Annotated in this window: 50 protein-coding genes, 3 pseudogenes, 1 riboswitch and 1 other annotated feature (2 of these 55 running past the window's edge); of the genes and pseudogenes, 43 read left to right on the plus strand and 10 right to left on the minus strand. The window is 38.6% G+C overall.

Annotated elements, in window-relative coordinates:
* From IGI47_RS01980 to IGI47_RS02015, 8 genes are all read left to right on the plus strand, one after another.
* Positions 1-1,261, plus strand: the 3' portion of a protein-coding gene (locus IGI47_RS01980) for an MFS transporter (RefSeq protein WP_311930558.1). It extends 47 nt beyond the left edge of the window; 1,261 of the gene's 1,308 nt are visible here — the last part of the coding sequence; its start codon lies off the left edge, out of view; it ends in the stop codon at positions 1,259-1,261.
* Positions 1,258-2,715 carry a rhamnulokinase gene (rhaB, locus tag IGI47_RS01985; RefSeq protein ID WP_311930557.1) on the plus strand — a complete coding sequence of 486 codons (1,458 nt, stop codon included), beginning with the start codon at positions 1,258-1,260 and terminating at the stop codon, positions 2,713-2,715. The genes IGI47_RS01980 and rhaB overlap by 4 nt, the downstream gene beginning before the upstream one ends.
* Positions 2,716-2,772: 57 nt before the next feature.
* The gene (gene rhaA, locus IGI47_RS01990; protein WP_438783191.1) at positions 2,773-4,035 is read left to right on the plus strand and encodes an L-rhamnose isomerase; all 1,263 of its coding nucleotides are present in this window, start codon (positions 2,773-2,775) and stop codon (positions 4,033-4,035) included.
* A 66-nt stretch (positions 4,036-4,101) separates the two neighbouring features.
* Positions 4,102-4,935 carry a rhamnulose-1-phosphate aldolase gene (gene rhaD / locus IGI47_RS01995; protein ID WP_311930555.1) on the plus strand — a complete coding sequence of 278 codons (834 nt, stop codon included), beginning with the start codon at positions 4,102-4,104 and terminating at the stop codon, positions 4,933-4,935.
* Positions 4,932-5,243 (plus strand): L-rhamnose mutarotase, encoded by a 312-nt coding sequence (gene rhaM, locus IGI47_RS02000; RefSeq protein ID WP_146895362.1) that lies wholly within the window; start codon positions 4,932-4,934, stop codon positions 5,241-5,243. The genes rhaD and rhaM overlap by 4 nt, the downstream gene beginning before the upstream one ends.
* A gap of 374 nt (positions 5,244-5,617) precedes the next feature.
* The gene (gene fucO / locus IGI47_RS02005) at positions 5,618-6,772 is read left to right on the plus strand and encodes a lactaldehyde reductase (RefSeq protein ID WP_438783192.1); all 1,155 of its coding nucleotides are present in this window, start codon (positions 5,618-5,620) and stop codon (positions 6,770-6,772) included.
* Between the two features lie 634 nt (positions 6,773-7,406).
* On the plus strand, positions 7,407-8,900 hold the full coding sequence (locus IGI47_RS02010) for a phytoene desaturase family protein (protein ID WP_311930553.1): 1,494 nt from the start codon (positions 7,407-7,409) through the stop codon (positions 8,898-8,900).
* Complete coding sequence (locus IGI47_RS02015; RefSeq protein ID WP_311930552.1) at positions 8,884-9,774, plus strand: phytoene/squalene synthase family protein; 891 nt, start codon at positions 8,884-8,886, stop codon at positions 9,772-9,774. Before IGI47_RS02010 ends, IGI47_RS02015 begins: the two co-directional genes overlap by 17 nt.
* Before the next feature lie 203 nt (positions 9,775-9,977).
* On the opposite strand, the gene IGI47_RS02020 is transcribed toward IGI47_RS02015, so the two are convergent.
* From IGI47_RS02020 to IGI47_RS02030, 3 genes are all read right to left on the minus strand, one after another.
* Positions 9,978-11,180: an ROK family protein gene (locus tag IGI47_RS02020; RefSeq protein ID WP_438783193.1), complete on the minus strand. Its 1,203-nt coding sequence runs from the start codon at positions 11,178-11,180 to the stop codon at positions 9,978-9,980.
* 223 nt (positions 11,181-11,403) lie between these two features.
* Positions 11,404-12,996 (minus strand): hypothetical protein, encoded by a 1,593-nt coding sequence (locus IGI47_RS02025; RefSeq protein ID WP_438783194.1) that lies wholly within the window; start codon positions 12,994-12,996, stop codon positions 11,404-11,406.
* A gap of 127 nt (positions 12,997-13,123) precedes the next feature.
* Entirely contained in the window at positions 13,124-13,591 is a 468-nt protein-coding gene (locus IGI47_RS02030) for an Rrf2 family transcriptional regulator (RefSeq protein ID WP_311930549.1), read from the minus strand.
* Between the two features lie 125 nt (positions 13,592-13,716).
* Here IGI47_RS02030 and IGI47_RS02035 point away from each other — a divergent pair, with 125 nt between their 5' ends.
* The 4 genes and pseudogenes from IGI47_RS02035 to IGI47_RS02050 all read left to right on the plus strand — a co-directional run bounded on the left by IGI47_RS02035 (position 13,717) and on the right by IGI47_RS02050 (position 17,307).
* Positions 13,717-14,562, plus strand: coding sequence for an SDR family oxidoreductase (locus tag IGI47_RS02035; protein WP_438783196.1), 846 nt, complete (start codon positions 13,717-13,719; stop codon positions 14,560-14,562).
* A 561-nt stretch (positions 14,563-15,123) separates the two neighbouring features.
* Positions 15,124-16,383 (plus strand): glycoside hydrolase family 73 protein, encoded by a 1,260-nt coding sequence (locus IGI47_RS02040; protein WP_311930547.1) that lies wholly within the window; start codon positions 15,124-15,126, stop codon positions 16,381-16,383.
* A gap of 208 nt (positions 16,384-16,591) precedes the next feature.
* Positions 16,592-16,708 (plus strand): annotated as a pseudogene (locus IGI47_RS02045) (DUF3788 family protein); the annotation flags it as partial.
* A gap of 158 nt (positions 16,709-16,866) precedes the next feature.
* On the plus strand, positions 16,867-17,307 hold the full coding sequence (locus IGI47_RS02050) for a DUF2798 domain-containing protein (RefSeq protein WP_311930546.1): 441 nt from the start codon (positions 16,867-16,869) through the stop codon (positions 17,305-17,307).
* 116 nt (positions 17,308-17,423) lie between these two features.
* Here the strand turns inward: IGI47_RS02050 and IGI47_RS02055 are convergent, their stop codons facing one another.
* Positions 17,424-17,939 carry a PadR family transcriptional regulator gene (locus IGI47_RS02055; RefSeq protein WP_081135285.1) on the minus strand — a complete coding sequence of 172 codons (516 nt, stop codon included), beginning with the start codon at positions 17,937-17,939 and terminating at the stop codon, positions 17,424-17,426.
* 114 nt (positions 17,940-18,053) lie between these two features.
* Between IGI47_RS02055 and IGI47_RS02060 the strand changes: the two genes are divergently transcribed.
* Entirely contained in the window at positions 18,054-19,247 is a 1,194-nt protein-coding gene (locus tag IGI47_RS02060; protein WP_438783198.1) for an MFS transporter, read from the plus strand.
* A gap of 366 nt (positions 19,248-19,613) precedes the next feature.
* Entirely contained in the window at positions 19,614-19,925 is a 312-nt protein-coding gene (locus IGI47_RS02065) for a hypothetical protein (protein WP_438783199.1), read from the plus strand.
* Between the two features lie 380 nt (positions 19,926-20,305).
* On the opposite strand, the gene IGI47_RS02070 is transcribed toward IGI47_RS02065, so the two are convergent.
* The 3 genes and pseudogenes from IGI47_RS02070 to proB form a co-directional block, all read right to left on the minus strand.
* A complete protein-coding gene (locus tag IGI47_RS02070) occupies positions 20,306-20,650 on the minus strand; it encodes a hypothetical protein (RefSeq protein ID WP_311930543.1) in 345 nt (114 codons plus the stop codon).
* A 97-nt stretch (positions 20,651-20,747) separates the two neighbouring features.
* Positions 20,748-21,991 (minus strand): annotated as a pseudogene (locus tag IGI47_RS02075) (glutamate-5-semialdehyde dehydrogenase).
* Positions 21,988-22,794, minus strand: coding sequence for a glutamate 5-kinase (gene proB, locus IGI47_RS02080; RefSeq protein ID WP_438783200.1), 807 nt, complete (start codon positions 22,792-22,794; stop codon positions 21,988-21,990). The pseudogene IGI47_RS02075 and the gene proB overlap by 4 nt, the downstream one beginning before the upstream one ends.
* A 209-nt stretch (positions 22,795-23,003) precedes the next feature.
* Here proB and IGI47_RS02085 point away from each other — a divergent pair, with 209 nt between their 5' ends.
* From IGI47_RS02085 to IGI47_RS02140, 12 genes are all read left to right on the plus strand, one after another.
* The gene (locus IGI47_RS02085; protein WP_005876905.1) at positions 23,004-23,537 is read left to right on the plus strand and encodes an SPbeta phage deoxyuridine 5'-triphosphate nucleotidohydrolase; all 534 of its coding nucleotides are present in this window, start codon (positions 23,004-23,006) and stop codon (positions 23,535-23,537) included.
* Between the two features lie 47 nt (positions 23,538-23,584).
* The gene (gene radA / locus IGI47_RS02090) at positions 23,585-24,955 is read left to right on the plus strand and encodes a DNA repair protein RadA (RefSeq protein ID WP_311930540.1); all 1,371 of its coding nucleotides are present in this window, start codon (positions 23,585-23,587) and stop codon (positions 24,953-24,955) included.
* Positions 24,956-24,991: 36 nt separating this feature from the next.
* Positions 24,992-26,137, plus strand: coding sequence for a PIN/TRAM domain-containing protein (locus IGI47_RS02095; RefSeq protein ID WP_438783201.1), 1,146 nt, complete (start codon positions 24,992-24,994; stop codon positions 26,135-26,137).
* A gap of 236 nt (positions 26,138-26,373) precedes the next feature.
* Entirely contained in the window at positions 26,374-27,834 is a 1,461-nt protein-coding gene (gene gltX / locus IGI47_RS02100) for a glutamate--tRNA ligase (protein WP_311930539.1), read from the plus strand.
* Positions 27,831-28,073, plus strand: a binding site (T-box leader). Its footprint overlaps the gene before it by 4 nt.
* An 82-nt stretch (positions 28,074-28,155) precedes the next feature.
* Positions 28,156-28,692 (plus strand): serine O-acetyltransferase EpsC, encoded by a 537-nt coding sequence (gene epsC, locus IGI47_RS02105; RefSeq protein WP_311930538.1) that lies wholly within the window; start codon positions 28,156-28,158, stop codon positions 28,690-28,692.
* Positions 28,689-30,101, plus strand: coding sequence for a cysteine--tRNA ligase (gene cysS, locus IGI47_RS02110; RefSeq protein WP_438783202.1), 1,413 nt, complete (start codon positions 28,689-28,691; stop codon positions 30,099-30,101). Before epsC ends, cysS begins: the two co-directional genes overlap by 4 nt.
* Complete coding sequence (locus IGI47_RS02115; protein WP_311930536.1) at positions 30,098-30,493, plus strand: Mini-ribonuclease 3; 396 nt, start codon at positions 30,098-30,100, stop codon at positions 30,491-30,493. The genes cysS and IGI47_RS02115 overlap by 4 nt, the downstream gene beginning before the upstream one ends.
* Positions 30,486-31,349, plus strand: coding sequence for a 23S rRNA (guanosine(2251)-2'-O)-methyltransferase RlmB (gene rlmB, locus IGI47_RS02120; RefSeq protein ID WP_311930535.1), 864 nt, complete (start codon positions 30,486-30,488; stop codon positions 31,347-31,349). Before IGI47_RS02115 ends, rlmB begins: the two co-directional genes overlap by 8 nt.
* A gap of 3 nt (positions 31,350-31,352) precedes the next feature.
* Positions 31,353-31,883 (plus strand): NYN domain-containing protein, encoded by a 531-nt coding sequence (locus IGI47_RS02125; protein ID WP_311930534.1) that lies wholly within the window; start codon positions 31,353-31,355, stop codon positions 31,881-31,883.
* Between the two features lie 76 nt (positions 31,884-31,959).
* Positions 31,960-32,538 carry an RNA polymerase sigma factor gene (locus tag IGI47_RS02130; protein ID WP_311930533.1) on the plus strand — a complete coding sequence of 193 codons (579 nt, stop codon included), beginning with the start codon at positions 31,960-31,962 and terminating at the stop codon, positions 32,536-32,538.
* Positions 32,539-32,651: 113 nt separating this feature from the next.
* Complete coding sequence (locus IGI47_RS02135; protein ID WP_005875105.1) at positions 32,652-32,897, plus strand: Veg family protein; 246 nt, start codon at positions 32,652-32,654, stop codon at positions 32,895-32,897.
* A gap of 93 nt (positions 32,898-32,990) precedes the next feature.
* Positions 32,991-33,425: a GNAT family N-acetyltransferase gene (locus tag IGI47_RS02140; protein WP_104661883.1), complete on the plus strand. Its 435-nt coding sequence runs from the start codon at positions 32,991-32,993 to the stop codon at positions 33,423-33,425.
* 83 nt (positions 33,426-33,508) lie between these two features.
* Here the strand turns inward: IGI47_RS02140 and mscL are convergent, their stop codons facing one another.
* Positions 33,509-33,979, minus strand: coding sequence for a large conductance mechanosensitive channel protein MscL (gene mscL / locus IGI47_RS02145; protein ID WP_311930532.1), 471 nt, complete (start codon positions 33,977-33,979; stop codon positions 33,509-33,511).
* A gap of 218 nt (positions 33,980-34,197) precedes the next feature.
* Between mscL and yfmF the strand changes: the two genes are divergently transcribed.
* The 7 genes from yfmF (at position 34,198) to rny (ending at position 43,828) form a co-directional block, all read left to right on the plus strand.
* Entirely contained in the window at positions 34,198-35,466 is a 1,269-nt protein-coding gene (gene yfmF, locus IGI47_RS02150) for an EF-P 5-aminopentanol modification-associated protein YfmF (protein ID WP_311930531.1), read from the plus strand.
* A complete protein-coding gene (yfmH, locus tag IGI47_RS02155) occupies positions 35,459-36,751 on the plus strand; it encodes an EF-P 5-aminopentanol modification-associated protein YfmH (protein WP_311930530.1) in 1,293 nt (430 codons plus the stop codon). Before yfmF ends, yfmH begins: the two co-directional genes overlap by 8 nt.
* 232 nt (positions 36,752-36,983) lie before the next feature.
* Positions 36,984-37,871, plus strand: coding sequence for a RodZ domain-containing protein (locus IGI47_RS02160; protein WP_311930529.1), 888 nt, complete (start codon positions 36,984-36,986; stop codon positions 37,869-37,871).
* 734 nt (positions 37,872-38,605) lie between these two features.
* Positions 38,606-39,184: a CDP-diacylglycerol--glycerol-3-phosphate 3-phosphatidyltransferase gene (gene pgsA / locus IGI47_RS02165; protein ID WP_311930528.1), complete on the plus strand. Its 579-nt coding sequence runs from the start codon at positions 38,606-38,608 to the stop codon at positions 39,182-39,184.
* A 327-nt stretch (positions 39,185-39,511) separates the two neighbouring features.
* On the plus strand, positions 39,512-40,759 hold the full coding sequence (locus IGI47_RS02170; protein ID WP_311930527.1) for a competence/damage-inducible protein A: 1,248 nt from the start codon (positions 39,512-39,514) through the stop codon (positions 40,757-40,759).
* Positions 40,760-40,863: 104 nt separating this feature from the next.
* Positions 40,864-41,904: a recombinase RecA gene (gene recA, locus IGI47_RS02175; protein WP_311930526.1), complete on the plus strand. Its 1,041-nt coding sequence runs from the start codon at positions 40,864-40,866 to the stop codon at positions 41,902-41,904.
* Positions 41,905-42,271: 367 nt separating this feature from the next.
* Positions 42,272-43,828 carry a ribonuclease Y gene (gene rny / locus IGI47_RS02180; RefSeq protein WP_311930525.1) on the plus strand — a complete coding sequence of 519 codons (1,557 nt, stop codon included), beginning with the start codon at positions 42,272-42,274 and terminating at the stop codon, positions 43,826-43,828.
* Positions 43,829-43,862: 34 nt separating this feature from the next.
* Here rny and proC read toward each other — a convergent pair whose 3' ends face one another.
* The gene (proC, locus tag IGI47_RS02185; protein WP_438783204.1) at positions 43,863-44,666 is read right to left on the minus strand and encodes a pyrroline-5-carboxylate reductase; all 804 of its coding nucleotides are present in this window, start codon (positions 44,664-44,666) and stop codon (positions 43,863-43,865) included.
* A 176-nt stretch (positions 44,667-44,842) separates the two neighbouring features.
* Here proC and mprF point away from each other — a divergent pair, with 176 nt between their 5' ends.
* From mprF to thiT, 9 genes are all read left to right on the plus strand, one after another.
* Entirely contained in the window at positions 44,843-47,416 is a 2,574-nt protein-coding gene (gene mprF / locus IGI47_RS02190; RefSeq protein WP_438783205.1) for a bifunctional lysylphosphatidylglycerol flippase/synthetase MprF, read from the plus strand.
* Between the two features lie 169 nt (positions 47,417-47,585).
* Positions 47,586-48,434 (plus strand): 4-(cytidine 5'-diphospho)-2-C-methyl-D-erythritol kinase, encoded by an 849-nt coding sequence (gene ispE, locus IGI47_RS02195; RefSeq protein ID WP_311930522.1) that lies wholly within the window; start codon positions 47,586-47,588, stop codon positions 48,432-48,434.
* A gap of 570 nt (positions 48,435-49,004) precedes the next feature.
* Positions 49,005-49,943, plus strand: coding sequence for a metal ABC transporter solute-binding protein, Zn/Mn family (locus IGI47_RS02200; protein WP_438783207.1), 939 nt, complete (start codon positions 49,005-49,007; stop codon positions 49,941-49,943).
* Between the two features lie 17 nt (positions 49,944-49,960).
* Entirely contained in the window at positions 49,961-50,641 is a 681-nt protein-coding gene (locus IGI47_RS02205) for a metal ABC transporter ATP-binding protein (protein WP_438783208.1), read from the plus strand.
* A complete protein-coding gene (locus tag IGI47_RS02210; RefSeq protein ID WP_311930519.1) occupies positions 50,614-51,438 on the plus strand; it encodes a metal ABC transporter permease in 825 nt (274 codons plus the stop codon). The genes IGI47_RS02205 and IGI47_RS02210 overlap by 28 nt, the downstream gene beginning before the upstream one ends.
* A 166-nt stretch (positions 51,439-51,604) precedes the next feature.
* Positions 51,605-52,423: a pur operon repressor gene (gene purR / locus IGI47_RS02215; protein WP_005875132.1), complete on the plus strand. Its 819-nt coding sequence runs from the start codon at positions 51,605-51,607 to the stop codon at positions 52,421-52,423.
* 343 nt (positions 52,424-52,766) lie between these two features.
* Positions 52,767-54,140, plus strand: coding sequence for a bifunctional UDP-N-acetylglucosamine diphosphorylase/glucosamine-1-phosphate N-acetyltransferase GlmU (glmU, locus tag IGI47_RS02220; protein WP_438783209.1), 1,374 nt, complete (start codon positions 52,767-52,769; stop codon positions 54,138-54,140).
* Positions 54,141-54,233: 93 nt separating this feature from the next.
* Positions 54,234-55,202: a ribose-phosphate diphosphokinase gene (locus IGI47_RS02225; RefSeq protein ID WP_005875136.1), complete on the plus strand. Its 969-nt coding sequence runs from the start codon at positions 54,234-54,236 to the stop codon at positions 55,200-55,202.
* A 20-nt stretch (positions 55,203-55,222) separates the two neighbouring features.
* Positions 55,223-55,326, plus strand: a riboswitch (TPP riboswitch).
* 87 nt (positions 55,327-55,413) lie between these two features.
* Positions 55,414-55,995, plus strand: a complete 582-nt coding sequence (gene thiT, locus IGI47_RS02230; protein ID WP_311930517.1) for an energy-coupled thiamine transporter ThiT — start codon at positions 55,414-55,416, stop codon at positions 55,993-55,995.
* 209 nt (positions 55,996-56,204) lie between these two features.
* On the opposite strand, the gene IGI47_RS02235 is transcribed toward thiT, so the two are convergent.
* Positions 56,205-56,981 carry a hypothetical protein gene (locus IGI47_RS02235; protein WP_311930516.1) on the minus strand — a complete coding sequence of 259 codons (777 nt, stop codon included), beginning with the start codon at positions 56,979-56,981 and terminating at the stop codon, positions 56,205-56,207.
* 656 nt (positions 56,982-57,637) lie between these two features.
* On the opposite strand from IGI47_RS02235, the pseudogene IGI47_RS02240 reads away from it, so the two are divergent.
* Positions 57,638-57,671: pseudogene (locus tag IGI47_RS02240) on the plus strand (patatin-like phospholipase family protein); its annotated part runs 524 nt beyond the window's last position; the annotation flags it as partial.

Raw genomic sequence — 57,671 nt, forward strand, 5'->3', positions numbered from 1 at the left:
TTTAACGAACTATTTGGATTCTGGTTGTATCGTAGCAGGTGCAAGCGGATTGACCTTATGGACGGAGCATTTTGGTTTAAGTAGTTTTTCTGTTGGATTGTTGGGAGCCTTGAGTGCGAACGCTTTTGGTGCGGCGATTGGTGCATTGATTGGTGGACGGTTATCTGATAAGTATGGACGTAAATTCATCTACACCTACAACTTATTGATTTATATAGTTGGCGCCCTGTTTATTATCTTTGCAATGAATTTTCCAATGCTGTTGGCAGGATTTTTGATTATGGGGTTGTCTGTTGGTGCAGGAGTTCCGGCATCGTGGTCATATATTGCTGAAATGGCACACCCTGAATCTCGAGCACATAATATTGGAATTTCTCAACTAGCATGGTCATTAGGACCAGTAATTATTTTCACACTAGGAGTAATTTTAGCACCTTTGGGATTATTTGGTAGTCGTTTATTGTTTGTTTCATTGGTTGTTGTTGCCATAATTGCTTGGGTTTTACAACGGCAATTGGAAGAATCAAAAGATTGGGAAGAAGAAAATGCACGCCAAGTAGCGACAGCGGAAAAGGCGCATCCATATAAAGAGCTTTTTTCAAATGTTGTGAACAGAAAATCAATCATGTTTTTAGTAGGTGTGTACCTATTTTGGAACTTAGTAGCAGGAGCGATGGGATTTTTCATGCCGTTTGTATATGAAACAGTTGGTGGGTTGACGAATTCACAAGCAAATATGCTACAGGCAGTACTTTGGATATTGACATCGCTTGCTTCTTATTTTGGCTTTGCGAAACTGGGAGACAAAGTAAATCAACGTAAGTTTTATTTTGTAGGCGCTTTAATGGCGGTGCTCTCATGGGTCATTTTGACATTCGTCGGGATGTCTTGGGCAGGATTAGGCGCATTTGTTGTCCTCTGGGGTATCTCTGCAGGGATCGGTGCACAAGCATTCTATGCTTTGTGGGCATCAGAGTTATTTCCTACTAAATTCCGCGGTGGCGCACAAGGAATCATGTTTTTCTTAGTTCGCGGAAGTTGTGGTATTTGGTCAATCATTTTCCCAATGATCTTAGCAAGTTTAGGCTTCACCATTGCTGGAACAGCTATGATCGGCTTACTGATCGTATCGCTAGTGATTGGAACGGTTTGGACACCGAAAACACAAGGTAAAACATTAGAACAAATTACGGAAGAACGATATGGCGACAGCGTTGAAGCAACAACACATCTGCCCCATGGACAAGAGGTAACGAAATGACAGACACATATATAGCAGTAGATATTGGTGCATCAAGTGGACGTTTGATGCTCTCAGAAAAAAATCCATTCAACAAAATTTCATTAGAAGAGATTCATCGTTTCAAAAATGGGTTTGCTGATAGTAATGGTACAGATTACTGGGATGCAGATCACTTGATTGAAGAGATCTTGATTGGTTTAGAAAAAGTGAAGAAGCGTGGTGTTGAAAAATGCTATGTGGGTATTGATACTTGGGGCGTTGATTACTGCTTGCTTGATGAGCAAGGAGAGGCAATAAGTCAACCTGTTAGTTATCGTGACAACCGAACAGAACAGGCTATAGCAGAATTTGATGAACATTTTTCACTACAAATGCTGTATCAAAAGACAGGTATTCAACTACAACCATTCAATACAGTTTTCCAATTATTCAAAGAAAATCGTGAAAAACTGGCGCATGCCAAACAGTTAGTATTGATGCCTGATTATTTAGGCTATGTCTTGACCGGACAGGCAGTATTGGAAAAAACGAACGCCTCCACGATGCAATTGATGAATTTACAAACACGAAAACTTGATGAAGATGTATTGAACGCAATCGATGTCTCCAAAGAATTATTTCCGAATTTAGTGGAACCAGGAACCATTTTAGGGAAGATACGAAAAGAAAAATTTCCGACTTATGATCTTCCAGATGCTACATTCATTACAATTGCCTCTCACGATACAGCTTCAGCAGTGGTAGGCACACCGGGAAAGGGAGAAAATTGGGCATACATCAGCTCAGGTACATGGTCATTAATGGGCGTGGAAATCAACGAAGGTATCGCAACTTCGGAAGCATTTGAGGCAAACTTCACCAATGAGTGGGGAGTTCAAGGAACTATCCGTTTCTTGAAAAATATTATGGGGATGTGGCTGATTCAAGAAGTATCTAGAATGCTGGATTATCAGTATTCGTACCCTGAGTTAGCAGAGCTAGCAAGCCAGGAAGAAGCATTTGTTACATTGATTGATGTCAACGATCCGCGTTTTATGAATCCTAAAAATATGATTACGGAGATCCAAGGCTACTGTCGGGAAATGGATCAAAAGATACCCGAAACGCCTGGGGAACTGGCACGATGTATTTATGATAGTTTGGCACTGTGTTATGCGGTAGAACTTGAAAAATTGGAGAAAATCACGGGGCGCACGATCACACAGCTACACATTGTGGGTGGAGGCTCAAACAATGATTTATTGAATCAATTAACCGCAGATGCTTGTGGAATCCCTGTTTTAGCAGGACCTGGAGAAGCAACAGCAATCGGTAATATCATCGTTCAAATGGTTGCGACAAAAGGTTTTGGAACGTTGGCGAAAGGTCGCGAAGGAATAAAAAAATCTTTCCCATTAAAACAATTCCAACCGCATATAGTAAATCAACTTGCCATTGAGAAATACCACGCATTAACAAAATCATTTGTATAAAAACGAAGAATCAGCGTTTTATTGAATAAATTTAAAAGATAAGGGAGCAGAAATAAAATGACAAAAACAGTAGAGGAACGTTATCAAGACGCAAAAGCTCGTTATGCAGAAATTGGGGTTGACACAGAAGCTGCACTGAAAAAATTGCAAGATTTAAAAATCTCGATGCATTGTTGGCAAGGAGATGATGTCAAAGGATTCTTGAATCCTGATGGTGAACTAACTGGTGGGATCATGTCGACAGGAAATTATCCTGGTGCTGCCCATACGCCAGATCAATTACGACAAGATGTTGAAAAAGCTTTTTCATTGATTCCAGGAAGCCATAAATTAAACTTACATGCCATTTATTTAGATACAGATGAACCAGTAGACTTAGATGAAATCGAACCAAAACATTTTGCCAAATGGGCTAGTTGGGCGAATGAACAAGGTGTTGGTTTAGACTTCAATCCAACCTTTTTCTCTCATCCAATGATGAAAGATGGAATGACTTTGGCACATCCAGATAAAGAAGTCCGCGACTTTTGGATCGAACATGGTAAACGCAGCCGTAAAGTAGCTGAATATCTAGGAAAAGAAACTGGCCAAACATGTATCAATAATTTCTGGATGCCAGATGGTATGAAAGATAATCCAATCGATCGTTACACTCCACGTAAACGTATGATGGAATCACTAGATGAAATCTTTACAGAGGATTTGAATGAAGAATATACCCAAGAAGCTGTTGAAAGCAAACTATTTGGACTAGGTGCAGAAGCTTATACTGTTGGTTCTCATGAATTCTACATGGGTTATGGGCTAACACGTAACAAATTGATCTGTTTAGATGCTGGTCATTTCCATCCAACTGAAGTGATCTCAAACAAATTGAGTTCATTGGCACTATTCTCTAAAGGAATCATGTTGCATGTCTCTCGTCCAGTTCGTTGGGACTCTGACCATGTTGTGATCATGGATGATGAATTGCAAGAAATCGGAAAAGAACTCGTTCGTAATGATCTTTTAGGAAAAACAAACATTGGCTTAGATTTCTTTGATGCAACTATCAATCGGATCGCTGCTTGGGTCGTGGGTACACGTAATACTCAAAAAGCCTTATTAAAAGCAATGTTAGAACCAACTGAAGACTTAAAAGCGATTGAATTGGATTTTGATTATACAAAACGAATAGTCTTGACAGAAGAATTAAAAGACTTTCCGTATGCAGATGTATGGAACTACTTCTGTGCATTAAACAATGTCCCTGTTGGTATGGATTGGTATGAAGAAGTCAAGAATTATGAAAAAGATGTCTTAGCACTACGTAACAAATAATGACAAGCATGAATTGGCGGGGAGTTTGTTCCCGCCTTAATAGATAAACATTTGGGGGAATTAATCGTGAAAAATATTTTAGAAGCACCTTTTGTCAAAGAAATGGTCGATGTTACCAGCAATCTCTACCGTCTGGGTTGGGATGAAAGAAATGGCGGCAATGTGTCCTATCTATTAGATGAAGCAGATGTTAGCGAGTACTTGGATACTAAAAAGGTAATACGAAATATTCCAATGGATTTTGATGGATCAGCCCTTAAAGGCGATTACTTTATCGTAACTGGTTCAGGTAAATATTTTAAAAATGTAGCACAAGATCCAGCGAATAATTTAGGGGTCTTACGAGTAGCTGATGACGGTCAAAGTGTGGATCTACTTTGGGGCTATACAGACGGTGGCGTACCTACAAGTGAATTACCTGCTCATTTGATGAGCCATATTGCTCGTCTAGAAGTTGATCCAGAAAACCGTATCGTCATGCATTGTCATGCAAGTCACTTATTAGCAATGACCTTCAGTCATGAGTTGACTTCTAAAGCAATTACACGAACACTTTGGGAAATGTGTACAGAGTGTATGGTTGTTTTCCCTGAAGGCGTTCAAGTATTGCCATGGTTGATTCCAGGTTCTAATGAAATTGGGGGAGCAACGGCAGAAAAAATGAAACAAGCACGTTTAGTATTATGGTCATTCCATGGTGTTTACGGAGCTGGCCGTACGATGGATGAAACATTTGGTTTGATTGAAACTGCTGAAAAAGCAGCACAAGTCTATACCTATGTGCAAGCACAAGGTGGTGTTCGTCAAACGATTAGTGATGAAAACTTTATTGCTTTAGCTAACCAATTTGGCATTACACCAAATCCAGAATTTTTTGAAGCTGGAGTGAAGAATGCATGATAAAAAAAGCGGTTCGAATGAAACTTTATCCTGGATTGAAAGAAGAGTATGTGAAGCGTCACAATGATTTATGGCCTGAGATGCGGGAAATGCTAAAAGAACATGGCGCGATAAGCTATTCTATTTTCTTGGATCCTGAAACTGATTTTCTTTTTGGTTATTTGGAAATTGAAGATGAAGAAAAATGGGCACAGACAGCGGACACAGAAATTAATCGAAAATGGTGGGATTATATGGAAGATGTCATGGATACAAATCCAGATAATTCACCAGTAGCGGTTGATCTGGAACAAGTATTTGAATTATAAGAGGTTGGGACAGAAGTGTTTAACTCCGAGAAATAAGAAGAAATTCACGAAAATTGCTTTTCAAATTTTTGTGAATTTCGGCTTATTTCCGAAGGAGTTGCTTCTGCTCCCACCGTTTATTCGGAGTTAGAGTCTGTGGCAAAACTGATTTTTAGTTTTGTCCCACGCTCTTTACCTCTTTATGTGAAAAAAGGTACAATCATTGAAAGAGAATGCGACACAAGGGGATAATAAAAATTCAGGTTTAAAAAGTCAAACAGTGTTGAGTGGTAAGCAAAGTATTGGTTTAGGGTAAGAATTACAAACAGAAATCGTGGCAGCCATTCTAATATAGGGATTATTTGTGAAATGGCATATGAAAAGGAGAGAATACTATGACAGTCAATCGGATGATTCTGAACGAAACATCTTATTTTGGTAAAGGTGCGATCAAAGAAGTCGCAAATGAAGCGAAAAAACAGGGATTCAAAAAAGCTTTAGTGGTCACAGATAAAGACCTATTGAAATTTGAAGTGGCAACGAAGGTTACAGCAATTTTAGATGAGGCAGGATTAAGTTACGACATTTTTGATGGTATCGTACCAAATCCTTCGATTGAAGATGTTAAAGCTGGAGTCAAAGCCTGCCAAACAGCTGGAGCAGATTATGTCGTAGCAATTGGAGGCGGTTCGCCTATTGATACAGCAAAAGCAATCGGAATCATTACAACCAATCCTGAGTTTTCAGATGTGATCAGTCTGGAAGGGGTGGCAGATACTAAAAATCCAGCATTACCGATTTTAGCAGTACCGACGACTTCAGGAACTGCTGCCGAAGTAACGATTAATTACGTGATCACAGATAAAGCTAATCAACGTAAATTTGTTTGTGTTGATCCACGTGATATTCCTGTAGCTGCGTTTGTAGATAGCGATATGATGATGGGGATGCCAAAAGGTTTGTGCGCTTCGACAGGTATGGATGCTTTAACCCATGCAATTGAGGGCTACATTACAAAAGATGCTTGGGAAATGACGGATATGCTCCATATCAAAGCAATCGAAATCATCAGCCATGCTTTACGCGATTCTGTTGCAGGGAATCAAGAAGCACGAGAAAAAATGGCATTGGGACAATACATTGCCGGTATGGGCTTTTCCAATGTTGGGCTAGGCTTGGTTCATGGAATGGCTCATCCATTATCAGCTTGGTACAATACGCCTCATGGAGTGGCTTGTGCAACGCTCTTGCCATTGATCATGGACTTCAATAAAGAATATACTGGTGAAAAATATCGCGATATTGCCGTTGCCATGGGCGTAGAAGGTGCGGCTGATATGTCATTGTCAGAAGTTCGTGATGCAGCAGTCCAAGCAGTGAAACAACTTGGTATTGATGTAGGGATCCCACAAAGTCTGACTGAGATTGGCATGAAAGAAGCCGATGTATCAAAGGTTTCTGAAGATGCTTTACGCGATGTATGTACACCAGGAAATCCGCGAGATGCTACAGTGGACGAAATCAGTGCATTATATAAATCGATGCTGTAAGCAATGAGCAAATTCTCTCATAATAAAACGCAACGGTCGTGCCCCAAAAAATGATGGAGTAAACTATTCAAGTATGGCGTAAAATTACTAATGAAGACAGAAAATTTCAACTGAATGTGGGACAAATCTAAAAATCAGGTTTGCTACAGACTATAATTCCGAATAAAACGACGTCCAAAGGTAAGTTTTTTTCGGAAATTTCAAAAAAACGAGCAATAAAAAAAGCGTATTATTCGTTTTTTTTCTCCAATTTCTCAAACCTAAACGACTTTTGTCTTGACCTCTATCAATGATTGTATCAGCTGGAACTTTTTCCGTCAGAACAAACAATAAAAAACGTGTAAACAAGCTCAGCAGCCGATGGCTGTCTCTAGTTTGTTTACACATTTTTTTGTTATTGAGTTGATTTTGAGGGAATATTCTTTCTCCTCAAAATTTTCTTCAATTTCATCTATACGTTTTTATGAATATGCCGATATCCTAAAAAAATACGTAGATCTTTTTATAATTCTTGGATTGCTGAAAAATGTTTATTCAATAAAACAGATTTTTGAGCGTATTAGTTTATCGCTTGATAAATTTAATGATATCCTAAAATTGATCAAGTGATAAAGAAAGAGATGTAGGTGATCCCATGAAAAAGATTCTCGTAATAGGCGCAGGAGTCGCCGGTCTAAGTGCTGCAGTTCGGTTACAAAAATTAGATTATGCAGTAACACTGTATGAAAAGGAAAGTCAGCCTGGTGGGAAAATGAACCAAATCAAAAAAGATGGCTTTACTTTTGATTTAGGACCAACTATCGTGATGATGCCCGAAATCTATCGTGAAGTTTTTGAATTTTGTGGAAAAGACCCTGATGACTATATTCCAATGAAAAAAGTTGATCCGATGCTCAAATTATATTTCAACAAGGAGCGTCCTCTTGAATTTTCCAATGATTTAACTGAGTTAATGCGAACGTTAGAAGACATATCATCAGAAGATGCTCAAGGATATATGGCTTTTTTAGCCGATATCTACAAACGTTATACGATTGCCAAAGAAGCTTTTATAACCAAATCTTTTCGCGGATTCTGGGATTTTTATAATCCTAAATCATTGTGGGCAGGGATTCGCTTGCGCACATTCAGTGACGCATATTCGTCTATTTCAAAATTCGTGAAAGATGAACGATTAAGAAAATCACTGGCATTTCAAACATTATATATTGGTGTTTCTCCTTACCAAGGTCCATCATTATATACGATCATTCCGATGATCGAGTTATTTTATGGTGTGTATTTTATTGAAGGTGGCATGTACACGTTAGCGACTTCTTTGGCTAAGTTATTTGTAGAATTAGGCGGGAAAATAGAATATGGAACGCCTGTCGATGAACTGATCATCGAAAATAAAGTAGCTCAAGGAGTTCGTATTGGAAACGAACAAGTTACAGCTGATGCGATTGTTTGCGGTGCTGATTTCCCTTATGCGATGCAAGAACTGATTCCAGATGAACACAAAAGAGGAAAATATACGAATAAAAAAATCGAGAACATGGAGTATTCTTGTTCCTGCTTTTTGATGTACTTAGGGTTAGATAAATGTTATCCGGAAGAGCAACTGCATAGTATTTATTTTGCCGATGATTTTAAGCAAAATGTGGATGATCTATTTGAGATCGGTAAGTTATCGGCGGACCCATCCTTTTATTTGTATCGTCCATCATTGATGGATCAAACACTTGCCCCTGAAGGACAGGAAGGGCTATATGTATTGGTCCCTGTTCCGGAGTTATCGATGTACGAGGATTGGTCAGATGAGATCGTTCAAGAGTATCGGCAAAAGGTCTTGACGTTAATCAAAGAGAAGACACTCTTCAAAGATATCGAGGCACACATTGTCTCGGAAACATATATGACACCAAAGGATTTTGAAAAACAGTTCAATGCATACAATGGTGCAACTTTTGGCTTGAAGCCGACATTGAAACAAAGCAACTACTACCGTCCGCATAACAAGTTTTCTGCGGCAAAAAATTTATATTTCTGTGGAAGCAGTACCCATCCAGGCGCAGGTGTACCGATCGTGATGCAAAGTGCGAAGCTAGCAGTAGAGGAGGTGTTGAAAGATGACAGGCGACAATGAACGATTGTTTGAGGTCTATCAAGCGGATTTTACTTACTGTGAAGCAGTCATCAAACAACACTCCAAATCATTCTATACCGCTTTTTCTCAACTGCCAAAAAGAAAGGCACAAAGTGTTTATGCTATCTATGCTTTTTGCCGTCAAGCAGATGATCTCATTGACTTGGAAGGAAATGTTGAAGGATTGGATAAGTTAGAACAGCAGTTAACCGATTTTGAAGCAGGAAAAGTACCCAATGCTCCTATCTGGCGTGCGTTAGCTGTGGTGTTTGCAAATTTTCCGATGGATTTAGCACCCTTTTACGACATGCTCAATGGTCAACGAAAAGATATATCATTTACGCAACCGAAGGATATGAAGGCGCTTGAGGACTATTGTTATTATGTAGCTGGAAGCGTCGGACTAATGTTGCTGCCATTGTTGACGGACCAAGCAACTAAAATAGCTGAACCAGCAAAAAAGTTAGGTGAGGCGATGCAGCTGACCAATATTTTGCGTGATGTAGGGGAAGATTACCAAATGGGCAGAGTATATTTACCAAAAGAAGAGATGGAAAAATTTCAAGTAACAGAAGAAACGTTGGAAAATAAAGCAGCTACACCAGCTTTTATTGCTTTATGGGAATCTCTGGCTGCGCAAGCAGAAGAACGGTATAAGCAATCTTTTGAAATGCTACCATCGATCCACAAAGATTGTCAGCTAGCACTAACAGCTGCAGCGTTTATTTATCGGGAGCAACTAGAGGCTATTAGAAAAAATCACTATCAAGTGTTTACTAGAAAAAATAAAATCAGTCATTTCCGTAAACTTCAATTGCTACGTGAAGTGACAAGTTATTTGGAAAAAATCAATCGGACTTCTTCTTTTATCTGAAAAAACGATAAAGGATTTACTCAGAACAATCTGTGGAAAAGGAAGAACAAAAAAGTTATTTGTTTGGATCTAGGCTTATTTAAGAAGGAGTTGCTTCTGTTTCCACCGTTTATTCGTTTTTAAAGAATGAGACAAAAGTGTTTCTTACTTTTGTCCCACGCTCTTTTTTTCAATTTCCGGAAAACCTGACTTTTGGACGCTGTTTATTTGGAATTAGAGTCTGTAGCAAAACTGATTTTTAGATTTGTCCCACATTTTTTAAATTTTAATTTGCGGATGTTCAAGAAGTGTTGAGCAATGACAGCTACGCCGCCGAAGAGAATTGCTTTTTCCCCCAGAAGTGTATTTCGAACAATGATTTCTTTTGTAAAGCGACTGCTTAGGGCGTTATTGATATAGTCGATCATTATCGGCAATTTACGGTAGAGGGGACTGTTGACCACGATGATATCAGGATCATAGATCATACTGATGTTATTGATACCAATACTTAACAATTCCGCATTTTTTTTTATTAAATGAAGTGCATCAGGATCTGCTTGATTCGCATAAGTCGCAATGATGTCTGAATTCGCATATTCAAGTTTTTTTTTGTGCGCAAATTCTTCATAAATGGCTTTGTTTGAAGCATATTGTTCTAAACAACCATGATTGCCACAGGGACAAGGGATGCCGTTGGGATACAAAATCGTGTGGCCGATCTCTCCAGACTTGCCATGTTTACCGATTTTTAAAATCCCGTCTTCCACAATGCCGCAACCAATGCCACTATGGCTACTGATACTAATCAAATTTTGTAAGGGAGAAGAAAAAGTATATTCACCTAAAGCAGCTAAATTCGCTTCGTTATGGATAAAAACCGGGAATGAGTAGTGATCCATCAATTGCTGTTTCAAATCAATCGTGTCTAAATCATAATAAGGGGTAAAAATTGCTTGTTCATCCAAGATGACCCCGTGGATGCCGATCGTCACTCCTACGATATCATACGGCGTAGATGGGTTATATGTCATCAAGTCAGCAATCGCTGTTTGCAAAAGTGCAACTACGTTTGTTGAATCAACAGAGATTTTCTCTTCTTCGACCGTAGCAATCGGCGTGCCATCAATATAAGACAACATACCCTCTAGATAGTCATAGCCGACATCAAAAGAAAGAGCAGTAGCAACTTTTCGATTGAATGTCAACATGATCGGTTTTCTGCCACCAGAGATTGAGGCATTCCCAATACGAGTTTGGATAATTAGTTGATCAGCCAACAATTTTTTGGTGATGTCTGAAACAGAAGCTTTGTTCAAACCAGTGGTAGCAGCTAACTCAGCTCTAAAGACTTCTTGTTTGTCGATGATGGCTTTAAGAATGTTCGCTTGGTTACTTTCACGAATGGTATATTTGCTTGAGATCATAAAAATTCCTTTCCTTATCCAGGAGATCTAGGTAATATAACAGGATTATCTATAAGTATATAGTGAAATAAAAAGTTTAACAAATGAATTTTTTTGAATGGTATCCCTATAAAAACGATCGTTATAAAAAAGATACCGAAGATGACCTGTCACCTTAAAAGTAAGTAGTACTAAAAAGGGGACAAGCCATTACCAGATGATATAAGCAGGTAGTCATTCCTCGTTATAGTTTCTTTTCAACTAATTTTAATTCTTCAAGTAGGGCTTTTCGTCGAGGATACTTTTCCTTTAATTCTTTGATCAAGAGTTGAGCGGAAACGATACTATTTGGTAAGCTAGCCATTTCTGTGATTAATCGAGCAATTTTATGATAATGTGGTCGAGTACCGGTTGGCTGGGCCATCTTTCGTAGTTCATATTCATATTTCTGTAAAAGGGCATCTGGCGCATGCTTTTTCAAATAAATGAAATAATGGCTCGCTTTTTCTAGTCCAGGTGCTTTAAGTACATAATCCAGCAGTAAATCATAGCGCTTTTCTTGTGAATAGAATAAGCCCACACCGACATGGTTTCGTAATTTTTCTAATAAGTCGGCACTACGTTTTTCCCATTCTTCGGGTGTACAAACTTTTTTCAATTGATGGATCAAATTCATATCTACTACACTATTTTCAATCAATAAACGATAGATTTGATTTGCGTATTCCTGTATGTTGCCTAATTTTTGGTAAAGTCGTTTTAGGGAATAACGATGTAGTAAAACCAAATCTGGAGAATGATTGTCCATTTCGATGCTTGCTTTCAATACAGTGACAGCTTCAGCATACGCCTTCTTTTTTTGGAGATAGTCCACATATTGCGAACGTGCAGCAGGAGAAGACCAGTTTTCTTTGACCGCATAGTGGATCTGATTGGCCGAATAATTCAGCATTTCCATCTGTTTCACTGAAAGAAACCGTTTAGGGGTTGCTGGATTCTTTTTTTTCTGGGTATTGCTAGCGTAACTCGTATCTTCTGAATGACTACCTATTTTCTCATTCAAGAGTTTATGTATGTATAAATTAGAATAGATTCGTTGTGGATTGTCTGCTTGAGCGGTAAGTCTTTGGATCAACTCTTCTTCTTCTCTTGCTGTAGCATAACGGAACAGTATTTTTAAAGAGGTATAACAATGGTTCAGCAAGCGATCAATTGCTTGAGTAGAATAACAAATTTCTGAAAAATCGATTATTTTAATGATTGCATTGACTACTTCAAAACCATGTAAAACTTTCTTTTGTTTAATTGAACGTTTCACTTGTAACTCTGTAAAGCGGATCATCTCTGTTGTGAATACGTCAACTCTTTCAGAAGGGGCATTGCCATCAATGTTATTTTTATGAGTCGTGACAATTGTGTCGGAATGAGCAGGAGCTGCTGATCCATCGAGTGAAATATGCCGGTAAAAGCGTTGCGCCAACCGCGGATCCTCTTGTAAAACAATAGTCAAAAAACTTTGGATCTGCGTGTCATCTGCATGAGTGATCGATTGTGCTATCTCTCGCTCGCATTCTTTGGGGAAATGCGTTTCATATTCGAATAAGAGCGCAACTAAGTGGGGGCATTGTTTTACAGATGGGCACAGGCAATCACAGGTTGTGTGTAAGATCTGATGTGTATCATCTAAAACAATCATGGCATTTTTTTCTGTATCGTCCGTAATTTTAGCGGTCATTTGTTGTTTTTCAATCGTAAACTCAAGGACACGCTTTTCTAAAAAATAAGAATAACCTAAGTCTAACGTCTTTTCTAAAAAATAACTTTGCCAATCTTTCAAAGTAAATTCCTCCTTAAAACTTTTTACTTAATAAGTTTAACGGATAATAGAAAGTAAAACAGTATTTTTTTTATAATACTATTGTTATTTAATAGAAAATAAATAAGAACATTGTCGAGAATTTAACCTACAAAAATTTTTCAATGATTTCTTGATTTTCTGGACGATGCTCATTTTCTAGTACAGCAATTTTATGGATCAACTCTGCTAAAGTCATTTGTTCCATTTCTCGTTCCACTTTTTCTTGTAATCGAGAATAGCTTTCTGTCAAAGCTTCTTGGATATTGGCGCCCACCACACAATTTGGGTTGGTTTTTGGGTCGACTTGGATCAAGTTTGTATTGCCTTCAATGCTTTGATACACATCAAGTAGCGTAATTTTTTCTGGTTTTCTTGCTAAAGAAGGAGCTGCTTTGCCATTTTGAGTAATAATCAGTCCAGATTTTTTTAGTTTGCTCATGATTTTTCGGACATTTGCTGCGCTAGTTTCGATACTTTTGGCAATCATTTCACTTGATAATAGATTGCTGTCTTGGAAGATTTTAATGTAGGCTAAAATATGAATTGCATCACTGAATTGTAAAGAATATTTCATAGGAATACCTCCTGGTAGTTTTTCTCTTGACTTATCTTAGCATACTCTTTAAGATAATGGTGTAACTTATAAATGTACAGGTTGGAAATTTAAGAAATAGTTAGACAATCAAAGGAGTGGTCAATATGACTTATTTAGTAACAGGAGCAACTGGTGGTTTTGGGAAATACGCTGTAAATTATTTGAAAGGGCTTGTTCCAAATGAAGAAATCTATGTGCTTGCTCGGAGTGAAGAAAAAGGAGCAGGGTTAAAAAATGAAGGGATGAATGTTCGAATTGGTGATTATTCTGATCTTTCATCGATGAAGAAGGCATTGACAGGAATCGATCGTTTGCTTTTTGTTTCTGGTGCACCGGGGAATCGTCAAGAGGAACATGAGAATGTAGTGAAGGCTGCGAAAAAAAGTGGTGTCTCTTATATTGCGTATACTAGCTTTGCAGATGCAGATCATTCAACTAGTATCTTAGCTCCGGATCATCAATTTACAGAGAAAGTAATCAAAGATTCTGGTATTCCCCATACTTTTTTACGGAATAACTGGTATTTAGAAAATGAATGGCCAATTATTGAGCTTGCTTTAAAGACAGGTCGTTTTGTTTATGCTGCAGGGGACGGAAAAACAGGATGGGCGCTCAAACGCGAATACGCAGAAGTGGCAGCTAAAGCAGTAGCAGGTTCTGCATTTCCAGAAGTACTAGAATTATCAGGAAAACCAGTCACTTATGAAGAACTAGGTCAAACGTTGAAACAAGTGGTAGATCAACCGATTGAAATCATTCAAACTGACAATCAGGGATTTATGAAACACTTGGAAGAAGCAGGATATCCTGAAGCAGCGGCACAAATGTTTGGAGCTATCCAAGAGGATATTAAAAATGGCCAACTAAATGTTGTGTCTGATGATTTTGAAAAAGCATTAGAAAAACCGTTGATTTCTTTAGAAGAAGGCTTAAGAGAATTAATGAAGTAACTCAATAAGAAAAGCATTTCAGATGGCATAGGAGGTCGAGACAAAAGTGTTTCTTACTTTTGTCCCAACCTCTTTTTTTGAAATTCCCGAAAAACCTGACTTTGGGACGCCGTTTATTTGAGAGAGGCTGGGACAGAAGTGTTTAACTCCGAGAAATAAGAAGAAATGAACGAAAATTTCTTTTCAAATTTTTGTGAATTTCGGCTTATTTCCGAAGGAGTTGCTTCTGCTCCCGCCGTTTATTCGAGAGTCTGTCAAAAAAATGATTTAGAGAGCGTCGATTGGGATGCTTTTTTTAGATGTTTTTTATATGTTCGAGAAATTTTTCTGCTACTAGTGATGCGATTGATGTTTGTTTACAGATCAATGAAGAAAGTGAGGCTTTTCCTCTTTCTTCTTTTTTTGAAGTAAACGTAACTATTTTTTCTTTATTTCATGTATACTGATTAATGTGTAGGATTTATGAGAATTTTTTTAGAATAGTTACTATTTTAACCATAAAATTTAACATTTAGACTATACAACATTCAGATAATAAAAAGAATCAATAAGGAGAGTGTCATGAAATTTAGAAGTTTTCTACTAAGTACGATTATTTTAGGGAGCCTAGTTATCACCAATGCAACCGTTCTAGCAGAAGAAATCGGATCATCAACCTCTGAGACTACTGAAGTCAATCAAACGAATGAAGTACAAACAACGGAAACAAGTGCTAGTTTTCTAACACAAACAACGGAGGCTGTAAGTACAACAGATACAGTAACGGATACTTCCGCTACAAATGAAACAGCAACAAGTGAAACACCAACAAACGAAAATCCAGAAACAACAGAAGAAATCACGAATCAATTGACGGATGGACAAACGATCACACATACGCACCAAGCAGATTTATCTGAATTTACAAATGGTGTGATGGCACGCTCAGCTCGAGTTGCCAACACTTCGCAGCAAGTATTCATCGATAGCATTGCTTCTTCCGCTCAAAGTCTAGCGAATGAAAATGATTTATATGCATCAGTTATGATTGCCCAAGCAATTGTAGAAAGTGGTTGGGGGAAAAGCACACTTTCCGCAGCTCCAAACTATAACTTATTTGGGATCAAAGGGAATTACCAAGGGCAATCTGTCACGATGCCAACTTCTGAATATGTAAATGGACAGTGGATCACTGTCAATGCAGCATTTAGAAAATATCCTTCCTATAAAGAATCATTACAAGACAATGTCAAAGTATTAAAAACGACTTCTTTCCAATCTGGTGTATATTACTACTCGGGTGCTTGGAAAAGTAATACCAAGTCATACAAAGATGCAACAGCTTGGCTGACTGGTCGTTATGCGACTGCGCCAAATTATGGGTCCACATTGAATAGTGTCATCGAAACCTATAATTTGACCCAATATGATACAGCGAAGGTGTCAACTTCCCCAATGTATCGCCTCTACAATAAACATACAGGTGAACATTTGTATACATTGAATGCTGGAGAAAAAGATTATTTGCCAAAAGTGGGTTGGAAATATGAAGGGATTGCTTGGCAAGCACCGAATAGTGGCCAACCGGTTTATCGGATGTATAACCCTTATAGCGGAGACCATCACTATACAATGGCGCAATCAGAAATTAACTTTCTAAAACCATTAGGCTGGCGTTATGAAGGATTGAGCTTCTATTCTGGGGGTTCCAAACCTATTTATCGCCTGTTTAATCCAAATGAAAAAACTGGGACACATCACTATACTCTAAGTGCTTCTGAAAGAGATTTCCTTACGCCATTAGGTTGGAAATATGAAGGAATAGGTTTTTACGGATATTAGTCCACTTTTACTAACTAAATAAAAAGAAGACCCTTTTCGATTGATTTCTTTATTACCAGAAGGTCGAGACAAAAGTCGTTTAGGTTTGAGAAATTGGAGAGAAAAACGAACAATACGCTTTTTGTATTGCTCGTTTTTTTTTTTTTTTTTTGAAATTTCCGAAGAACCTGACTTTTGGACACCGTTTATTTGAGAGAGGCTGGGATAGAAGTGTTTAACTCCGAGAAATAAGAAGAAATTAGCGAAAATTACTTTTCAAATTTTTGTGAATTTCGGCTTATTTCCGAAGGAGTTGCTTCTGCTCCCGCCGTTTATTCAGAATTAGGGTCTGTAGCAAACCTGATTTTTAGATTTGTCCCACACTCAGGTAGATGAAGCATAAGTCGTAAAAAGGCTTTCTTTTTTTATTTGAAAAAAATACTTACACAAAAGTTTTAAATGTGCTACGATAACCTTCGTGACAAAATTAAAGGAGTGGTATAGTTGCCTACAAACAAAAAAGAAGGAATAATTTTTACAACAATGATGTGTTTCTTGATGGTATTAGGAATGAGTGTGTACAATCTATGGCTTCATGGGGATTTGCAGTTTTCTAGTCTTCTAATCGGTCTAGTACCTGGATTTGTTGTTGCCTTCATTTTAGATGTGTTTATCATTGGAGTTATTGCAAAAAAAATAGCTTTCAAGCTACCTGTTAATCCAGAAAGCAAGTTTCAGATGATCGTGACGATTTCTTGTCTAATGGTCTTAGGAATGGTTACTTGCATGTCTTTATTTGGTATCATCCTTGAACAAGGTATTCCAGATCAATTACTTTCTTTATATTTAAATGCTTGGAAAATGAATGTGATTGCTGCATTGCCATTGCAATTACTGATCGTTGGTCCAATTTCTAGAAGTGTATTAAGTAAAATCCAAAATTAACAAAAGGTATGTAATGATTCAATAGATGTAAAAAAAGCCGACTCTTCATTGGAGCGGCTCTCTAAGTTGGACTTCTAACTTACGGGGGCGTTTCAATAGTGAGGGGCTTTTTTTATTTAATCAAAAAAGGTTTGCATCATTTCTCGTACTTGTTGGCACCAATCAAGCTCTTGTTGGCAAAGTAAGATTCGACGCTGGATTACGACATAACGACCAAATTCTTCTCGTTTATCAATCGAAAGATCGACCAATTTTGCTTGGTTTTTTTGCATGATTTTGTTCAATTGCTGTTCTCGTGTAAAAAGCAATCCAGTTGCTGTTGTTTTATCTAAGGTTGAGAAGGCGTAGATTTTGGCTAGAAATTCGTCTTTTTGCGTAGGAGCAGGAGTTTCTTCTTTGATCCATTCTTCTACTAAAGAACGTCCTTCATCGGTTAACGTATAAATCTTTTTTTGGGAATGTTCTTCAATTTCTAGAACAGTGATATACCCTTTCTGATCTAACTTTGCCAAGGTAGTATAGATCTGGCTGTGGTGAGCTTCCCAAAAAATCGTAATAAGTTGTTTCAATTCGTAACCTGATCGAGGTTTAGACAAAAGAACGCACAATAGGATATAGGCTAAAGTATTCATACGATACCTCCTGACTGATTTCTTTTTATTATAGCACATCCTTTCTTCCTAGGTTTACATGTGCATATTGACATGTAAAATAAATCATGTATGATGCTATATAGAAAGAAAGGAATGGAAAACTTGGAGAATCAATTAGAAATAAGTGAACAAACAAAAGGAAAAAATTCAGCACTTGTCGTAGCTGCTACATGTATGATTTCATTTATGGGGGTCGGTCTGGTCGATCCAATCTTGAAGACAATAGCTGCGCAATTAGATGCAACACCTGCTCAAACGACGTTATTATTTACTAGTTATATGCTTGTTACTGGAGTAGCTATGCTATTTACGGGCTTTTTATCAAGTCGTATCGGTTTGAAAAAAACGTTGATGGCGGGATTATTTATCATTGTTATATTTGCTGGACTTGGTGGATTATCTAATAATATCAATACGTTGATTGGCTTGCGTGCCGGTTGGGGTGTCGGAAATGCATTATTTGTTTCAACGGCACTAGCAACGATTGTTAGTATCTTAGTGGGGAATACAGAAAAAGCAATCATGATGTATGAAGCTGCTTTGGGTTGCGGAATGGCAGTCGGTCCCTTAGTTGGTGGTATTTTAGGAAGTGGTTCATGGCGTTATCCATTTTATGGAGTAGCAACTTTGATGTTTTTAGGATTTATTGCACTAGCATTTCTTTTACCAGAAGCTGAAAAGCCAAAAACAAAAGTTGGCTTTTGGGAAGGCGTGAAAGCATTAAGCAACCATAAGTTACGCTCTGTTGGTTTGATTGCTTTATTATACAATTTTGGATTTTTTACGTTATTGGCTTATGCACCTTTCTTATTGGTAGGATATAGCGAATTAGAAGTCGGTTTTGTTTTCTTTGGCTGGGGTGTGTTATTAGCGATTGCTTCCATTTTCGTTGCACCAGCACTAGAAAAGAAATTCACGACTTACCGCACGATTTTAGTTGCTTTTATTTTCTTCATCATTTGTTTGGCATTATTGGGAGCAGGCGCATCGTTCCAAGTACTTGTACCAATCAGTATTGTTCTTTCTGGTTTTTTCCAAGGGATCATCAATACATTGCTAACAACGATTGCAATGGAAATACCTGGGTTGCAACGAAACGTTGCTTCTTCAAGTTATAGCTTTGTTCGTTTCTTTGGTGGGGCACTGGCTCCGTTTATTGCCGGTGAGATTGGTGAAAAAATGGGAGAAAGTTATGCGTTTTATTTTGCGGCAATCATTGTGGTGATCAGCGTAGTCTGTATCATTTATCATCGCAACTATTTTGTCACAAGTGAAGGGGAAGAATAAGTTTGATAGGAATGTGGGACAAATCTAAAAATCAGGTTTGCTACAGACTCTAATTCTGAATAAACGGCGGGAGCAGAAGCAACTCCTTCTTAAATCAGCCGAAATTCACAAAAATGTGAAAAGCAATTTTCGTTAATTTCGGCTGATTTCTCGGAGTTAAACACTTCTATCCCAGCCTCTCTCAAATAAACGGCGTCCAAAAGCCAGGTTTTTCGGAAATTTCAAAAAAATGAGCAATACAAAAAACGTATTGTTCGTTTTTCTCTCCAATTTCTCAAACCTAAACGACTTTTGTATCGACCTCTTTTTTACTGGAAAGTCGAGCAGTTATGAGATACAATCCAAGGGAGAAAGGGAGGGGAAAACATGTTAGAAGAGTATTTTAAAGAAGTTGGCCTAACGTATATTGAGCTTCCTATTGAATTGGTAGATGGCCGTCCTGTGTATCAAGGCTATCTAAAAGAACTACCGATACTTAACGCAACTGGCGAGTCGAGAAAAGTGATGCAACAGAAATTGGCGAAATTATACCAAGTCTATCGTGAACAATTGCTTGCTGAAGTGGAAGAAGAAAAAGAAAAAACGATGAATTTGTCGATGGATGAACTTTTGCGCTATTACGATGGGGAAACATTTGATGGTTTTGCTATTTTGGACCATGAAGATGAAAATTATTAGTAAGAGATTGTAAAAAGATGCTAAGAATATTTTTGAGAAGACTGTAAGAGAAGCTAGAACTAGAACAGAAGTGTTTTGTTTCAAGGGGAAATCTTCGGAAATATCAAAAAAAAAAACGAGGTTGGGACAGAAGTGTTTAACTCCGAGAAATCAGCCGAAATTCACGGAAATTGCTTTTCACATTTTTGTGAATTTCGGCTGATTTAAGAAGGAGTTGCTTCTGCTCCCACCGTTTATTCGTTTTTAATGAATGAGACAAAAGTGTTTCTTACTTTTGTCCCACGTTCGTTTTTTCTTCAATTTCTCAAATCTAAACGACTTTGGTCTCGATCTCTTTTCTTAATTGATAGAATGACTGATTTTCTTACTGTTTGTATCCATTATTTGAATCGATTGGTAAGGTTACTCTTATTTAATTGGTATTTATACGAAAGATGGAAGATACCTGCAATCAGTAAAGTGATCGTATAAGCAATCGATTGGTTAAAAGCAAAAGTGTAATTGAGTATAGCTAGTGCACTTAAAGAGATCATATAACTGAGATATAAGCGCCAAACCATTCCTTTTGGACCAATTCGTTGCAGATAACTACTCCACTTTGCTTGCGCATTTCGCAAGCTTCTTTTTTTAAACTGGAAAAAAAGAGCTAAAAGGCCAACACCTAAAAAAGCAGAGAGATTCAAGGAAACGATATAAACAAAGAAAATTTTTAGAATTTCAAACATAGTGGGACCTTTCTAAATAAAATTTTCAACATACATACTAAAAAGAAGATTTAGCATAGTTTATTTTGAAGCACGTAAATGTTTCGTGTGAAACAATTTAACGGATTTGACCATCTCCATAAATGACATATTTGGTGGAAGTCAATTCATTCAACCCCATTGGTCCACGCGCATGTAGTTTTTGTGTGGAAATGCCGATTTCTGCACCAAAACCGAAGACAGCGCCATCTGTGAAGCGAGTAGAGGCATTGACATAGACAGCGGCGGCGTCAACTTCATTCAAAAAGCGTTGGCTAGCTTGGTAACTGTCTGTGACGATGGCTTCAGAATGCTTCGTGTTATGCTGATTGATGTGTGTGATTGCATCATCTAAGGAATCAACCACTTTTACTGCTAAAATATAATCCAGATATTCGGTGTCCCAATCATTTTCTTCTGCTAGCGTAGCGGTTTCTAAGTAGTCCATAGCCCGAGCATCTGCGCGCAAGGAAACACCATGTTCAACGAGTTCTTTTTCAATGATTGGTAAAAAGAAAGGTGCAATTTCTGAATGGATCAGTAAGGTTTCTGCTGCATTGCATACCGAAGGACGAGAGGCCTTTGCGTTGACAATGATCTCAACCGCCATAGACAATTGGGCATCCTTATCGATATAGACATGGTTGTTTCCTGTGCCTGTTTCAATAATCGGTACTGTTGCTTGTTCTTTGACGCGACGGATCAAGTTTGCACCACCACGAGGAATCAAAACATCCAAGTAGTCGGTTAATTGCATCAATTGTTCTGCTGTTTCATGTGACGTGTCATCAACAAATTGGATGGCATAAGGGGATTGTCCAGCGCTCACTAATGTTTGTTGCAGTAATTGAACCAACAACTGATTTGAGGAGAAGGCTTCTTTTCCACCACGTAGGATGACCGCATTTCCTGATTTAAAAGCTAAGCTGGCTGCATCAGTAGTGACGTTTGGTCTGGATTCATAGATGATCCCGATGACACCAAGTGGCACTCGTTTTTTCCCAATCAAGAGACCATCAGCATTAGTCCACATTTGATCTACTTTTCCAATAGGATCATCTAATTGGGCGACTTTGTTCATTTCTTCTGCCATTGCATGGATTCGTTCCGGTGTTAGACGTAAGCGATCTAGCATCGTTTCATTGATACCATTTTCTTCAGCTTGTGCTAAATCTTTCTGGTTGGCTTCTAATAGTGCGCCTTGATTTTTTTTGATCGTCAACGCCATTTGTTTCAATAGAGAATTTTTTGCTCAGTACTCATCAATGCAAGTGTATGGGCACTTTTCTTTGCATCTTTTCCAAGTTGGTTTAAATCAGTCATGACTGTTCCTCCTTAAATAGTGTGCCAATTTCTTTTCCAGCTAATAGGTCAAAAATGATCTTAGGATCTTTTCCATTTGCCAAGATCATCGTGCTTTGTGCTTCAAAAATACGTAAGGCGGCTTTTAATTTACTATGCATGCCGCCAGTTCCAAAGGTCGAACCTGCACAACCGGCTTGTTCCATTAGTGTATTATCGATTGCCGTAACAGTTTGGTACATTTTGGCATTGGGATTGACTGTCGGATTATCTGAATAAAAACCATCGATATCGGATAAGACGATCAATAAGTCCGCATTGATCAGTTTTGTAACAATGGCAGACAATTGGTCGTTGTCGCCGAATTTTGTTAAGTGGTCTAATTCATCGACGGCTACAGTATCATTCTCATTAACGATTGGTATCGTGCCCATCGCCAATAACTGCTCCAACGTATTTACAACATTCTTTCTGCTTTCCGGAAAATCGATCACATCTCTAGTAACTAAGATTTGGGCAGTTTGCTGATTATAGACAGTAAAACGCTGATTGTAGATGTTCATTAATTCAGCTTGACCGATTGCCGCTATGGCTTGTTGTTCAGGAATGGTAGCCGGGCGGGTCGAGCGATTCGTTTTATGCATCCCGACACCTACAGCACCAGAAGAGACTAAGACGACCTCTTTTCCACGATTGTGCAGATCAGATAGAACAAATGCAAGTTGATCGATGGCAGCTAGATTGATTGTCCCATTAGGATAGATCAACGTACTTGTTCCGACTTTAATAACAATTCGATTGGCTTTGATAACTTCTTTTCGCATGTGACACCTCTATAATTATTTACACTGATAGATTTCGTTCTATTCTACTTGTTTTGTACCATAAAGTCATGTTAAAAATCTAATTTTTTTTTCAGTAGAAATGGTGATTTTCTTCAGCATAACAGAATTTCATGAAGAATTTTTAAAGAAGAGCTTTTGTTCCAATGGATATGTTAAAATAAAAATAGTTTATTCTGGGAGGAAATTCGGTGAAAAAAAGAGGATTTGAAGTTATATCAACTTATGAAGAGCAACAAATAAACTTACCCAAAAGAGCCACACATCATGCTGCAGGCTATGATTTTGAAGCGGCAGAAGAAATTGTGATTCCAAGTGTATGGAAAGCGGGACTAAAGCAAGGAATGGCAGCAATGACTGAGGTATTGAAAAATAACATGGTGGCAGACGAAGAGAAAAAAATCAAACCCGTACTCGTGCCAACTGGTATCAAGGCATATATGGGGGAAGAGGAGTTCTTACAGTTAGCGAACCGTTCAAGTAATCCATTGAAACGCTTTTTGATCTTGACCAATGGTGTGGGTGTGATCGACAGTGACTATTACAACAATGAAGCAAATGAAGGACATATCATGTTCCAGTTCACCAACTTCGGCTTCAAAGATGTAGTCATCAAAAAAGGTGAGCGGATTGGTCAAGGAATCTTCCTACCGTTCTTAAAAGCAGATCAAGATCAGACGGAAAATGCCCGTCAAGGCGGTTTTGGTTCATCCAACCAACATTGATTTAAGGTAGAGTTAAATTTAAAAAGATAATTTAAGGAGGCGAGACGATGGCAAAAAAAGCAAAAGTGCAATTTGTCTGTCAGAACTGTGGGTATGTTTCGCCTAAATTTTTAGGGCGATGCCCGAATTGTGGAAAATGGAATACGATGGTGGAAGAAATTGAGCAGGATACTAGCGACCGCAGAACTAGGACGAGCTTAACTGGTGAAAAAGCGAAGCCAACTAAAATTGCGGAAGTCATCCCCAAAAAAGAATCACGGGTAAAAACGAAACTTGCTGAATTGAATCGAGTATTAGGCGGCGGTGTTGTTCCAGGATCAATGATCTTGATCGGTGGAGATCCAGGTATCGGGAAATCGACGTTGTTATTACAAGTTTCACAACAACTTGCAGACATCGGTGGTAAAGTATTGTATGTATCTGGTGAAGAAAGCGCTGAGCAAATCAAGTTACGTGCGGAACGTCTAGGATCGATCGACACGGAATTTTATTTATACGCAGAAACAGATATGAATGAGATCAGCCGAGCAATTGAACAAATCTCTCCTGATTATGTCATTATTGATTCCATCCAAACAATGACACAACCGGATATCACGAGTGTAGCAGGTAGCGTGAGTCAAGTGCGGGAAACGACCGCAGAATTATTAAAAATTGCCAAAACGAACGGTATCGCTATTTTTATCGTTGGACATGTCACAAAAGAAGGGGCGATTGCAGGTCCAAGAATGCTCGAACACATGGTAGATACGGTTCTTTATTTCGAAGGAGAACAACACCATAGTTTCCGTATTTTAAGAGCGGTGAAGAATCGATTTGGTTCGACAAATGAAATTGGTATTTTTGAGATGCACGAGCATGGATTGGAGGAAGTGGCGAATCCTTCACAGATTTTCTTAGAAGAGCGCTTAGAAGGCGCAACCGGTTCAGCCATCGTGGTGGCGATGGAAGGTACTCGTCCTATTTTAGTAGAGATCCAAGCGCTTGTGACGCCCACGATGTTCGGAAACGCAAAACGAACAACGACTGGCTTAGATTTTAACCGAGTCTCACTGATCATGGCTGTCCTAGAAAAAAGAGCAGGCTTATTGTTGCAGAATCAAGATGCTTACTTAAAAGCGGCTGGTGGGGTAAAATTAAATGAACCGGCTATTGATTTAGCTATTGCGATCAGTATTGCTTCGAGTTACAAAGAAAAAGGAACACAGCCAACAGAATGCTTTATTGGCGAAATCGGTTTGACTGGTGAAATCAGACGGGTAAGTCATATTGAGCAGAGGGTCAAAGAAGTACAGAAATTAGGATTTACAAAAGTGTATCTGCCAAAAAATAATCTTGGCGGATGGCAACCACCTCAGGGAATCGAAGTAGTGGGCGTAGCCACATTAGCTGAAACATTAAAACGTGTGTTTCGCTAAAATCAAAAATCAAATGAATGAAATGGAGGAACGAATATGCAAAAATGTGTCATCACCTTGTTGATGGTCATTGTCGGCGCAAGCTTAGGGATTTCCTTTTTACCTACGGCTTGGCAGACAGTGGGTCAACAATCAAATGGATGGCTGAATAATACATTTACCAATAGCCTGTTAGGCGCACTTATTTTCTTTCTATTATCTTTGCTATTGGCAAAACATATTTCAGCTGTAATCAAACAGATCGAAGAAAAATTAAGTGAAGTGAGCTTGACCTATCTCTTATTTGGAGCGATCGGGGCAATCATCGGGTTAACATTAGGTGTGATTATTTCAACGCCACTGTACAATACGAATATACCAGTTGTTAATAGTGTCTTGCCGATCTTATTGATGGTCATTTTAGGCTATCTAGGATTGAGAATGGGGACGACTCGGATTGACGAGTGGAAAAAAATCTTTGGGTCTCGAAATAAAAAAACGGAACAAGAAACAGCTAGCGAGGTAGAAAGTCAGCTATTAGAACGCAAACAAGGTGAAAACTTCCATAAATACAAAATCTTGGATACTAGCGTGATCATTGATGGGCGAATCTATGACATCACGAAAACGGGCTTTTTAGAAGGCACATTGATGATCCCGAATTTTGTCTTGTATGAATTACAATATATTGCCGATTCAGGAGATAGCTTGAAGCGAGTACGTGGACGTCGTGGGTTAGATATTTTGAATGCTTTGCAAAAAGAAGAAGGAATATCTGTTGAAATGTATGATGGGGACTTCGAAGATATCACAGAAGTGGATAGTAAATTGATCAAATTAGCTAAATTACTAGACGGTGTGATCGTGACAAACGATTACAACTTGAATAAAGTCTCTGAATTTCAAAATGTCCCAGTTTTGAACATCAATGCGTTAGCGAATGCAGTTAAACCTGTTGTGATCCCAGGAGAAAACATGAACGTATTGGTAGTTAAGGCAGGAACTGAACGTCAGCAAGGAGTAGCTTATCTTGATGATGGTACGATGGTCGTTGTTGAAGATGGACAGCATTATATGAACGAACACATTGAGGTCGTTGTAACGAGTGCGTTGCAAACTGCGGCTGGTCGCATGATTTTTGCTAAGCCAGCTCATGCAGGACGCGGAATCGACAATAAAAAAGAAACAGAAAAAAGTAAATAAGCTGAAATAATCTATAAAAATAGCCAACTGGTAAGGAATTTCAACCAGTTGGCTTTACTATTTACCTTATAAAAGGTAAAATTTGGCTGAGTGGCTTTTATTTTTTGTCGAAAAGCCTATAAAGAATTATGGAACAATTAAAATGAAATAGCCTCTTGCTAAATCGTTTTGTTCATTTGTTCGTAAATGAATCAGCCCATAGCTCTTAAAGACTAGTTTGAAAGAAGAGGAAGAAAATGACGAAAGTACGCGTACGCTATGCACCAAGTCCAACCGGGCACTTGCATATTGGGAATGCTCGAACAGCATTATTCAATTATTTGTTTGCCCGCCACAATGATGGAGATTTTATTATTCGTATCGAGGATACAGATCAAAAACGAAACATTGAAGACGGTGAAAAAAGCCAGTTGGAAAATCTAGCTTGGTTAGGGATGGATTGGGATGAATCTCCTGAAAATCCTGGAGAATATGGTCCGTATCGTCAATCAGAAAGAAAAGAAATCTATCAGCCTCTAATTGATCAATTACTTGCAAGCAATCGTGCTTACAAGTGCTATTGTACAGAAGAAGAATTAGAAGCAGAACGTGAAGCACAACGCGCACGAGGAGAAATGCCACATTACGCTGGTACTTGTGCTAACCTTACACCTGAAGAACAAGCAAAAAAAGAAGCTCAAGGTTTAGAACCTGTAATTCGTTTCCGTGTTCCTCGTAACACAGAATACAAATTCACGGACATGGTCAAAGGCGATATCTCATTTGAATCAGATAATATCGGTGGCGACTACGTGATCCAAAAACGTGATGGCATGCCTACTTACAACTTCGCTGTAGCGGTAGATGACCATTTGATGAAGATCACACATGTTTTGCGTGGAGACGATCATATTGCGAACACACCAAAACAATTGATGATCTATGAAGCGTTTGGCTGGACACCACCAACTTTTGGCCACATGACCTTGATCATCAATACAGAAACAGGGAAAAAACTAAGTAAGCGTGATGAATCGATCCTTCAATTCATCGAACAATATCGTGAACTAGGCTACTTACCAGATGCAATGTTCAACTTTATTGCTTTATTGGGGTGGTCACCAGTTGGAGAAGATGAACTGTTCAACCAAGCAGATCTGATCAAAATGTTTGATCCAAACCGTTTGAGTAAATCTCCAGCAGCGTTCGATGCTAAGAAACTACAGTGGGTCAATAACCATTACATCAAAGAAATGGATTTAGATAAGCTAACAGATATGTGTCTTCCTTATTTGATTGCTGATGGACGTGTTCAAGAAAATCCTGATGAAAAAACAATCGAATGGGTGAAAAAGATCGTTAGTCTGTATCAACCTCAAATGAGTTATGCAGCTGAAATCGTGGATATGTCTGCATTGTTCTTCAATGAACATCCTGTATTGAATGATGCAGCGAAAGAAGTATTGGCTGGCGAAACAGTTCCAACCGTTCTGACAGCTTTCAAAGCGCAATTAGAACAAATGGAAGTAGTGGATGCACCAACAGTCAAAGCTGCAATCAAAGCAGTTCAAAAAGAAACAGGTGTGAAAGGAAAAAATCTATTCATGCCAATTCGTGTCGCTGTTTCTGGACAAATGCATGGTCCAGAATTACCAGAAACGATCGAATTGCTTGGACGTGAAAAATCCTTAGCGCATTTAAATCAAGTAATAGATTAAACACGTTGAACAGAAAGAAGTAGGTAATCGTTGATTTTAAGAGAGGCGACGGCTGGTGAAAGTCGCTAATCAATTTTTACTGAAATGCCTCTGGGAGTGGTCTTGACGAACATTGAATCAGAAGAGTTTCTCGCTTCTTTCAGTAAAGTAGTCAGGGACGTAAACGCGAACGTTATCCGTCAAAGGTAATCGTGTTTGATTATAAAGAAAAGTGGAACCACGCAAGTAGCGTCTTTTAATAAGGAAACTTATTTAAAGGCGCTTATTTGTTTATCCAAAAGAAAATACATACACACAAAGTGAAGAAAGGAGTGACAATAGATGGGGTGGTTTACCCGTGCCGTAGAGGCAGCCAAGAAAAATGATCCAGCTGCACGTTCGACTTTAGAAGTCGTATTGACTTATCCAGGTTTCCATGCATTGTTTTGGCACCGAGTCTCTCACTACTTATATGAGCATCGACTTTATTTACTGGCAAAAATCAACGCACAATTCTGGCGTTTCATAACAGGGATCGAAATACATCCTGGTGCAAAAATTGGACAAGGTGTGTTTATTGACCACGGGATGGGCATCGTGATCGGCGAAACGGCAGAAGTGGCTGATGACGTGGTCCTTTTCCATGGGGTCACTTTAGGCGGTACTGGAAAAGTAACAGGAAAGAGACATCCAACCATCAAACAAGGTGCGATGCTTTCTGCGAATGCGCAGATATTGGGGCCGGTCACTATCGGTAAGAATGCCAAAATCGGTGCAGGAGCAGTCGTTTTGAAAGATATTCCAGATGATGCAACAGCTGTTGGTATCCCTGCAAAAGTGGTACGGATCAAAGGTGAAAAAGTGAGGAGATCAGAATGATAAAGATTTATAATACATTAACTAGAAAAAAAGAACTATTTACGCCAATCAACGAAGGGAAGGTGGGGATGTATGTCTGCGGACCGACAGTATATAACTACATCCATATCGGCAATGCACGTAGTACGATTGCTTTTGACACGATCCGTCGTTATTTTGAGTATCGAGGATATCAAGTCGACTATATCTCCAATTTTACAGATGTCGATGATAAGATCATCCGTGTGGCAAATGAGTTAGGCGTGACAGCACCAGAAGTAGCCGATCGTTTTATCCAGGCGTTTGAAGAAGACACACAAGCATTGAATGTGGAGCCAGCGACACTCCATCCCCGTGTGATGGACCACATGCCTGATATTATCTCATTCATCCAGACACTTGTTGAAAAAGGATATGGGTACGAAGCAAATGGGGATGTCTATTACCGTACAAGAAAATTCAGATCTTACGGAAAATTAAGTGACCAATCCATTGATGAATTAGAGATCGGTGCAAGTCAACGTACTGGAGAAGAGCAAAGTCAAAAAGAGGACCCTCTTGATTTTGCCCTTTGGAAAAAAGCAAAAAATGGAGAGATCTCTTGGGATTCCCCATGGAGCAAAGGACGTCCAGGCTGGCATATCGAGTGCTCTGTCATGGCAACAAAACATCTTGGTGATACAATTGATATCCATGGTGGTGGACAAGATTTAGAATTCCCTCATCATGAAAATGAAATTGCACAAAGTGAAGCAAAAACAGGCAAGAAATTTGCCAATTATTGGATGCACAACGGCTTCGTGACTATCGGTGAAGAAGACCAAAAAATGAGTAAGTCACTAGGAAACTTTATTACAGTACATGAACTGATCCAGACAGTTGATCCGCAAGTAATCCGTTTCTTCATGGCAACTACCCAATATCGTCGACCGATTCGTTACAGTGAGACGACAATGAAAGAAGCAGCGACGAACTTGCAACGGTTAAGAAATACGTTCGATAATGTTCAATTCCGTTTGCCAACGGCTATAGGGCATTCAGAAGCAGATGCGCATCTTTTAATGGAATTAGACCAGATCGAGCAGCGTTTCATTGAAGAAATGGATGATGACTTCAATTCAGCTAACGGGATCACTGTAGTATATGAATTAGCGAAATGGTTGAATACGTACTTAGAAAAGAGTGAAGTTTCTGCTGCAGTATTAGAAAAAGGAAAAGCTTTATTTACACAATGGCTATCGATCTTTGGTATTTTATTTACCTCCGTTGAATTATTGGATGAAGAAATCGAACAGCTGATTGAAGAACGGACACAAGCAAGAAAAAATCGTGATTTTGCCCGTAGTGATGAAATCAGAGACTTATTAAAAGAAAAGGGGATCTTGCTTGATGATACACCGCAAGGGACTCGTTGGAGAAGAGAAGCATGAAAGATTATACACAATTAAATGGACTAGCCTTAGCTTATGTAGGCGATGCTATCTATGAAATCTATGTCAGAGATTACTTGATCGAGCAAGGAGAAACCAAGCCCAATAAACTCCACCGCGCAGCTACAAGCTATGTTTCAGCGAATGCGCAAGCTTATTTGATCAAAAAAATGTTAGAAGAACAGTTGATGACGGCAGAAGAGGAAATCTACTACCGTAGAGGAAGAAATGCCAAAAGTCACACAAGTGCGAAAAATGCAGATATTGCTACTTATCGGATTGCAACAGGTTTTGAAGCATTGATGGGGTATTTGCATTTAACAAAACAAACAGAACGAATGGAAGAATTGATTCGTTGGTGTATCCAGAAAGTCGGTGAAAAAAATGAGTAGAGAAAAAAATGAGCGCAACTACACGAAACGCAATAAAAAAAATCAACAAAAGTCACCTAAATTTGTACAGAATAAAGCAAGCAGACCCGAGTCAGTGATGAAATCAGCAGAAGAGGAACCACTAGAAGATAATTTTATTTTTGGGCATCATGCGTCGGTTGAAGCTTTGCAACAAGGACGTGGCAACAAGTTGTTCCTTCAAGAAGACGCCCATGGAGAAAAAATCGATGAGCTAAAAACAATTGCTAAAGAGCAGTCAGTTCCAGTTAAATGGGTACCAAAGCAAAAATTGGATACTTTGAGTGATCATGGCGTACACCAAGGGATCGTTCTAGCTATCACACCTTATGAGTATCTTTCGCTGGATCAATTACTGATACAGGCAAAGGAGAAGACGGAAACACCGTTCTTCTTGATTTTAGATAGTATTGAAGATCCACATAATTTCGGATCTATATTACGAACAGCAGATGCTAGTGGAGTAGATGGAGTAATCATTCCAAAGCATCGTGCAGTAGGAATCACCCCTATCGTAACAAAAACCTCTACAGGGGCTGTCGAACACGTGCTAGTTGCCAGAGTGACAAATCTTGTTCAAACGGTCCAACAGCTCAAAGAAGAAGGATTCTGGGTATTTGGTACCGATATGGATGGAACAAACTTTCAAAAATGGAACGCGCAAGGTTCAATTGCATTAGTCATTGGTAATGAAGGACGTGGCATAAGTCCAGGTCTAAAAAAAGAGATGGACGAGCTATTGACGATCCCAATGATTGGACATGTACAAAGTTTGAATGCCAGTGTCGCAGCAGGTCTTTTGATGTACCAAGCTTTCTCTCAACGACAGGGGGAATAAGCGATGAAAAAACAGCTGTTGATCGTAGATGGATATAACATGATCGGCTCTTGGCCTGAGTTAGTAGCACTAAAAAAACAAGATAAAATGGCGGATGCCAGAGAAGCGCTCCTTCACCGATTATCTAATTATGCAAAATATGAAGGAATCGAAGTAATTATTGTTTTTGATGCACAACTAGTTCCAGGTATCCAACAAAATTACAAAAAATATCAGCTAGAGGTAGTATTCACAAAAGAAGATGAAACTGCGGATAGCTATATCGAACGAATCGCAGGAGAACTAAACGATCGATTGACCCAAGTGACAGTTGCTACCAGCGACTTGGCAGAACAATGGATGATTTTTTCGCAAGGCGCTCTACGAACATCTGCATATGAGTTGTATAAAACGATCAAGAAAACGGAAAAAAATATAGCTCAAGATAATATAAATATGCGTTTTGTGGATTTTCGTCGGAACTCTCCTTGGAATGACGAACAATTAGCAAAACTGTCCCAAAAGTTAGACGATTTAATGCGAAAAGATAAATAACATTGTTATATAGTCAATTACCACGTGAATTGATGATAAGATTCCTCCATAATCGAATGTATGGAGGAATTATTTTATGTCTGAGGAGTTATTGCATGCCGCACGTAACGGTGATGAGGAAGCATTTGCTACCCTGTATCAAAAATATTTTCCACTTTTATTGCGTTTAAAGAATATGTATTATTTACGGAATTACGTTTATGAAGATTGGGAACAAGAAGCAAGGATAGCTTTGTACCAAGCTTTGAAAACTTATGAAAATAACAAGGGAGTCAGTTTTGGGAGCTATTATAAAAGTATTATCAGCAATCAGATCTATTCATTATTGAGAAAGCAAAATGCGCTGAAACGCAGAGATCAAAAAGATGAGATTTCGATTGATCAAAAAATCGAGACGGAGGGTCCAGATTTTTTAGCTGAGATCACGATGCAAGAACCGTTAGCGGTTCAGCATTTGTTGTTGCATGAAGCGATTGAAGACTGCCACATCAAATTTTCAAAAAAGGAAGCAAAAATATTCTATTATTATATGCAGGGAGCAGATTTTACGGAAATGGCAGAAGCGCTTTCTATGGATATCAAACAAGTAAAAAGTGCATATAGTCGAGTGAAATTTAAAATAAAACAACATTTAAGAAAATATAATGAGGAATAATTCATCAAATTATTAATGTTATTTTTATTTGTTTTTATTGCTTTTCTTTTTTTTGTATGGTAAACTTGAAAAATTTTGAAACGTGTAGTATACTGGTAAATGAGGTGAACTGTATGCCAACAACTTTAGCTACAATCAAAAAAGATTTAGAAGGTCGTATCGGCAGCCCGATCATGCTGGTTGCTCAGACAGGAAGAAAGCGTCAAACAGAACGCCGAGGCGTTTTAACAGAAACCTATCCTTCAGTATTCGTTGTTGATTTGGATCCTGAAGAAAATTCTTTTGAACGAGTATCGTATAGTTACTCTGATGTACTTACTCGAACAGTCGAAATCGAATTTTTAACTGAAGCAGTTTAAAAAGCAAGCGAGCCTAATGTCGTATCAGGTTCGTTTGCTTTTTTGTTGATAAATCGGTATGCTGATGAAAAAGCAAAGTCGGAGGTAGGTCACATGAAGTATCACGTTAAACCATTTTCTGAGTTAAATACGGAAGAGTTTTATGCCATTGTCAAAGAGCGGATCGCTGTTTTTGTTGTTGAGCAAAACTGTCCATATCAAGAAGTCGATGAGATCGATGAACAAGCATGGCACACCTATTTTAAAGATGATGGTGGCAATATTTCAGCGTATACAAGGGTCTATGAAGCACAAGATGCTATTCATTTTGGGCGGGTATTAGTGAATAAGGAGCATCGTAAAGAAGGCTTGGGGCGAAAAATACTTCAACAAACGATCGCATTTATTCAAGAGAAGTATCCAAATCAGCCGATCGTTATTGGTGCACAAGTATATCTTCGTTCTTTTTATGAATCATTTGGATTCGAAGCAATCTCTGATGTTTACTTAGAAGATGACATCCCTCATATTGATATGAAGCTTGGATGATCGAGCATTTCGCAACCTAAAATTCATGTTTAGAGACGGAGGCAAAAGTAAGGAATACTTTTGCCTCCGTCTCTTTTTGTGTATTATACTTCTTTCTTTTCGTTGCTAGTATCTACAGCTGCTTGTGCTGTAGGATGCCCGTTGTTTTCTGCTGTTTGTTGAGCAAGTAGGTCGCGGATATCGCTAAGATAATCTTCCGCTGTTGGTGTTGCAGGAACTTCTTCTTCTTTGGTAGAACGTAGATTTTTCGCATGATTTGCTGCTTTTACAACTAAGAATAAGATGAAGCCGGTAATGATAAATGTAATGATTGCACTGATGACGTCACCAAAAGCGAAGGTAACTCCTTTAGTAGGTGACCAGTCTAAAATAGACAACGCCCCCTCTAAATCAGATGTGCCAGTGATCATTGCGACTACCCAACCAACAAGGGGAGTAATCAATCCTTGCACGATCTGATTGACGATACTGGTAAATGCACTACCAATAACAACCCCGACAGCTAAATCTAATACGTCTCCACGCATGATAAACTCTTTGAATTCTTTAATCATAATTTTCCTCCTCTCTTTTAATCTTAGTATAACGAAGAATAAAAAAATATAAAAACAACACGCATTTGTTGTAGAAGTCTTTAGTTAAAACACTTCTATGCTATACTATAAAGTGACTCTTAGATGCTGAAAAAGAGATTGACAGCAGAGCGTGCATATCAAATAATGCGCTAAATAAATCATGCAGGGGAACGGACTGCAAAAAAGGGGACTTTATTATGACATATCAACTAGCAGAGGGTGTCAACCTCCATGTGCTGCAAACAAAACAATATAAAACGGTTCGTATCTTTGTCCGATTCACAACACGCTTAGCAAAAGAAACCTTGACCAAACGCTCACTTTTGAGTAGCTTATTGGAAACAAACAGTCTGAATTATCCAGTTCAAACACAACTCAGTGCCAAACTAGCAGATCTTTACGGGGCTAGCTTTGGATTATCTGTGAGAAAAAAAGGCAATCTTCACTGGCTGAATGCTGGAATCAGTTTCGTCAACGGCAAGTATGTGAATGATTCCGAAATTTTCAATGAAGCAGTGGACTTTCTAAAAGAAGTACTGTTTTATCCAAATATCAAGGAACAAAAATTCGATCAATTGACATTTGATCTGGAAAAAAACAATTTAAAACTTTATCTAGAAAGTTTGAACGAAGACAAACAAACCATGGCCTCACTGGCTCTGCAAGAATTGTACTTTGAACAGTCTGATGCTCAAAAAATCCCGAGTTTTGGGACAATTGAAGATCTAGAAGAATTGTCTGCGGAAAGTTTGGCAACTTATTACCAAGAAATGATAGAAAACGATCAAGTCGATATCTTTGTCGTCGGGGATGTTTCGGAAGAGGAAGTTAAAGTAGCGTTAGAAAAATTACCTTTCACAGGTAGAACTTACGCACATCCTGAGATTTATTACACTCAGCCAAAAGTAAACATTATCAAGGAACGACAAATCCAAGAGCCTGTCGTACAGGCAAAACTAAATCTTGCTTATCAAACGGACATTTATTATGACCAACCAGAGCGCTTTTCGTTGATGGTGTTCAATGGCTTATTTGGTGGATTTCCCCACTCTAAGCTATTCATGAATGTTCGAGAAAAAGAAAGTTTAGCTTACTATGCTTCAAGCAGTGTCGACACTTTTCGTGGATTTATGAGTGTACAAACAGGGATTGATGGAAAAAACCGCAATCAAGTGTTACGTTTGATCCATGAACAACTAGAAAGTTTACGCAATGGTGAGGTAACGGAGCTTGAATTAGCTCAAACGAAAGCCATGCTAAGAAATCAATACTTATTGTCCCTCGATGCACCACAGGCTACGATCGAAACAGCTTATTTAGATAACTGGTTACCAGAAACACAATTGACAGATGATGAATGGTTGAGCCGAATGGAAAACGTGACAATCCATGATATCCAAAACGTTGCGCAAAAAATCGAATTGCAAGCTATATTCTTTTTGGATGGAGGAATGCCAAATGAATAAAACTGAATACCCTCAAATCAATGAAACACTCTATCATGAGGTACTGCCTAATGGTTTGACTGTTTATTTATTACCGAAAAAAGAGTACCACAAGACCTATGGCCTATTTAGTACGAATTATGGCTCGATTGACAATGAATTTGTTCCATATGGCAAGTCAGAGAAAATAAAAGTTCCTGATGGGATCGCTCACTTCTTAGAACATAAATTATTTGAAAAAGAAGATGGCGATGTTTTTCAACTATTTGGACAACAAGGAGCTTCTGCGAATGCTTTTACAAGCTTTACAAAAACGAGCTATTTGTTTTCAACGACTGATCAGGTGGAAAAAAATCTCACTACTTTGTTAGATTTCGTTCAAGCACCGTATTTTACGGAAGAAACAGTCAATAAAGAAAAAGGGATCATTGGCCAAGAAATCCAAATGTATGAAGATGATCCAAATTGGCGTTTGTTTTTTGGGATTTTGAATAATCTTTATCCCAATCATCCATTGCACATTGATATTGCAGGTACGGTAGAAAGTATCGATAAAATTTCAGCTGATGATCTGTATACTTGTTACCATACATTTTATCAACCAAGTAATATGGTCTTATTTGTTGTGGGAAATTTAGAACCAGAACAGTTGATGACAGTTATCCGAACGAATCAATCAGCAAAAGATTTCCCACCAGCACAACCGATCCAACGGTATTTTCCTGAGAATACACACGAGATCATTGCAAAAAGTGAGCTAGAAGCAGCTGTGAATCGAAATAAATTTGTTTTAGGAATAAAAGGGTTAGACGTTTTGCCACAAGAAGGAAGCAAATTGCTTCGGTATAAAACAGCTATCAACTTGTTATTCCAACTTTTATTAGGAAATACTTCACAAAATTATTTGAAAATGTACAATGAAGGACTGATCGACGACAGCTTTGGTTTTGAATTCACGTTGGATCGCGAATTTCATTTTGCCGATTTTAGCGGAGATACAGATCAACCAGAAGAAGCGGCGAAACAAGTCAAACAACTTATTCTAAACTTCGAGAATGATCCAGAAATTACTGCAGAAAACTTAACACTGCTTAAGAAGAAAATGCTGGGACAATATTTCCAATCATTGAATTCAATCGAGTATATTGCCAATCAATTCACGCAAAGTCTCTTTGGAGAGCAAACGCTATTTGATCTACCTCAAATCATTGACTCTATTCAATTGGAAGATGTCCTACAGGTTGGTCGAACATTCATCAATAATGAAGCATTTAGTGAGTTTTACATGCAACCAAAGAAAAAATAGGGAAAGTTAAAAAATTTCACATCTAACTCTTAAATTTCACTATAGAGTTAGGTGAAAGCTACCCTAGAATTGTCTGATTTGTGGTATTCTTTAGATAGATAGCCCAATCAGATGATTTCTATTGGGCAATAAGTCCTTGCTATTCTTTTGTTAGAATGGCAGACAACCAGTTTTTAAGGGACAACTGATTTGTAGAACTGGTTAGAATAAAAAGACTGGAGAAGATGAACGAGTGGCTTTTGAAACCATCGGGGAAAAATTAAGGCAAGCCCGCTTAAATAAAAAAATATCTTTAGATGAATTACAACAAATTACTAAAATCCAAAAACGCTACCTAGAAGCAATCGACAATGATGATTTTGATCAATTGCCTGGGAAGTTTTATGTTCGTGCATTTATTCGACAGTATGCCGAGGCAGTAGGAGAAGACGGAGATCATTTAGTTGATGTATTTGATGGAAAAAGCAAACTATCAGCTGGAACGATCGTCGAGCGTCCAGAACCTGAAACAGTAAATGGCTCTAGAAAAGCAATGCATCAAGAAGAATCACATCCTAGTAAATTTTGGACAAGTCTGCCGGTCATTTTATTGGGGTTGGTCGCGTTAGCAATCATTGTAGTTGTTGGTTATATGACATGGCAAGATCGCCAAGCAGATCCTATCATTGGAGGAAGTGCTTCCTCTGTGACTGTGGACGGTTCAGTAGAACAAACTGCATCGTCTACGAAAGAAAGTACTCAAGCTTCTTCAACCGTTGAATCAACCACTGAGTCAACGGTTGAAGAGAAAAAAATGGCTATTACAGCTGGACAAGATACAGGAAGTGCTATCGCAGTATCCATTACCGATGCTACTAAGCCTGTGACGCTTGAATTCACCGCAGCAAATCGAGTGTGGATTGGCGTGATGGTGGACAATGCCTATGTTTATCAAGGCACACTAGCAGCGAATGAAACGCAAAGCACACAGTTGCCAGAAACGGCCACGAACGCGACGATCACATTAGGGGCAGCAAGTAATGCCACGATCAAAGCTAATGGCGAAATCGTACCTGTCAATCCGGGAGAGAATAACCGGAGTCCAAAAAATGTCACCCTCGCTTTGCAATATAAGGAATAGGTTTCAGAACTGTTCTTGACAGATGGTGGCATGAAAACAGTAAAGTGAACAAAGACTTTGGAAATGAGAGCGATTCACGATAGGTGTTTCTCAAATTTTTGAGAATTCGGTTCATTTTTTCGAAGCAATTGTCTCTACCGCTTACTCAAATTTAGAGGATGAGATAAAAGTGATTTTTACTTTTGTTTCATCCTTTTTTTGTCGGATAATCTGAACGGCTTTTTCACAACCTTATACACGGTGTTCAAAGACTTGCATCTTCAACAATAAGCCTAAACAGATGAAAAACATGAAAAGCTGTTTTTCTCTATTCATTCTTATTGTTTGATGCAGGTCAGCCTTTTCACAACCTCTTCCACGGTGTTCAAGAAGCAACTCCTCAGCAATAAGCGTCCAAAATATGAAAAGCTATTTTAGAAATCTAGCATTTATTTGCTCGGAGCTGGACGCTTCTTTCACAACCTTTATCCACGGTGTTCAAAGAGCTAACCTTCAACAATAAGTCAAAAAATCTCAAAATATGGAAAGCTATTTCGAGATTTTCCTCCTTATCGCTCAGGTCAAAGCGCTCTTTTCACAACCTCTTCCACGGTGTTCAAAAGCCAACTCCTTGAAATAAGTCTTAATTTCAGCGGAGCTAAACGGCTTTTTCACAACCTTCTATAAAAACTAAACAATATCGGTGGAAAGTTTAGATAGAGTCACGTAGAATAGGGAGGAAAGGAGTCGATACTGTGAATTTACCAAATAAATTAACTGTAATTAGAATTTGTATGATCCCGATTTTTATTTTAGTTGTCGGATTGCCATTGGATTGGGGTCAATTAACTGTAGGAGATACTACACTTGAGGTGACTCAATTGGTAGGAGCAATTATTTTTGCGATTGCTAGTATCACGGATTGGTTGGATGGCAAAATTGCTCGTGCACGTGGTTTAGTAACGAATTTTGGGAAATTTGCTGATCCTTTAGCTGATAAAATGTTGGTAATGACGGCATTTATCATGTTAGTTGGTCAAGGAAAAGCACTAGGGTGGGTCATCGCGATCATCGTGTGTCGTGAACTGGCTGTAACAGGATTGCGCCTACTATTGGTCGAACATGGAGAAGTCATGGCAGCTGCGTGGCCTGGAAAAGTAAAAACAGCTACACAAATGGTTGCGATTATTTTGTTATTCATCAATAACATTCCATTTAATCTAATCGGTCTTCCAGTTGACCAAATCATGTTGTACGCATGTTTAGTCTTCACTATCTATTCAGGAGTTGACTATTTTGCCAAAAATAGTGGCGTGTTTAAAGGATCAATGTAATCGAAACCAGCAGTTAGTCTCCCTGAGAAAACAAACTGTTTAAGCAACAAAAAAACCGAAAATCCTCGGAAAAGCTTACCTTGAGGATTTTCGGTTTTTTTGTTGGTTGGAGAGAGTTAAAGTATAAAAATGATACGCATGATTGAAAGAAAAGACAGAAAATCTTTTTTAGTAAAGAAGAATGAGTCAAAAAGTTTTTACTGTATTTGTGAAGGAGAAATGAGCAAATAATCAAAGAACCTTTTGACAAATAGCGTATACTATTTAAGTAGGGATTACTACAAGCGAGTAGACATGCAAACAGTTAAAGTTAAGGAAGCGATCAAGATGAAATCAGAAATTATTGCCGTAGGAACAGAGCTTTTATTAGGGCAAGTTGTCAATACCAATGCGACATTTTTATCAGAACAATTAGCAGACCTTGGGATCGACGTCTATTATCAAACAGTTGTGGGAGACAATCCTACACGTTTAGAAGAGTTGATTCAGTTAGCAGAAACGAGAAGTGAATTGATCATTTTGTGTGGTGGATTAGGACCGACAGAAGACGATCTAACAAAAGAAGTGACAGCGAAGCATCTTGGTAGAGAACTAATTCAAAATACAGAAGGATATAAAAAATTATTGACCTTTTTTGAAACAACGAAACGAAAGATGACAGAAAACAATTTGCAACAATCACAAATCATCGAAGGGGGAATCCCATTACCCAATCGTACTGGTCTAGCCTTGGGTACATTTTTCCAAACAGAAGATCATGTATATATCTTACTACCTGGTCCGCCAAGTGAATTAAAACCAATGTTCATCGAACAAGCGCGTCCGCTATTGGAAGAAAAATTTCCATCAGAAGAAAAATTGATTTCAAAAGTGCTAAGGTTTTATGGTATTGGTGAGTCACGTCTAGTAACAGAATTAAAAGATTTGATAGAAACACAGATCAATCCAACGATCGCACCTTATGCAAAACCCAATGAGGTCACTTTGCGATTAACTGTAAAAACAAAGGATGGACATGCAGGAAATCAAGCATTACTATCTTTAGAAGAAAGAATCCAAGAACGAGTTGGCGAGTATTTTTATGGCTACGGGGATGATAATTCTCTGCCAAAAGTTGTCGTGGATCTCTTAAAAGAAAGGAACCAAACGATCACTGCGGCGGAAAGTTTGACCGCAGGAGCTTTTCAAGCTGCATTAGGAGATATCCCAGGTGTATCTGCAGTCTTTCCTGGTGGTTTTACGACGTATTCGTTAGAAACAAAAGCAAATTTTTTAACGATTGATCGCCACTTTTTAGAAAAATATGGGACAGTTAGTCAAGAATGTGCGGAGCAAATGGCTCTTCAAGCAATAAAACTAGCAGGAACAGATTACGGGATTTCTTTCACTGGAGTAGCTGGGCCAGATGAACTCGAAGGACAGCCTGTTGGGACGGTTTGGATTGCGTTAGCGTATGGAGACGAAGCAGTCATTTCACAGAAATATCGATTCACGAGAGACCGCGCAGCAATCCGACACAGCGCAGTAATGCAAGGATTTGATCTGTTAAGAAGACAAGTATTAAGAAAAAAATAAATGCGAATATTTGTTCGGTTTTTGCTTGCTTTTTGATAAAAAAAACGATATGATTAGCTTAATGAATGTTGCACTGATTTGTGAAAATAAGGAGGATTATCGTATTGGCAGATGATCGTAAAGCAGCGTTAGAAGCTGCGTTGAAAAAAATTGAAAAGAACTATGGTAAGGGTTCGATCATGAAGTTAGGCGAAAAGATCGACCAACAGATTTCTACCATCCCAAGTGGTTCACTTGCACTAGATGTTGCATTGGGAGTTGGTGGCTATCCTCGAGGCCGAATCGTTGAAGTCTATGGACCAGAAAGTTCAGGTAAGACCACAGTTGCCTTACATGCAATTGCTGAAGTACAAAGAAATGGTGGCACAGCAGCGTTTATTGATGCTGAACATGCCTTAGATCCACAATATGCCCAAAAATTAGGCGTAAATATCGATGAATTACTTCTTTCTCAACCTGATACTGGTGAACAGGGATTAGAAATCGCTGATGCTTTAGTATCAAGTGGTGCGGTTGACATCGTTGTTGTCGATTCTGTAGCAGCTTTAGTCCCTCGTGCGGAAATTGATGGTGAAATGGGTGACTCTCACGTAGGGTTACAAGCTCGTCTGATGTCTCAAGCGTTACGTAAATTATCAGGCTCGATCAACAAAACAAAAACGATCGCAATCTTTATCAACCAAATCCGTGAAAAAGTCGGCGTGATGTTTGGTAATCCTGAAATCACACCAGGGGGGCGTGCGCTGAAATTCTACGCAACGATCCGTTTAGAAGTCCGTCGTGCGGAACAATTAAAGCAAGGAACAGATATTGTTGGTAACCGTACAAAAATAAAAGTTGTTAAAAATAAAGTTGCGCCACCGTTCAAAATCGCTGAAGTGGATATCATGTACGGTCAAGGTATTTCTCAAGAAGGAGAACTACTGGATATGGCTGTTGAAAAAGATATCGTTGATAAGAGCGGAGCTTGGTACTCTTATAAAGAAGACCGTATCGGCCAAGGACGCGAAAATGCAAAGATCTACATGGCGAACCATCCAGAAATGATGGCAGAAGTTTCTGCATTGGTACGTGCGGCTTATGGTATCGGCGAAGAAGTCGAAGTACCAGAAGAAGCACAAGCAGAACTACCATTAGAAGAATAATTGAATCAAGAAACAACGGGTAAACGAGTAGATGACTTGTTTGCCTGTTTTTTTATCTTTAAACCACTAATTGTCGTGTAGCGATGGGGGCAAGCCGAATATTTTTTTAACGTTCCTTATTCTGGATATTTTTGATGACAAGATTTATAAAAACACTATAATTATATGTAAAACGTTCCTTTAATGAAAAAACAGTAAACCGTTTCCTTACGTATTTAAAGTTGACACTGTGGGGTACAAACATTAGAATAAACTTGTGTACATTTTTGTACACATATGCAAGAAGCATATTAACAAGTTTAGAATACTTTATCATAGAAGTTGTACAGATGATAAAAATGAAAAAGATAGTATGGAGGTGGATTTTATGGTATTCAACATTCTCCTCGCTATCATCGGTTTAATTGTCGGTCTTGGTTTAGGGTTTATGGTTGCGAAGTCACGTCACGAGAAAGAAATTGCTGGTGCACAATCATCAGCAGCTGGAATTATCGATAGTGCAAAGAAAGAAGCAGAAACTCTAAAAAAAGAAGCATTGTTAGAAGCTAAGGAAGAAAATCAGAAATATCGTTCTGAAGTTGAAAGTGAGCTGAGAGAAAGCAAATTAGAATTAAAATCTCAAGAAAATCGATTGATTCAACGCGAACAAACATTGAATCGAAAAGATGACTCGTTGGAAAAACGTGAGAACTCACTTGAAAGTAAAGAAGAAGCACTTAGTTCAAAACAGCAATTAATTGAAGAGCGAGAAAAAGACGTTGAAAAATTGATTGAAGATCAACAAAAAGAATTAGAAAAAATTGCTGGTTTATCGAAAGAAGATGCAAAAGAAGTCATCATGAAGTCAACCGAAGAAGAGTTGAATCATGAATTAACTCTGATGGTAAAAGAATCTGAACAGCGAGCAAAAGAAGAAGCTGACCGTAAAGCGAAAAATCTTTTGTCATTAGCAATCCAACGCTGTGCAGCAGACCAAGTATCTGAAACGACGGTATCTGTTGTCACTTTACCAAACGATGAGATGAAGGGCCGAATCATTGGTCGTGAAGGTCGAAACATTCGAACACTGGAAACATTGACAGGAATCGATTTGATCATTGACGATACCCCAGAAGCAGTTGTACTTTCTGGCTTTGATCCGATCCGTCGCGAAATCGCACGAATGACCTTGGAAAAACTGATCCAAGATGGTCGAATCCATCCAGCACGCATTGAAGAAATGGTCGAAAAATCGCGTAAAGAAATGGATGAACGAATCCGTGAATACGGAGAAGAAGCCGCATTTGAAGTTGGCGCGCATACGTTGCATCCTGATCTGATCAAGATCATGGGACGTCTACATTTCCGAACAAGTTATGGACAAAATGTATTGAAACATTCCGTTGAAGTAGCAAAACTTTCTGGTATCTTAGCTGCTGAACTCGGCGAAGATATCCAATTAGCGAAACGTGCGGGCTTGCTTCATGATATTGGTAAAGCCTTGGATCACGAAATTGAAGGATCACACGTTGAGATCGGTGCTGAATTAGCAGCGAAATACAAAGAAAATCCAGTAGTGATCAATGCGATTGCATCACATCATGGCGACATTGAAGCAACATCAGTCATCTCTGTATTAGTAGCTGCAGCTGATGCCTTGTCAGCCGCTCGTCCAGGAGCACGCAGTGAATCACTAGAAAACTATATCCGTCGTTTGAGAAGCCTGGAAAACATCTCCAATAGTTTTGCAGGAGTTGAATCAAGCTTTGCTGTCCAAGCAGGACGTGAAGTTCGGGTAATGGTCAAACCGGATGAAATTTCTGATCTAGATGCTGTTCGTTTAGTTCGTGATATCAGAAAACGGATTGAAGATGAACTAGATTATCCGGGACATATCAAAGTGATCGTCATCCGTGAAACACGGGCAACAGATTATGCAAAATAAAAAAGCGATGCAAGTTGAGGCTTGCATCGTTTTTTTATTTATCTAACATTTCAAGGTCTTTTTCGATCGTTTTATTGACGCCTTTGATGATAGCAGGGATAAATCCGGCTTCTTCTAAAGCAACTACACCAGCAACCGTTGTTCCACCTGGTGAGGATACTTGGTCAACTAGTTCCCAAGGATTCTCATCACTAGCGAGAAATTTTTGGCAAGAACCCATAATTGCTTTAGCTGCGATTTCTGTAGCCATTCTTTTCGGTAAGCCATTTAGTACTCCTGCACGTCCCATCGCATCGATCAGCATATAGATAAAGGCAGGGGAACTTCCGGCTAGTCCGATAAATGTGCTGAAATCATCTTCTGCTAATTGATAGACACTACCAATTGCTTCGAAAATATGAGTTGCCTGTTTCAACTCGCTATCTGTCACAGTACGGCTTTTACAAATTGCTGAAACTCCCGCACCAACGCTAACATTGACATTTGGCATGACCCGGATGATTTTAGCATCAGGGTTATTTAATGATTCTGTTAAATCGCTGATCGCTTTTCCTGAGGCAATCGAAATGAATAAACGTTTTTTACTATAACTTCGCAAATCTTTCAGTACTTGGTCAATGATCTTAGGTTTGACAGCTAAAAGAATCGTTTCGACTTGTTCTGCGACTTCTTGATTGCTTTTACAAGCAGTCACACCTATTTTATCAGCAAAGCGTTTGGCATTTTCGTAATGACCACTAGAAACGAAGATGTCTTCTTTTGCAACAGTCCCTTTTTCGAGCAATCCATTGATGATTGCTTGAGCCATGTTTCCTGTTCCGATAAACCCGATTTTCATGATATCCTCTCCTTTATTTTTAGCATATCTTTCTTTTGGATGAAGGGCAAGTAAAGAATCATGAAAATTATGTTTAGAAATAGAAGAAAGACTCCTATACAAAAGTGGAAAAAATAGGATAAATAGGCTAACATTAATTCATAGAACGAAAGTAATCGAGTTAGGAAGGGTAAAATGTGAAAAATAAACGACACTTGATGCTTCAATGGATCAAAGATCACAGTCTTGTTTTGAAATTGATTTTTTTTGGATCAGTTCTGGTATTTGTAGCAAATCAAGTAGCTAATATTGCGAATGGCATGAGTTGGCAAGATATTTGGCAAACGATGGAACAACAAAATCATTTCACCCTTGCGTTAATGATCCTTATAGGATTGATTGGGGTTCTTCCAATGCTGCTGTATGATTGGGTGACGATTCGTGTACTTGAAAAGCAAGGAAAGCCCAAAATGAAGCGACAGGATTTTTTCTTGGCTGCTTTTATTACGAATACGATCAATAATCTAGCTGGTTTTGGCGGGATTGTTGGTGCTAGTCTTCGAGCTAGTTTTTATGGGAAAGATACAAATCGGAAGAGGGTACTGGTAACGGTTTCTAAAGTAGCCTTATTCATGCTGACAGGGTTATCTATCTGGTCCTTTATTACTTTTTTTGATGTGTTTGTTCTTCAAGAATTAACTATTTTTAGAGGGTACTGGATCTGGTTATTGGGTGGAAGTTTTGTGGCACCAGCTATTTTTTTCTTTGCCTATTTAAAAAGAAAAACGCTGTTTGCGGAATTTTATCCTAAAGGCTTGTTGGGTTTGTTGATTGCCTCTTTTGGACAATGGACAGGCGCGCTGTTCGTGTTCTTGCTGATTGGTAGACTGATGAAGGTCGACATCTCCCTTTTTTCTATCTATCCGATGTTTATCATTGCCACGTTGATTGGCATGTTGACAATGGTCCCTGGTGGTATGGGAACCTTCGATGTGTTGATGATCCTAGGGATGAGCCAGTTATCTGTGCGACAGGATATTGCTGTAGTATGGTTACTTTATTATCGCTTATTTTATTATGTGCTCCCTTTTGCAATAGGGATTTTATTGTTCCTTACACAAACCGGGGTCAAAGTAAACCGTTTCTTGGATAATATCCCGCGACTGGTGTTTCAAAAACTGGCGCATCTTGTCTTAGTAAGTGCTGTTTATTTTGCGGGTATCATGATGGTTTTATTGTCCACGATCACGAATCTTTCAACGATTAGTCGGCTATTCCAATTTTTATTGCCATTTTCATTTAACTTTTTAGATCAGATGCTGAATCTGTTAGTTGGATTCTTATTATTAGGATTGGCACGGGCACTAGCGATGAAAGTGAAGAAGGCATTTTTACCAACGATCGTGTTACTTGTTTTTGGCATTATCAATACGGTGACACGAACATTGTCGTGGCAATTAATTGTAGTGTATCTCTTGATCTTGTTAGTTGTCTGGTTATCCAGAAAAGAATTTTATCGCCAAAAATTTGTTTATTCTTGGGGAGCTATCGTTTTTGATGCTTGTCTATTTGGTTTTTTGTTTATCGTTTATGCGATTGCCGGCTATCATAGTGGCAGTTTCTGGGTAGGGCGGTTGACGGCAAATCACTTTATACTGTTTCCGTCCGATGATGTTTGGTTTTCTGGATTGATTGGTCTAGGTATTTCTTTGTTGGCACTAGTTGCTTTATACCAGTATTTAGCAACTACGCCGAAGAAATTAGGAGAAAACTTGCAAATTGAGCGATTGGAAAAGCTTTTGACACGTTACGGCGGGACAGCAACAAGTCACTATTTGGGATTGCCTGGCTACACTTATTTTTATTACCAAAAACATCATGAAGACCAAGTCGTCTTTGGATTTCAAATCAAAGGAAACAAATGTTTTATATTAGGTGATCCAATCGGGAATCCTGAGATGGTACGTGAAGCAACAGCAGAATTTATGAAAAAAGCCGATTGTTTAGGGTATCAATTAGCATTTTATAAAGTATCCGAAAAATATGTCGTGACTCTCCATGAAGTTGGTTTTCATTTTACAAAAGTTGGTGAAGCAGGGATTGCTGATCTAACAGCTGAGGAAGTTCCTTGGATCAACCAACAATTGGAATACCAAAAACTGAATAATGAAGGGTATCATTTTACCTGGTATGACCAGTTGCCAGAAGAGTTGCTTTTAGCAGTAAGTGAAGTTTCCAGAGAGTGGTTACAGGGAGCACGAGAAAAACATTATTCAGTGGGACGATTTGATACCACCTATCTTTTATCCAGCGGGGTAGGAATCGTACGCAAAGAGCAGAAGATCGTCGGTTTCATCACAGCACAACCAATAACAAACGAGCAAGCGGGTTATGATTTGTTGCGGACGTTACCAGATGAGCCTGTTGAACTGGCGGATTACTTATTGGCGAATCTATTTGTGGTCTATCAAGAAAAAGGATATTTGGAAGCAAATCTAGGATTGGCACCTCTTGCAAAGGTGGGCGAAACAGATTTTTCTTTTGTACAAGAAAAAGTCATGCACATTGTCTATAATTACGGGAATTTCTTTTATTCCTTTCAATCTGCGTATGAAGAAAAATTGCGTTACGTAACCAGATGGGAAGGACGTTATTTTGCCTACATGAAAGGAAGTAGTTTTGTGTTTGCCACTATGCAATTGTTTATCCTTATCGGTAAAGGAAAAGAAAAAACACCAAGTTTTGCCGAAGAAGTACTCACAGAATTATAGAGCAAGAAAAAGAACTGGGATAAGAAGACAAAAAGCTATTCCAGTTTTTTTCTTTAGTATTGAATAAAAGCGATCATGCAAGTCCGCGAACGCATTGAGGGAAGCTATACTTTTATTTTTCCCTGTGATAGAATACTTGCGACTTAGACTTTTTGAACGGGTGAGAGGGATGGAACTGATTGAGAAAGCACCAGCTAAGATAAACTTAGGTTTGGATGTGTTGTATAAGCGCCCTGATGGTTACCATGAACTGGAGATGGTCATGTCGAGTGTTGATTTGGCAGATCATTTGTTCTTTGAAGAAATACCAGAAGATAAGATCATCGTGGAAACAAACAAAGCGTTTTTACCAGTAGACCAGCGTAATAATGTATATCAAGCTGCTTTGTTGTTGAAAAATAAGTATCAGATAAATAGAGGCGTCAAGATTTTTGTTAAAAAGAATATCCCAGTTGCAGCAGGACTTGGTGGGGGAAGTACTGATTGTGCAGCAGCTTTAAGAGGCATCAACAAACTTTGGAATTTAGGCTGCTCTTTGGAAGAGTTGGCGAGTATCGGGCTTGAAGTTGGGACAGACGTTCCATATTGTGTTTATGGGAGCACTTCTTTTGTTAGTGGTAAAGGAGAAAAAATAAACGTTTTATCCCCTATGCCACCATGCTGGGTCGTGTTAGTTAAACCAAGAATGAGCGTTTCAACGCGAACGGTCTTCAAAGAGGTGGATGCGCAACAACTCAATCATCAAGATATTGAGGGATTAGTAGAGGGTATCCAACAGCAAGATTATCAAAAGATGATTGCTAAAATGGGCAATAGCTTGGAAGACGTCACAGGCAGACGACATCCAATCATTCATCAAATCAAAGAACGAATGTTGAAATATGGTGCTGATGCAGCTTTGATGAGTGGTAGTGGACCAACTGTTTTTGCGTTGTGTCAACATTATTCACGGGCGCAAAGAGTTTATAATGGCTTAAAAGGTTTTTGTGATGAAGTGTATTTAGTTCGTACATTATGATCAAGAGTGATGTGTAGGAAAAGGCGTTTAGAATAAGCAATTGAATAAGAGAGGCTGTTTATTCGGTGGGATGTAGATGGAATGTGAGGTTCATATTTGCTTCGCATTAAGAATTTCTTTTCTTCAAGGCAGTCTCTTTTTATGGGCAGTTTGGTTATTGAATGGGTATGAATCATTTTGTTTTGGGAAGAGGTCGAGACAAAAGTCGTTTAGGTTTGAGAAATTGGAGAGAAAAACGAACAATACGTTTTTTGTATTGCTCGTTTTTTTGAAATTTCCGAAAAACCTGACTTTTGGACGCCGTTTATTCGAGAGTCTGTAGCAAACCTGATTTTTAGATTTGTCCCACACCCTTCCACTTTTTTGTGTTCAAGGAAAAAACGACGCAAAAGGTTTCTCTGAGCCACTTGATATGAATGTAGCATCATTTATTTTCCGTTTTGAAAACAAATTTGACCGCTAAATCAGAAATTGGAGTATTTCTATTGACTCAGTTTTTTTATTCTGATAAATTAAGTTCCGTCGACAAATCGTAATTTTCCGATTTGCTTTTTATGAAAGGGGAATATAATGAAAAAATATCTTTTAGGTGTTGCCTTGGCAACTGGATTATTGTTACTAGTTGCTTGTGGAAATACAGCCCAAGATGCTTCGAAAAAAGATGAATTAACAGTTGTCACTACTTTTTACCCAATGTACGATTTTACTAAAGAAGTAGTGGGTGATGAAGGAAACGTGAAATTGTTGATACCAGCAGGGACTGAACCACACGATTTTGAACCGAGTGCAAAGGAGCAGGCAGAGATTTCTGATGCAGATGTTTTTGTCTATAACAGTTCAGATATGGAATTTTTTGTTGATTCATTAAAAGATTTTGTTGATACAGATAAAACATTGATGATCGAGGCAGCAAAAGGAATCGATCGCTTAGACACGAAGGAAGAAGAACCTGAGCATGAAGGGGAAACCTCAGATAGTCATTCTCATGAATATGATCCGCATGTTTGGCTAGATCCCGTTTTAGCAATCAAAGAAGTACAAACGATTGCTTCTGACTTAGGGAAAAAGTACCCAGATAAAAAAGAAACATTTGATAAGAATGCAGCTGCGTATATCAAAAAATTAGAAACATTGGATCAAAAATACAATGATGAATTAAAAGGTGCTGCGAATCGCACATTCGTCACGCAACATGCTGCATTTGCTTACTTAGCAAACCAATATGGTCTGACACAAGCAGCAATCTCAGGCGTTTCGCCAGATCAAGAACCTACGCCAAGCCGTTTAGCTGAACTGAAAGATTTTGTGAAGAAAGAAAATATCAAAGTGATCTACTTTGAAGAAAATGCTTCTTCTAAAGTTGCAGAAACGTTATCTAGTGAAACAGGTGTGAAATTAGAGGTATTGAATCCGCTAGAAAGTTTGACGAATGAGCAAATCAAAGCGGGAGAAAACTATATTTCTGTGATGGAAAAGAATCTAGATGCATTGAAAGAAAGTATAAAATAAGAACGGAGGTATTTCGCGTGCATTATATCGAAATATCCGATTTAACTTTTTACTATGATGATGAACCAGTGTTAGAAGATGTTTCTTACTACGTCGATGCCGGTGAATTTGTCATTTTAACAGGAGAAAATGGTGCAGCAAAATCAACGCTGATCAAAGCGTCTTTGGGGTTGTTGAAGCCATCAAAAGGAACGATAAAGATCGCTGAAAAGAATCAAGATGGAAAAAAATTAAGTGTTGGCTATATTCCCCAGCAGGTTGCTTCTTTCAATGCTGGATTTCCTAGTACGGTAATTGAATTAGTGAGGTCTGGCCGCTATCCAAGAGGTCGCTGGTTCAAACGTCTTTCTGAAAAAGACCATCAACATGTCAAAAGAGCGTTGGAATCAGTAGGGATGTGGGACATGCGTCATCGGCGTATCGGCGAATTATCTGGTGGACAAAAACAGCGGATCAGTTTGGCTCGAATCTTTGCGACAGATCCTGATTTGTTCATTTTAGATGAGCCGACAACAGGGATGGATGAAGAGTCTCGGAATGAATTTTATCGTTTGCTTCGCCATAGTGCGCATGATCATGGAAAATCTGTTCTGATGATTACGCACGATCATGAAGATATCAAACAGTATGCTGATCGTCAGATCCGTTTGGTAAGAAAGGAGGATTCTCCATGGCGTTGCTTTCATATGAATTCATGAGAAGAGCCTTTTTAGCGGCTATCTTTATTGCTGGGATCGCACCTATGTTGGGGGTATTCCTAGTGATAAGAAGACAATCGCTAATGGCTGATACACTTTCCCATGTATCATTAGCTGGGGTGGCATTAGGATTCTTTTTGAATATCAATCCAACGATGACTACGATGCTTGTTGTTGTTTTAGCAGCTGTCATTTTGGAATACTTGCGTACGATCTACCGCACTTATTCAGAGATATCGATCGCGATACTTATGGCAGGGGGCTTGGCTCTTGCATTGGTACTGATGAATCTCAGTGGTGGAAACTCAGCGACGAGTATCCAGTCCTACTTATTTGGTTCGATCGTGACCATCACATGGGAACAAGTCATTTTCTTAGGGATACTGTTCGTAGTTATCGGAGTATTATTTTTCTTATTCAAACGCCCAATGTACGTTTTGACATTTGACGAAGACACTGCCCATGTCGATGGATTGCCTGTCCACTGGATGTCCATGATGTTCAATGTGATCACAGGTATTGCAATCGCCGTGATGATTCCGATTGCGGGGGCGCTGTTGATCTCTGCAATCATGGTATTGCCAGCAGCAATCGGAATGCGATTAGGTAAAAGTTTTAATGTAGTCATTGCGATCAGTATCCTTGTTGGGTTTATCGGGATGCTTTCAGGTCTAACCAGTTCGTTTTATTTAGACACCCCCCCAGGAGCGACAATCACTTTAGTCTTTATCGTTTTATTCCTGCTGGTGAATTTGATCAAACGATTGCTCGTAGCATTTAAACGTAAAAGTAGATAAATATTAAAAAGAAAAGGCAGTGAAAACGAAAAATTTTCATCGTCTTTTCTTTTTTTTAGATAAATACCGAACTATTTTCTTATTTTTTTATAAAATGCTCGAATTTTTGAGTAAAAACTTATATAATGTAAAACGATAAAATTTTTTGAAAAAGGAGCTGGAATATGTGAAAGTACGTCGCAGTGAACGACTTGTTGATATGACTCAGTATTTATTAGAACATCCACACGAATTAATTTCGTTAACAAGTTTTGCCGAACGTTACGAATCTGCTAAATCATCGATCAGTGAAGATCTAGCAATCATTAAGAAGACATTCAGAGAAAGAGGCTATGGTATATTAGAAACCATCCCAGGAGCAGCTGGAGGAGTGTTGTTCATACCAGAAATCTCTTATGAGGAAGCCAAAAAATATGTTGAGTCACTAGCTGAACGTTTGTCAGAACAAGATCGTTTATTGCCTGGCGGTTATGTTTATTTATCTGATTTATTAGGTGAACCCGAATTATTGCGCCAAGTGGGTAAAATCATTGCTTCAAAATATTTAGGTGAAAAAATCGATGCAGTGATGACCGTAGCAACGAAAGGCGTGCCGATTGCACAAGCCGTTTCTTATTATTTGAACGCACCGTTTGTCATCGTTCGTCGTGATTCAAAAATCACTGAAGGATCGACTGTCAGTGTCAATTATGTTTCTGGTTCATCTGAAAGAATCGAAAAAATGGAACTTTCAAAAAGAAGTCTTAAGAGAGGCTCACGTGTGCTAGTCGTTGACGATTTCATGAAAGGCGGAGGAACAGTGAATGGGATGAAGAGCTTGATCGAAGAATTCGAATCAGAGCTTGTCGGGATCACAGTCTTTGCTGAATCAAAATTCAATGGACATCGAGCAATCGATGATTACACCTCACTTCTCTATGTCAAAGATGTTGACACTAAGACGAAGAATATTACAGTCGTGCCAGGAAATTATTTTTCAGAATAAGAAAAGTATACGATCGTTTTAGTCCACAAGTGACTACAATAAAGAGGCTGGGTTACAAGAAAGAAGAAGGAATTCACAGAAATTGTTTTCAAAATTTTTGCGAATTTCGGCTTATTTTTTCGAAGAGGTTACTTCTGTTCCCACCGTTTATTCTGATCAAGAAGGTGAGATAAAAGTGATTTTACTTTTATCTCACCTTCTTTTTTCTGATGGTTGTCAGGAAGGATTTCAGCTAGGCTATTGTCAAATGGTCTAGGTTATAATTAATAAATGGTTTGGTTGAAAAAATAGGAATAGTGGGCTAAACTTAAAACCATAATATATACAATTAGGAGTGACGCAATTGGACGCACGTTATGCAATTATTTTGGCTGCGGGAAAAGGTACACGTATGAAGTCAAAATTATATAAAGTTTTACATCCAGTTTCAGGAAAGCCAATGGTTGAGCATATCATCAATCGGGTAAGTGAAACGAACCCTGATCAAATCATCACCATCGTAGGTCATGGTGCAGACCAAGTGAAAGAACAATTAGGTGAAAGAAGTGAGTACGCTTTACAAGCAGAACAATTAGGAACTGGTCATGCTGTGTTACAAGCCGCTTCTTATTTAGAAGGAAAAGAAGGAACAACTTTGGTCATCAGTGGAGATACACCGTTATTGACCACTGAAACATTGAATAATCTTTTTGAATACCACCAAGGAAAAAATGCAAGTGCAACGATTTTGACAGCACAAGCAGATGATCCTACTGGTTATGGACGGATCATCCGAGATCATATCGGGATCGTTGAAAAAATCGTGGAACAAAAAGATACTACTCCAGAAGAAGCATTAGTCCAAGAAATCAATACGGGAACCTACTGCTTTGATAATCGTGCACTGTTTGACGCACTAAGCAAAGTAGGTACGGACAATGCACAAGGCGAATATTATCTAACAGATATTATCGAGATCCTTAAAGAGGAAGGAAATACGGTAGCTGCTTACCAAACAGACGATTTTGAGGAATCAATGGGGGTCAATGACCGAATTGCATTAGCTAAAGCCAATGAATTGATGCGCCAACGAATCAACAAAATGCATATGGTCAATGGGGTTAGTTTTGTTGACCCTGCAACGACATACATTGATGCTGGTGTAGTGATCGGTGCAGATACTATAATAGAAGCGGGCGTACAACTTCAAGGCAAGACGGTGATCGGGAATGATTGTTTCATTGGTGCGCATTCACGCATCGTTGACAGCATGATCGAAGACCACGTAGTCATTGAAAACTCTGTGATTGAAAGCAGTCTTGTAAAACATCATGCTGATGTCGGTCCATTTGCGCACATTCGTCCGAAAGCGGAAATTGGTGAAGGCGCACATATCGGGAATTTTGTCGAAGTGAAAAATGCGCAAATTGGTAAAAATACCAAAGTCGGCCATCTGACTTATGTAGGTGATGCGACATTAGGTGAAGAGATCAATGTTGGTTGTGGTGTAGTATTTGTAAATTATGATGGCAAAAACAAGCACCATACAACGATTGGTGACCATAGTTTCATTGGTTCAAATACAAATATCATCGCGCCAGTCGAAGTGGCAAAAAATTCGTCCATTGCTGCCGGATCAACAATTACTGATGATATCCCAGAATATGCGATGGCAATTGCGCGTGCAAGACAAGTCAATAAAGAAGGATATGCTAAAAAACTCCCTTATTTAAATTAATACTTTTGCAAAAACCCTTGATTTATTCTGAAAATATGACTAGTATTTAGTAGGTAGAATTCTAGAGTTGTGAAAAAGAAAGTGGAGGTCCCCATGTCAAAACATTACTTTGACCCAAGATTAAAAATTTTTGCGTTAAATTCAAATCGCCCATTAGCAGAAAAAATCGCTGCGGCCGTCGGTGTCGAATTGGGTAAATCATCTGTCACTCAATTTAGTGATGGAGAAATCCAAGTGAATATCGAAGAAAGTATTCGTGGTTCACATGTGTATGTCATCCAATCAACAAGTAGTCCAGTAAATGATAACTTGATGGAATTATTGATTATGATCGATGCATTGAAACGTGCGAGTGCCAAAACGATCAATGTTGTGATGCCTTATTATGGTTATGCTCGCCAAGACCGTAAAGCACGTGCGAGAGAACCGATCACTGCAAAATTGGTTGCAAATATGATTCAAAAAGCTGGAGCAACAAGAATGTTGACCCTTGATTTACATGCTGTCCAAATCCAAGGATTCTTTGATATTCCTGTCGATCACTTAATGGGTGCACCATTGATCGCAAATTATTTCTTAGAAAAAGGCATTAAAGGGGACGATGTAGTCGTTGTTTCACCAGACCATGGTGGTGTAACTCGTGCGCGTAAATTAGCCGAGTTTCTAAAAGCACCGATTGCAATCATTGACAAACGCCGTCCAAAAGCAAATGTGGCAGAAGTAATGAACATCATCGGACAAGTAGAAGGAAAAACATGTGTCTTGATCGATGATATGATCGATACTGCGGGAACTATCACTTTAGCCGCAAATGCATTAAAAGAAGCCGGAGCAGTCAGTGTATATGCTTCATGTACACATCCAGTGTTATCTGGTCCAGCGTTACAACGGATTGAAGATTCAGCAATCGAACGTCTAGTTGTAACAGATTCCATCTACCTTCCAGAAGATCGTAAAATTGATAAGATCGATGAAGTGAGCGTTGGTGGTTTGATGGGTGATGCGATTAAACGTATCCATGAAAACAAGCCAGTTAGTCCTTTATTTGAAACAAAAAAATAAGGAATATCTAAAAATTAAATAGAATCACAAAGGGGAGCCTGTCTGGGCTGAGATTGAATGTTATTTCTAAACCCTTCGTACCTGTTTCGGTCATTCGAACGTAGGAATTGTGACGAGTAGTAGAGACTCATCTTGAAGTATCTACTGGAGTAATGGTTTTGAAATTACTTCCTCCTTTGTGGTTTTTATACTAAAAAGGGGGAATTTTTTTATGGAAAAGAAGTACAGCGTTTGGATTGAAGGAACGATCGTGGCTGCTCTAGCACTGGTTCTATCATTGATTCCATTGCAAATAGGCAGTAGTTTTTCAATTTCACTAGGTCAGATCCCACTTACATTGTTTGCACTAAGACGAGGTTGGAAAGCCGGTTTACTCTCGGGATTTATTTGGGGGATTCTCCATTTTCCGACCGGACAAGTTTACTATCTTAGTGTTATCCAAGTTCTGATCGAATATCCGATCGCATTTACTTTTGCAGGATTTGCTGGTCTCTTTTCCAAGAGAATGCAAAAAAATGTTATAGAAGGAAATACTCGGGGAATGACCACCACTATTGTATTAGGAACAATTGTTGGTGTGGGGGCAAGATATTTTTGGCACTTCATTGCAGGTGTTGTTTTTTGGGGAAGTTATGCATTATGGGGAATGAATCCATGGATTTTTTCTTTCGTCATGAATGGGGCAAGTGGGCTTGCGACAGGAGTAGTCACCATCGTCGTTTTAATTGGGATTGAACGAACGATGCCGACATTATTTCTAAGACACAGCCAAAGACAAAGAAATAGTTTCTGAAAAATATGAAGTATGATCAGGAACAGTAATAGATAAATGAAAAAGCCCACTTCTGAAAATAGAGATATCTATTCTCAGAAGTGGGTTAATTTTTGTTTGAATAAGGTTCTTTAAAGATGTCCCGTTTATTTTTGGAGTGGACAAAAGAAATGTTTCCTTGTTTTAATGCTTTTACTGAAGGAACGGGAATCACGTCTGTCTTGCACGTTTTAAATCAATGTATTCGCAGTAAAATCAACTGCTTCACCTTCAAGTTTCCAATGCCGATCAGCGGCTTGGTAAACTAAAGTCCCGATTGCTTCTTCTTCACGGTAGCGTGTTCCTTTTAATTTCCAAATATAATCTTCGATCACATAAATAGGAATACGATATTCGTCGTTGACCAATCCACCTTGTTCAAATGAAAAAATGATGCCTTCCTGCATTAAATTACGCATATCTTTTAATAGATCGACACTGATGTTCTCAACAGGGGTATCACGACGGAAAAAGGATTTTTTCTCGTTGATTTTTTCAAATAAGATCGTGCTTAATTTATTTGCGAAAATTCGGTAAAATTCGTCTAAATAGCGATAATAAATACGTCCTAATTGATCATTTAAATCGAAATAAACAAAATTATTTTGTAACTTATAAAAAAATGGAGAGTGAAGATGTGTTTTCATGTGTCCAAAGTAAAGCAACTCAGAAATTTCTAAGGGTGTCAGTTCTTTTAACATCGTTAGATCACTGAAGTCGATCCATTTTAAATCGCCAGAACGATTTCTATTACGTACAGAGGCAAAAAATTGCTGGATATTTTCTGTACCACGGATAACTTTCAGACCGGTATGTGACTCGTATTCACCAGCGGTCGTTGAAGGGTCCAACAATAACAAATTTTGTGGAAAATGCACGATGCTGTTTGAAAAATCACTGATCGTCAGTCCTTTTGTTAAAACTGCATTACTTGTCGTATCGATATGTACATAAACTGACTCAGTCATCATGCTCCTCCTCTTAGCCTTTATCTCTTTTATTTTACAACATTTATCATAAAAAAGCTTGTTTCTTTTATTTTAAAATTCCATTACAAAACCGCTTGTTATCTGAAAGCCATACCATTTTTTGGATTGCTTAATAAATCCTTTGAAAAGCCATATATACTGATATTTTTGCAACAACTAATTCATTTTAGTATTTCTCAAAAAAATAGTATACTAAAAATAAAAAACAAATTCTCTAACTAGTTTATGTGTGCCACTTGTTATAATTACCGGAAAAGGAGAAGAAAATGAATATTCAACGGGTGTATAGTTCAGAGAGGAAATGGCTCTCTCGATCACTGCAACGTTCGCTACAAGTAGTGCCATTTTATCCTACCCATCAAGAAAGTCGGCAAATGTTTTGGCAGAGTACAAAAAAACAACAGGCTTGGAGATACACTGTTGAAAACCAAATAGTGTATTTTGTGGTGGAGTTTACGGATACACGAATGATCATTTGCAATCTTTTAGCGGAAAAAAGTCCTGCTGATTGGTGTTCTTTCTTCAAGCAGCTTGAAAGTTGTGGGCGCTACTTTTTTAAAAAGATTTGTGCATTACGATTTGAAAAAACATTATCTTCTGAATGGCACGAGCGACTACTCTTGCATCAGTATGAAATGATTGTTCACCAAACAGGACAACAAGTTTGGC

Origin of the sequence: Enterococcus sp. AZ191 (assembly GCF_051713845.1) — a bacterium.
Classification (GTDB): domain Bacteria; phylum Bacillota; class Bacilli; order Lactobacillales; family Enterococcaceae; genus Enterococcus_B; species Enterococcus_B durans.

Bases quoted from the DNA above. Each gene is read 5' to 3' on its own strand.
- proB (WP_438783200.1), bottom strand. From the start codon at position 22,794: ATGCGAAAAGAAGTTATCAAAGCCAATCGAATTGTTATTAAAGTCGGA.
- mscL (WP_311930532.1), bottom strand. From the start codon at position 33,979: ATGATTAAAGAATTCAAAGAGTTTATCATGCGTGGAGACGTATTAGAT.
- IGI47_RS02125 (WP_311930534.1), top strand. From the start codon at position 31,353: ATGAAAAAACAGCTGTTGATCGTAGATGGATATAACATGATCGGCTCT.
- yfmF (WP_311930531.1), top strand. From the start codon at position 34,198: ATGACATATCAACTAGCAGAGGGTGTCAACCTCCATGTGCTGCAAACA.
- rhaM (WP_146895362.1), top strand. From the start codon at position 4,932: ATGATAAAAAAAGCGGTTCGAATGAAACTTTATCCTGGATTGAAAGAA.
- IGI47_RS02055 (WP_081135285.1), bottom strand. From the start codon at position 17,939: ATGAATACTTTAGCCTATATCCTATTGTGCGTTCTTTTGTCTAAACCT.
- IGI47_RS02135 (WP_005875105.1), top strand. From the start codon at position 32,652: ATGCCAACAACTTTAGCTACAATCAAAAAAGATTTAGAAGGTCGTATC.
- thiT (WP_311930517.1), top strand. From the start codon at position 55,414: ATGGAAAAGAAGTACAGCGTTTGGATTGAAGGAACGATCGTGGCTGCT.
- IGI47_RS02170 (WP_311930527.1), top strand. From the start codon at position 39,512: ATGAAATCAGAAATTATTGCCGTAGGAACAGAGCTTTTATTAGGGCAA.
- IGI47_RS02040 (WP_311930547.1), top strand. From the start codon at position 15,124: ATGAAATTTAGAAGTTTTCTACTAAGTACGATTATTTTAGGGAGCCTA.
- rhaA (WP_438783191.1), top strand. From the start codon at position 2,773: ATGACAAAAACAGTAGAGGAACGTTATCAAGACGCAAAAGCTCGTTAT.
- rny (WP_311930525.1), top strand. From the start codon at position 42,272: ATGGTATTCAACATTCTCCTCGCTATCATCGGTTTAATTGTCGGTCTT.
- rlmB (WP_311930535.1), top strand. From the start codon at position 30,486: ATGAGTAGAGAAAAAAATGAGCGCAACTACACGAAACGCAATAAAAAA.
- IGI47_RS02115 (WP_311930536.1), top strand. From the start codon at position 30,098: ATGAAAGATTATACACAATTAAATGGACTAGCCTTAGCTTATGTAGGC.
- IGI47_RS02010 (WP_311930553.1), top strand. From the start codon at position 7,407: ATGAAAAAGATTCTCGTAATAGGCGCAGGAGTCGCCGGTCTAAGTGCT.
- IGI47_RS02015 (WP_311930552.1), top strand. From the start codon at position 8,884: ATGACAGGCGACAATGAACGATTGTTTGAGGTCTATCAAGCGGATTTT.
- epsC (WP_311930538.1), top strand. From the start codon at position 28,156: ATGGGGTGGTTTACCCGTGCCGTAGAGGCAGCCAAGAAAAATGATCCA.
- IGI47_RS02235 (WP_311930516.1), bottom strand. From the start codon at position 56,981: ATGACTGAGTCAGTTTATGTACATATCGATACGACAAGTAATGCAGTT.
- IGI47_RS02070 (WP_311930543.1), bottom strand. From the start codon at position 20,650: ATGTTTGAAATTCTAAAAATTTTCTTTGTTTATATCGTTTCCTTGAAT.
- IGI47_RS02225 (WP_005875136.1), top strand. From the start codon at position 54,234: ATGTCAAAACATTACTTTGACCCAAGATTAAAAATTTTTGCGTTAAAT.
- ispE (WP_311930522.1), top strand. From the start codon at position 47,586: ATGGAACTGATTGAGAAAGCACCAGCTAAGATAAACTTAGGTTTGGAT.
- IGI47_RS02200 (WP_438783207.1), top strand. From the start codon at position 49,005: ATGAAAAAATATCTTTTAGGTGTTGCCTTGGCAACTGGATTATTGTTA.
- IGI47_RS02020 (WP_438783193.1), bottom strand. From the start codon at position 11,180: ATGATCTCAAGCAAATATACCATTCGTGAAAGTAACCAAGCGAACATT.
- fucO (WP_438783192.1), top strand. From the start codon at position 5,618: ATGACAGTCAATCGGATGATTCTGAACGAAACATCTTATTTTGGTAAA.
- gltX (WP_311930539.1), top strand. From the start codon at position 26,374: ATGACGAAAGTACGCGTACGCTATGCACCAAGTCCAACCGGGCACTTG.
- yfmH (WP_311930530.1), top strand. From the start codon at position 35,459: ATGAATAAAACTGAATACCCTCAAATCAATGAAACACTCTATCATGAG.
- IGI47_RS02035 (WP_438783196.1), top strand. From the start codon at position 13,717: ATGACTTATTTAGTAACAGGAGCAACTGGTGGTTTTGGGAAATACGCT.
- IGI47_RS02140 (WP_104661883.1), top strand. From the start codon at position 32,991: ATGAAGTATCACGTTAAACCATTTTCTGAGTTAAATACGGAAGAGTTT.
- IGI47_RS02130 (WP_311930533.1), top strand. From the start codon at position 31,960: ATGTCTGAGGAGTTATTGCATGCCGCACGTAACGGTGATGAGGAAGCA.
- IGI47_RS02030 (WP_311930549.1), bottom strand. From the start codon at position 13,591: ATGAAATATTCTTTACAATTCAGTGATGCAATTCATATTTTAGCCTAC.
- IGI47_RS02095 (WP_438783201.1), top strand. From the start codon at position 24,992: ATGCAAAAATGTGTCATCACCTTGTTGATGGTCATTGTCGGCGCAAGC.
- cysS (WP_438783202.1), top strand. From the start codon at position 28,689: ATGATAAAGATTTATAATACATTAACTAGAAAAAAAGAACTATTTACG.
- IGI47_RS02065 (WP_438783199.1), top strand. From the start codon at position 19,614: ATGTTAGAAGAGTATTTTAAAGAAGTTGGCCTAACGTATATTGAGCTT.
- rhaB (WP_311930557.1), top strand. From the start codon at position 1,258: ATGACAGACACATATATAGCAGTAGATATTGGTGCATCAAGTGGACGT.
- IGI47_RS02210 (WP_311930519.1), top strand. From the start codon at position 50,614: ATGGCGTTGCTTTCATATGAATTCATGAGAAGAGCCTTTTTAGCGGCT.
- proC (WP_438783204.1), bottom strand. From the start codon at position 44,666: ATGAAAATCGGGTTTATCGGAACAGGAAACATGGCTCAAGCAATCATC.
- radA (WP_311930540.1), top strand. From the start codon at position 23,585: ATGGCAAAAAAAGCAAAAGTGCAATTTGTCTGTCAGAACTGTGGGTAT.
- IGI47_RS02060 (WP_438783198.1), top strand. From the start codon at position 18,054: ATGGAAAACTTGGAGAATCAATTAGAAATAAGTGAACAAACAAAAGGA.